We start from the raw sequence: 56,555 nt of genomic DNA on the forward strand, positions 1-56,555 counted from the left end.
ACCGGCCCGCATAAAGACGGCTGGGGCATCACCTTTTATGAAGGGAATGGCTGTCGTACTTTTAAAGATCCGACGCCAAGCTTTAATTCGCCCATTGCCCGCCTTGTTCAGGAATATCCGATCAAATCCTGCGCGGTGATTTCTCATATCCGTCAGGCAAACCGTGGTGAAGTCGCGCTGGAAAATACTCATCCGTTTACCCGCGAACTGTGGGGACGCAACTGGACTTATGCGCACAACGGTCAGCTTCGTGGTTATCGTCAGCTCGATACCGGTACGCTGCGTCCGGTGGGCCAGACCGACAGCGAATACGCCTTCTGCTGGTTACTGCACAAACTCACCCAACGCTATCCGCGCCGCCCTGCAAGCTGGCCGCCAGTGTTTCGCTATATTGCGTCGCTGGCTGATGAATTACGGCAGAAAGGGGTGTTTAACATGTTGCTGTCGGATGGCAATTTCGTGATGGCGTATTGCTCGACGAATTTGCACTGGATCACGCGGCGTGCGCCTTTCGGCAAGGCAACGTTGTTGGATCAGGATGTGGAAATTGATTTTCAGCAGCAGACGACACCGGATGATGTCGTCACCGTGATTGCCACGCAACCGCTGACGGCGAACGAAACCTGGAACAAAATTGCTCCAGGTGAATTCGCATTATTTCATCGGGGCGAACGCCAGCTGTGAAGGCAGCGGGGTGTTGGACAACGGTTGTAGCACTTCATATCTACCGTCAGTGACCACGACATTTGGTGGCTGATGGTGTTTCTCAAAGTACGCATATCCCGGCTGTAACTGGTTCCAGAAACTGTAATAGCTGGAGTTTTTATGCGCCTTCATGTTGGCATCGGTCATCCTGAACGGGTAAATGCTAATTTTTAAATTGCGTTGCCCGAACTGGAATGCCGCCTGTACGTAGGTGAATATTTCGTCCATATAGCCGTCGGTCATGGCGTAGCAACCAATAGACTTACAGTTACCGTGGATCATCAGATACTTACCTGAATAACCCTGCGAGATATCATAAGCATTGGGGAAACCGATGTTGATGGCGCGATAAAAGCGGCTGTCGGGTTTCAGGTGGTGAATATCCACGTTGTAGAAACCTTCCGGGCTTTTGAAATCGCCTTCGCGACGTTTATTTCCCAAACCGCCGGAAAAATCGCAGATGCCATAACTGCCGATCAGACGAAATTCGCCGTCGAGCTGAGCATACAATTCGAGTTTACGTTCCTGTTTGAAGATCTGGATATAAACAGGTGCACCCAGTAATTGTTTTTTTAGTGCCGCGTTGACCGGGACAGCATCGCTGGCCACGGCGTAATTTGCTGTAAATAAAGGCAAACTGAGGAGCATCGCAAGAAACAGCGCGATTCTGATCATTCTAAGTCCTGCTCGGTAATAATTTTGATTATTTTGTCTACAGCTCAACTGCCTGTAAGACCGCCACTGATTTTCTTCTTATGTACTGTCTGTCGGAAACGCTGTCATATTAATACTGATTAAATTTTTAGCAATCACCAAATAATGAATAATGACTTTAGGAATAGGAAAATTATTACGTTGCCATTAATGGTGATTAATTAAGTCAAACTAACCCTCATTTTCTATGTTGGACATCCCTGCATTCAACTGTATACTTATACAGTTATTGAGGGGGAGGGTTATGCGTAAAATCATTCATGTGGATATGGACTGCTTTTTCGCTGCGGTCGAAATGCGCGATGATCCTTCCCTGCGCGACATTCCTATTGCCATTGGCGGCAGTCGTGACCGCCGTGGTGTTATCAGCACCGCTAATTATCCTGCCCGCAAATTCGGCGTGCACAGCGCGATGCCCACCGGCATGGCACTGAAACTTTGCCCGCACCTGAAAGTGATCCCCGGCCGAATGGAGGCCTATAAAGAAGCGTCAAACCATATCCGTGAAATCTTTGCGCGTTATACGCCATTGATCGAACCGCTGTCACTCGATGAAGCTTATCTGGATGTTTCCCACGCGACGCAATGCAACGGCTCTGCAACGCTTATCGCTGCTGAAATCCGTCAGGCCATTTTCGATGAGATCAATCTGACGGCATCTGCGGGTATCGCGCCGATCAAATTTCTGGCAAAAATCGCCTCGGATCTGAACAAGCCCAACGGTCAGTTTGTGATCACGCCGGAAAAAGTCGGGGCGTTTTTACAGGATCTTCCGCTGAGTAAAATCCCCGGCGTCGGTAAAGTCACCGCTCAGCGTTTGCAGGAGCAGGGGCTGATCACCTGCGGCGATGTGCAGCGTTACGATCTGGCGAAACTGCTTAAACGCTTTGGCAAATTTGGCCGTGTGCTGTGGGAACGCTGTCAGGGTATCGATGAACGTGAAATTTCCCCCGAGCGGTTACGTAAATCGGTCGGCGTTGAACGCACACTGGCAGAAGATATCCACAGCTGGGAAGAATGCGTGTCGCTGATCGAACGTTTGTATCCTGAACTGCAAACACGTTTAAGCCGTGTCAGCCCAGATCTGCGCATCGCGAGGCAGGGCGTAAAACTCAAATTCCATGATTTCCAGCAGACCACGCAGGAACACGTCTGGCCGGTGCTGAATAAAGAAGATCTGCTGAAGGTCGCGCGTGAAGCCTGGGAACAGCGGCGTGGCGGAAGGGGAGTCAGGCTGGTGGGATTACATGTGACGTTGCAGGATCCGCAGATCGAGCGGCAGCTTCTGCTTCCCTGGGAATGATCCCCGTCATCCTTCAAACTGTCTCTGCGTTGGCTGCCTTCGCAAACCCCGGTCACATACTTGTGTATGCTACCGGGGATTTACTCAGTTGCCGCCTTGATACAGCCCGAATGATTTAGGGGACCGATCGAGTATTAACCGCGTTCAGGAATCGCTTTCAGCAGGGCCGTCAGCAGTTTCCAGTACAGCTCGACGCTGGCGATTTCCACCTGCTCATCCGGCGAGTGTGGCCCGGTGATGGTTGGCCCGATGGAAACCATGTCCATGTCCGGGTACGGTTTTTTGAACAGACCGCATTCCAGACCGGCGTGGATCACCATGATGTTCGGAGTTTTATTGAACAGCGTCTGGTAAGTTTCACGCACCAGCGTCATCACTGGTGAATTCGGCTCAGGTTTCCAGCCAGGATAGCTGCCTTTTGCCAGGCTTTTCGCGCCAGCCAGTTCACTCAGTGAATTGAGCATGCTGACCACATATTCTTTACCGCTGTCGATAAGCGAGCGGATCAGGCTGTTGATCGCCACTTCGTCATCTTTCATGGTGACAACACCGACGTTCAGCGAGGTTTCTACCACGCCTTTCACGTCATCACTCATGCGGATCACGCCGTTTGGCGTCGCGTTCAGCAGGGCAAGGAATTTACCCTGAGTTTCTGCGGTCAGCGCCTTCGCGTTGCTTTCAGCCGCTTCCACCACAAAGGCAATTTTCTTCTCTACCGCTGACAGTTCGAACTGAATCGTTGCCAGGAATTCTTGTGCTGCCGCTTTCAGCGCGTCTGCTTTATCAGCAGCAACAGCAAGAGTCACAATTGCTTCACGCGGGATAGCGTTACGCAGTGTGCCGCCGGTGAAGTCGAGCAGGCGCAGACCAAGAGTATCAGCGTTGTCTGCCAGGAAACGTGCCAGCAGTTTGCTGGCGTTGCCCAGACCTAAGTGGATTTCCGCGCCGGAGTGGCCACCTTTCAGGCCTTTCAGGGTCAGTTTCAGCGTGCTGAAACCGGCCGGAACCGCTTCACGGCTCAGCGGCAGTGTGGCGGTAAAATCAATCCCGCCAGCGCAACCCATGTAGATTTCGCCTTCGGTTTCAGAATCGGTGTTGATCAGAATTTCAGACTGTAACCAGTTCGGTTGCAGGCCGAATGCGCCTGCCATGCCGGTTTCTTCGGTCATGGTCAGCAGCACTTCCAGCGGGCCGTGTTCTACGCTGTCATCAGCCAGAACCGCCAGCGCGGACGCCATACCGATACCGTTATCAGAACCCAGCGTGGTGCCGCGGGCTTTTACCCAACCGTCTTCGATGAAGGGTTGGATCGGATCTTTAGTGAAATCATGAACAGTATCGTTGTTTTTCTGCGGCACCATATCGAGGTGAGCCTGCAGTGCAACGGCTTTGCGGTTTTCCATGCCTTTGGTGGCGGGTTTGCGCAGCAAAATGTTGCCAACTTCATCACGCTCAGCGTGGATACCTTTTTCCTGTGCCCATTCAACGATGTGTTTTGCCAGCGCTTCTTCATGATAGGAAGGGTGCGGAATTGAACAAATTTTGGCAAAAATATCCCACAACGGTTGTGGCGAAAGCTGAGACAGTTCAGACACTATAAGTCTCCTGTGACAGTCAGCTCATTCAGGCTCCGTTTGCAGGGGAACTGACTGAGATGCTGTAGGTTTAAGGTTAAGTAATCCCCGCCAGACTGTGTGGCGAGTGGCCTGACAGAATATCACTTAATCTTAACCTGTGCGCGGGGACGGGGAGAAATTCCGGGATTTTTGGGCGGCTGAAGCCAGATAATCGCTGGTTTTTGTGAACCGGACTCACTATAATCTCGCGCAACCTTTTTTCCCCCCATTATTTTTTTAGAAGCCGTTAATTCACTGGCTGGGACACCTTTATGAGCGAAAAATACGTTGTAACCTGGGACATGCTGCAAATCCACGCGCGCACTATGGCTAAACGCCTGCTGCCGGCAGAACAATGGAAAGGCATTATTGCAGTCAGCCGTGGTGGCCTGGTTCCGGCAGCGTTGCTGGCTCGCGAGCTGTGCATCCGTCATGTGGATACCGTATGTATCTCCAGCTACGACCATGATAATCAGCGCGAAATGCAGGTGCTGAAACGCGCAGAAGGCGACGGTGAAGGTTTCATCGTGATCGACGATCTGGTGGATACCGGCGGCACCGCGAAAGCCATCCGCGAAATGTACCCGAAAGCGCATTTCATCACGATCTTCGCGAAACCGGCTGGCGCACCGCTGGTTGATGACTATGTGATCGACATCCCGCAGAACACCTGGATCGAACAGCCGTGGGATATGGGCGTGGTATTCGTGCCACCTCTGGTAGGAAAATAATCCTCCACTGTTAATATTCCTCTAATTTAACGCCTGGCTCATTGCCGGGCGTTTTGCTTTTATTGCCTTGAAATCCTTTCCGCTTGACCTCACCCCTCACTTGTCGCAACGTGGGCGGGTTATAATCCCGTCCAGAAATGATCGCCTGCGGGCGACCTGCTGCTTGCTAACGGAGGATCTTGCATCATGGCTCCAGCCAATCTTACGGAAAAACTGTTTAAACCTTCCTTCAAATACCCGGAAACATCAACGCTGGTTCATCGCGTTCATCACCATAATACGCACCCGCCGATGCATTCTGCGCTGGAAGGCGACACGGTTCATTGCTGGTACCGCACGATTAACCGTCTGATGTGGATGTGGCGCGGGGTTGATCCGCTGGAAGTGGAAGAAGTGCTGTCGCGCATTGCTGTCTCCCAGGCGGAGCACAGCGATCCGTTGCTGCTCGATACCGTGATTGGTTACCGCAATGGCAACTGGATCTACGAATGGTCAAATCAGGCGATGTACTGGCAGCAAAAAGCCGCCGAAGAGAAAGATGCGGATGTGGCGAGCGAATACTGGCTGAAAGCCGCCAACCTTTACAGCATCGCCGGTTATCCGCATCTGAAAGGCGATACGCTGGCGGAACAGGCGCAAGCGCTGGCCAATAAAGCCTTTGAAAAATCCTCGGAACATTCGCCTTACGAACTGAAAGAGCTGGAATTTAAGATCCCCGGCGGTGCCCCTATCACCGGTTTCCTGCACCTGCCAGCCGAAGGGAAAGCACCGTTCCCGACGGTGCTGGTGTGTGGCGGTCTCGACACCTTACAGAGTGACCATCAGCGCCTGTTCCGTTCATATCTCGCGCCGATGGGCATCGCGATGCTGACCATCGACATGCCGTCGATCGGTTTTTCATCGAAGTGGAAACTGACGCAGGACACCAGCTTCCTGCATCAGCAGGTGCTGATGCAGCTTTCGGATGTGCCCTGGGTCGATGCCAGCCGCGTCAGTTTGCTCGGTTACCGTTTTGGTGCGAACGTCGCGGTGCGTCTGGCGTATCTCGAACCGCGCCGCGTGCGGGCAGTGGCCACGCTGGGGGCGCTGGTGCATACGCTGCTGAGCGACCCGAAATGTCAGGAGCAGGTACCGAACATGTATATAGATGTGCTGGCGAGCCGCATCGGCATGTCGAGCGCGTCCGACTCGGCGCTGAAAACCGAACTTAATCGTTATTCTCTGAAAACGCAGGGGTTGCTTGGACGCAGAACGCCGACGCCCATCCTGGCCGCATACTGGGAGAACGATATATTCAGTCCGAAGAGCGAAGCTAAGCTGATTGCGGATTCTTCCGCTGACGGCAAGCTTTTGACCATCCGCAGCGAGCCGCTTTACGCGCATTTTGACAGCGCTTTACATGAGATTTGTGGGTGGTTGCAAAAGCATATGCGTTAACTTAATAGTTGCTAATTCCTAACGTTTTGCTAAAAAGGATCGTCTTTCAATGGAGGTTGTACTATGACGTTACCAAGCGGTCATCCTAAAAGCAGGCTAATGAAACGTTTCGGTACACTGGGACCGTACATCAGAGAAGGGAAATGCGAGAACGACCGCTTTTTCTTTGACTGTTTAGCTGTCTGTGTGAACGTGAAGCCTGCGCCGGAAAAGCGTGAATTCTGGGGCTGGTGGATTGAATTGCAGGCTGAAGCCGAACGTTTTACCTATGTTTATCATTTCGGATTGTTTGATAAAGACGGCATCTGGAAAGTGCAAAACATTAAAGATGCTGAAGTGCGAGAGAAGCTTGAGACGACATTGAAAGGGTTCCACAAAAACCTGAATGCCATGATCGAAGAGATGTCCCTCAAACTGGAACCTGCTGATGATTTCAGCGAAGAACCTGTGAAGCTCTCCGCCTGACTTTCTGTACTACCCATTCCCATCATGAATGCTGCTATTATAGCGTTATGCCGTTTGGCATAACGCTTCTCTGCTGTTACAAAGACAAAGAAGCCCTTCTTTTTCACACTAATGGAACGATTATGAGTGGTAGTCAGACACTGGTTGTAAAACTGGGCACCAGCGTGCTCACTGGCGGCTCGCGCCGCCTCAACCGTGCTCACATTGTTGAGCTTGTCCGCCAGTGCGCGCAGCAACATGCGGCAGGGCACCGGATTGTGATTGTCACGTCGGGCGCGATTGCTGCCGGGCGTGAACATCTTGGCTACCCCGAACTCCCCGCCACCATTGCTTCCAAACAACTGCTGGCTGCCGTCGGGCAAAGTCGTTTGATCCAGCTGTGGGAGCAATTGTTCTCGATTTATGGCATCCACATTGGTCAGATGCTGCTGACGCGTGCCGACATGGAAGACCGCGAGCGGTTCCTGAATGCCCGCGACACCATGCACGCGCTGCTCGATAACCATATCGTCCCGGTCATTAATGAAAACGATGCGGTCGCCACCGCTGAAATTAAAGTCGGCGATAACGACAATCTTTCCGCACTGGCCGCTATTCTGGCGGGTGCCGATAAATTGCTGTTGCTGACCGATCAGCGTGGTCTGTTTACCGCAGATCCGCGGACCAATCCTGAAGCTGAATTGATCCGCGAAGTCATGACCATTGATGATGAACTGCGCGGTGTGGCGGGCGACAGCGTCTCTGGTCTCGGTACCGGCGGCATGGCCACCAAACTGCAGGCGGCAGATGTCGCGTGCCGGGCGGGCGTCGATACCATTATTGCTGCGGGCAACCTGCCGGGCGTGATTGGCGATGTGATTAACGGCGTTTCCGTCGGCACACGTTTTCACGCGATGGAGACGCCGCTGGAAAACCGTAAGCGCTGGATCTTTGGTGCACCGCCAGCCGGTGAAATCACCATCGACGACGGCGCGGTTTCTGCCATGATGGAGCGCGGCAGTTCGCTGCTGCCAAAAGGGATCCGCGAAGTGAAAGGCGATTTCTCGCGTGGCGAAGTGATCCGCATCCGCAACCTGAACGGACGCGACCTCGCGCACGGTGTCAGCCGCTATAACAGCGATGCGATGCGCATGATTGCCGGTCATCACTCTCAGCAGATCAGTGAAATTCTCGGTTACGAATACGGCCCGGTTGCCGTTCACCGTGACGACATGATTGTCAGTTAAGGAGCCACAGATGCTTAACGAGATGGGCAAGGCCGCGAAAGCCGCGTCCTGGCAGCTTTCCACCCTCAGCACCGCGCAGAAAAATCGTGCGCTGATGCTGATGGCCGACATGCTTGAGGCCAACAGCCAGAGCATTATTCTTGCTAACGAACTCGACATGGCTGCTGCCCGCGAAAGCGGCATGAGCGAGGCATTACTGGACCGCCTGCTGCTGACCCCCGCGCGTCTTTCGGCGATTGCCAGCGACGTGCGTGATGTCTGCCGTCTGAGCGATCCGGTCGGGCAGGTGATTGATGGTTCACAGCAGGACAGCGGTTTGCGTCTCGAACGCCGCCGTGTACCGCTCGGCGTGATCGGCGTGATTTATGAAGCGCGCCCGAACGTCACTATCGATGTCGCCAGCCTGTGCCTGAAAACCGGCAATGCCGTTATCCTGCGCGGCGGTAAAGAAACGCACCACACCAATCAGGCGACGGTTAACGTCATTCAGATGGCGCTGGAGGAATGCGGACTGCCTAAAGCCGCCGTTCAGGCCATCGACAGCCCCGATCGTGCACTGGTGGCGGAACTGCTGCGTCTGGATAAATACGTCGATATGCTGATCCCACGCGGTGGCGCGGCGCTGCATAAACTTTGCCGCGAACAATCCACCATTCCGGTGATCACCGGCGGTATCGGCGTTTGCCATACGTTTGTGGATGAAAGCGTCGATTTCGACAAAGCGCTGACCGTGCTGGAAAGCGCGAAAGTACAGCGCCCGAGCGCCTGTAACAGCCTGGAAACCGTGCTGGTGCATCAGGCGATTGCCGCCCGCTTCCTGCCGGAACTGAGCGACAAAATGCACCGCGCAGGCGTTACGTTACACGCCAGCGAATCTGCGATGCCGTATCTGCAAAACGGCCCGGCGAAAGTGCTGGCGGTGACCGAAGAAGATTATTCGGATGAATGGCTGTCGCTGGATCTGAACGTGACGGTAGTGGCCGATCTGGACGCCGCCGTGGCGCATATCCGCACCTACGGCACCGAGCATTCCGATGCGATCCTTACCCGTTCCATCAGCAGCGCGGACAGGTTCGTGCGTGAAGTGGATTCCTCTGCGGTTTACGTCAACGCCAGCACCCGTTTCACCGACGGCGGACAATTCGGTTTAGGCGCAGAAGTGGCAGTCAGCACACAAAAACTGCACGCCCGCGGCCCGATGGGATTAGAAGCCCTGACGACCTACAAATGGATTGGTTACGGCGACGATTTAGTCCGTCCGTAACTGACCGGCACCGGTGGATTCAGCATGATGAAACCGGTGCGATCGCTTATCCCTGCTGAACACCATCATTCCTGAAACAACGCCCTGACCCATTCGATAAAATACCGCACCTTTGACGGCAAATGCCGGTTCTCCGGCCAGGCAATATGCACCGGCACCTGTTCATCCGCCCATTCAGGAAACAGCGGCACCAGCGCGCCGTTATCCAGCGCTTCCTGTGCCAGAAAGCGATACGTCGTCAGCACGCCAAGCCCCGCAATGGCACCGGTCAGCGCTGCGGTGGAATCGTTAACCGAGAACTGCCAGCGCCCGCGAACAGTGACACACTGCTGATCCTTAAACACCTGATGTTCAAATACCCGTCCGGTTTGTGGCGAGGCGATCTGCACCAGCGTATGGTCGAGGATAAGATCCTGCGGATGTTCAGGCATGCCGTGTTTTTGCAGATACGCCGGTGCGGCACAGGTGATCATCGGTAAAACCCCAAGCGACCGGGCGATCAGCGCATCGTTATGCAGCTCACCGATACGGATCACACAATCGATGTTTTGCGCAATCAGATCGGCGGTGCGGTTACCGACGCTCACCTCAACCTGAACGTCGGGATAATGCATCAGGAAGCCGGGCAGGGCGGGGATCACCCGCCGATAAGCAATCGCATTCGGCATCTCGACGCGGATTTTGCCGCGCGGAGCCTGCGTTGCCGCCTGCACATTGCTGTCGAGAATCTCCATCTGATCAAGCAGCCGTATTGCTCCGTGATAATAGGCTTCGCCCTGTTCCGTCATGCTTAAACGGCGCGACGTCCTGTGCAGCAGCTTCACGCCCAGTTCGCTTTCCAGCGCCTGCACCTGCCGCGTTACCGTGGATTTCGGTAAATCCATCAGTTCTGCCGCACGGCTGAATGACCCCGAATCCACCACCTGCACGAACGTGCGCATATTCTCCAGCTTATCCATTCCGGCCCTTTCATTTTTTATCGTTGCAATATCAGCAATCTTTCATTCGGGATTGCCACCTTGTTCGCCCGTGCTGAAACAGGGAGGATGACCCCACACCAGAAGGTTGTCACCAGATAAGGTCATAAAATGAGTGTGCCAGAAACTTACCCGATCGGCAGCGCCAGAATCACTAAGATCCCCGAGATGACATTGCAAGATCCCGGATCGTCGCTTTTTCCGCAATGGAATGCTGATGCTATTCAGGATGCCGCGAAAACATTACCGGCAGATTTTTTTGGCGCAGATGCCTCAGAACTGATGCTCAGCACCCACAGCTGGCTGGTGCAGACCGGCACGCAAACGGTGCTGATTGATACCGCATCCGGCAACGATAAATTGCGTCCACTGAACCTGTTGTTCAATCAGCTGAAGACGGGCTGGCTGGATAACCTGCGGGCGACGGGCGTCGAACCGGAAGATGTTGATGTGGTACTGCTGTCACATCTGCACGTTGATCATGTCGGCTGGAATACGCGGCTGGAGAATGGCCGCTGGGTGCCGACTTTCCCGAACGCGCGTTATCTGTTTTCTGAAGCCGAATACCAGTTTTACGCCGATCCGAACAACGTCCGGGATCCGAGCGACGGCATCTTTGCCGACAGCGTTGAGCCGGTCGTGGCGGCCGGTCTCGATCAGCGGATACATGCTGATGACGCCACGGCCATTCCGGGGTTCTCCATCATCCGCACGCCAGGCCACAGCCATGATCATTTCTCTTTCGCCTTTACCTCTGAAGGTGAAACGGCCTTTTTCTGGGGCGATGTGATGCACCATCCGCTTCAGCTCGCGCGTCCTGACTGGGATTCGGTGTTCTGCGAAGAACCGGCACAGGCGACAGCCTCACGCCATAAGGCAATTGAGTTTGCCCTGAGCCATCAGGCCACCGTTTTCACCACCCATTTCGCCGGTTCCTCTGCGGGCAAAATCCGTCAGGATGCCCGTGGCCTGAGCTGGCAGCCACTCTGAGAAGGAAAACCCGATGAGCAATTCCGATATTTTCAGCGAAAGCTTTTTGATCCCGTCTGATACCGACGGCATCCGGTTGCATCTTTTGCACAAGCACCGCAAAGGGGAGCAAAAATTCAGCGAAGCCAGCACCATCGTCATGATGCACGGCGCGACTTATTCCTCCGGCAGCCTGTTTGACACGCCGCTGGAAGGCGCCTCTTTTGCCGATGCACTCGCCCGCGCCGGTTTTGATGTGTACGCCGTCGATGTACGCGGTTATGGCGGCTCGACCCGTCCGGTGGAAATGCTTCAGGCCGCCACCCTCAACGCACCTGCGGTGAGAACAGATGTCGCCGTGCGCGATTTCAGCAGCGCCGTCAATTTTGTGCTCAGAACGAACGGGCTTTCACAGGTTAACGTGATCGGGATGTCGTGGGGCGGCAGCGTCACCGGTACGTACACCACGCAGAACGGCCACAAAGTCAGGCGCTTAGGGCTGATTGCCCCGCAATGGGTGAGCGACAAACCGCTGCCGCTCGACCCCGGTGGCGAACTGAACGCGTGGCGCATCGTCAATGCCGGTGCGGCGCGTGAACGCTGGATTAGCGGAGCGCCACAGTGCAAGCGGGGAGGGCTGATCCCGGAAGGGGGATTTGAGGCATGGCTGGAAAAAACCGTCAGCGACGAGCCGGATGACGCACTTCGGGCACAGCAATCAATCCGTGCCAGCAACGGTCCGATTCAGGATATCCGCGATTACTGGGCGGCGGGAAAACCGTTTTACGATCCGGCCGATATCGGCGTGCCGCTGATGTTAATCCATGGCGAATGGGATATTGATGTGCCCGTCGAACTGGCACAGGCATGGTTCCTGCGCGCCACCGGCTCACCGGATAAACGCTGGCTGGAAATCGGTGAAGCCACGCACATGATGGTGCTGGAGAAAAACCGCTATCAGGTTTACAACGCCCTGATCAGTTTCTTCCGCGAACCGCTGGCGAAAGCTTAAGCAGTCAGTTCATCAAAGTGCGTGTGCTGATGAGAAAAGCAGCATACGCACCGCCGGGGGCTTGACGGACGTCGGAGATTTGAATATTTTATGCCCCGTAGTTCCCCGGTAACACTTCAAAATGCCGACTTAGCTCAGTAGGTAGAGCAACTGACTTGTAATCAGTAGGTCACCAGTTCGATTCCGGTAGTCGGCACCATTTATCTTCTCGCACTCCCTGATTTTCAATCTTTTAACTTCTCCCTTTAGTTCCGTTTCTGCGCCTGCTCCCCGTTCGCCCAAACGTTTTTGCTGCATCAGAACCGGCGTTATATCCATATTGTGCGCAGGGTGATTAAGAACTCACCAAACATCCCGATCGGCGCTTGACGGACGTCAGCGGTTTGCATAATTTGTTACCCCTAGCCCCGGCACCTTTCAAAAAAGCCGATATAGCTCAGTTGGTAGAGCAGCGCATTCGTAATGCGAAGGTCGTAGGTTCGACTCCTATTATCGGCACCATTTGGCGTTTCAACTTATCCATTTAAAAGACTCAGGGAAGCACGCTTGTGTGCAGCGCTTTCTCAATACGTGTCAGGCATTCTTGCTGGGTTGGATGTGCCGGTGGCATATTTTTATGCCGAAGAAGATGCGCTGACTATTGCATTCCATGAAAGTAGAAAGCAGTCAGTTTAGTGTTTTCAATCTTAGGGAGCCCAAAATGAGCCAGAAACTTTTAACCTTCGCCAGATCATTTATTAATGGCGAAATCTCAGCCGAAGATTTTGCTGACCCTTATCAGATGCTATGGAAAGCTGAGGGTGAAAATGGCGATTCGCTGAAAGATAACTATCAGGACAGTGAAAAATGCTCGACCATTTTCTGTCTCGCAGATCAATTCAATCCTGACAATGATCGTGATAAGTATGAGTTTGATGCTGATGAACTTAAAGCGCGGGTTCGGGCTGTTTTGGATAACGAATGACTCTCAGGAGCCACCTGAATACAAATAAAGGAAAAACATGCAGCTCAAAGATAAGTTTGAAGAGTACTCGGAAGCCGAATTTGTTGCGCTGGTGAAAGATATTTTCGACGTGCATGGCAGCGAGTCATATCAGGACAGTTTACTGGAAAATTTCAGTCGGGTTACCGGGCATCCTTCAGGGACTGATTTAATTTTTTATCCTGAAGGAGATAACCCAGTCACGCCAGAGAGTGTAGTTACCGAAATTAAACAGTGGCGGACTTCTGTCGGGAAAACGTTGTTTAGAAGCTGACGGGTATCTGCGTCATCCGCATCCAGCGTCGCATCAATATGCCTCATAATATATTTTTCAAATCCTGAATCGCGATTTCTCAGAGATTGCAGCTTAGCGATTTCCTGCCATTTATCGACAAGTAGCCGCGCCATCGCGTCTGAATTTCCTTTTGCGATACTGCCATCGTCACATTGTGCGAAAGCGATGTAGTTTTTATGTAGGGCATCCCATGAATCGAGATTGTCCACTGCAATATCTGCTGCTTCTGCATCACGTTCGGTACAGTTTTTTTGCATCAGGAGTACCAGAAAAGAGGGCAAATGATAAAATAATGACGACAATTTTCATTCTATATCCATTAATTATTATGTGTTATTTTCTGCGATGGCTGAATTTTGACTTTGAATTTATCTTGTTTGAAATAATTTATGAGACTGTTTGTGCTATAAATATTTTATATGAATCATTTTTAAATAATAATTAATATGAGTATTCGTATTATCTGTTTGTATAAATAACTCGAATAACTCGAATAACTCGAATAACTCGAATAACTCGAATAACTCGAATAACTTAAATGACTTATATCTTATGATTTAGCTCAAGGTTTATGGTTTTATATTTATTGTTCGTTGTGGGTGTTTATTTTAGCTGATTATCATACTGGCGAAACTCACCTCAATGGACGGAAAATAAATATGGAAATGCAATTCACTAATGAACTGAATCAGGAATTACTGGATGTCATCAATACCCCACCTTTCACGGCTGAACAACTGGCTGAAATGGATGAAAGCGCGAGGGCAGTTGTTGAGGAACAGGCAGCGTTTGCCCGTCAGCATCCTGTTATTGCGATTTACCGGCTGGCAGTTCCAGGCAGCCTGACTGCCCGCGGTGGCAAAGTCACCAAAGCCAGCAGTACGGGTAAAGTCACCCTTGAGAATGGCACTGAAGCGGCGTTTGCCCTTGAGCAGGATGAAGTCACTTATGCCGATGGCAGCACGGCAAAGATTACCACCAGCGCAGGCCAGCAGTTTTGTGAGGGGAATCGTGGATTTGCCTTAGTCGGCAGCATGCTGGATAACGGCGATAAAATTATCAGTACGCCGCAGGGCAGTTGCTACCTGGTTGCCCGAAAAGATGTCCCGATGGCAGTAGATTTTCTTGCCGTTACCGGCGCGTAACGGATGGGGTATCGCTCAAATTGTTATGGTCGCGGGCAGGCGCTGCACGGCGACAAAACCACGACAGGCGCGGTGTGCCTGACCTCTCTGCCCAATGCGACGGAACACGGGCTTGGCGTGATCCGCATCGGTGATGCTACGACCGACTGCCCGAAATGCGGTCGTCGCGGAAAAATCACCAGCGGAGAACCGCATTCCACCTATGACGGCCTCGCTTCTGCCGTGGACGGTTCGGATGTTTTATGTGGTTGCCCGCCGGGGACGAACCGGGTTATCGCGCCAGCCGGACAGTGGATGGGGAGAGGTAAATCACCTGCCGAACTGGCGCGTGAAAAGTGGGAAGCAGAGCGTGCCGCGGTATTGCTGGTTCAGGCTGAGAAAGAAGCGGCAGAACAGGCCAGACGTTCGATGCCGGTGTTTGCAAAATCGGCTGAATGTGGCGCAGGGAATACCGAAGCACGAACCTGCGAGGAGCAGCATCATAACTTCGGGCGATTGTCTTACGGGGTGCCGACGCCGGTCGCAGGCATAAAGCCCGAAGTTGAGCAGCACGCGCAGGCGACGAAGCGCAAGAAGCCAGCCGGTGATAAAAAGCCCTGGTACAAAAAGATATTTGGCGCGAAGGCTGATGCACCCGCTCAGTCTGGTATGCCGCTGGCAATACCCGTAGCAACGGGCGGTGGCGCTGAGCTCATTGCGTCGGGCATGAGTGCACTGCGCGGGGTGACGTCGATCCGCCTCGGCAGCCTGTTCGTGAATCCGGTCACCGTCGGTGTTATCGGGACGTTTTACTCGAACAAGCTGAACGCCGGTGAAGAGGATATTTTAAGCGACAGCCAGCTTGCGGCGCTGGCCGGAAAGTCCGCCCCGACGCGGATCCGTTTTCAGTGGGTGAAGGATAAATATGGCCGGTTAATTCCCGTGGCTTATCACACCGGCGCTGACAGCGGTCTGGATCAGGTTCGTGTACGCGCCATGCGGCGGAACATATTCACGGGTAACTATGAGTTCTGGGCGGATGGCGCGGAAAAGCCCGCCATCATCTGGACGCCCGACGAGCTTGAGTTTAAAGCGCCAGGCAATACCGGTAATCGTGATGAGCCGTATTTACCTTCGACCATCACCGTATTACCGTTACCCGGCGCGGAAGAAATGGGCAGCACCTCAACCTCGCTACCGATCCCGGATGAACAATCATTTGATGATTACATCCTGGTCAATCTGCCGCACGGCATGCCGCCGATTTATATTTATCTGAGTAATGACCACAAATACCATGTGGCACCAAAAGGAAATCCTCCATTGCCAGCATTTCCTGATGCTAAGAAAGCAGTAAGTAAGACCCTAATCAAGGGCGGAGGAAAGTTCCGGTATCGTTGGAAAGACTCAAAAAAGACGATCTACGAATGGGATTCTCAACATGGAACTGTCGAAGTTTATGATAAAAGCGGGCGTAATCATTTAGGTGAATTTGATCCCGTAACCGGCAAACAAACGAAACCTGCAGATCCAGCAAGAAAGGTAGAAAAATAATGATTATTTACACGATTGATTTGTTTGATAAGCAAACAGAAGACTTGATTTTAGAGGTAAACATCCCGAAAAAAAAACTGGACCCTATTTCAAAAATAATGGGTTGGGATGAAGAGGATAAAATGGATTTCATCAATGGTGTTGCGGTGTTTAACGTGAATAAGGTGCAAGCTGCATCCCTCGGTATACTATTTGAAACAATATTTGATACTGATAATTACGTTATTCAGATGTCTGCAGGTGAAGACAATGACTGATGACTATCCTTGCCCATGCTGTGGTGAAAAGGTATTCGAAGCTTTGGGTGAGCATGACATCTGTCCCACCTGTAATTGGGAAGATGACCCTTTTCAGTCTAAAAATCCTGACAGGCGTGGTGGAGCGAACAAAATGAGTTTGAATGAAGCTAAGGAGGCTTTTAAACAAGGTAAAATAATACAGTAGCCACAAAAAGCTAACGGTATAAAGCCCTACTCTTAGCACAGTATTACCGTTACCCGGCGCGGAAGAAATGGGCAGCACCTCAACCTCACTGCCGATCCCGGATGAACAATCATTCGATGATTACATCCTGGTTAATCTGCCGCACGGCATGCCGCCGATTTATATTTATCTGAGTAAACCGCTGGTGAGGTTTTTGGATGTTGAGTTATACAGTGACTTTAAGCGGCGTTCGAAAAAAGGAAAGTTTGAGGCGGATCATATGCCGTCTAAAAAATAATGAATATTCAGGCGGCAGATCATATCTCTGTCGCCTGTGATTTATCACTACTACGTTATATTCCGATAACCTGCACTTACCCTCGTAGCCCTTCCACGCTTTCCGGCGTCAGTTTCATCACTGTTTTAATGCTGGTTTCGATACTACGAATGATGTTTTCGCGTGGACCGTTGCGCCAGTCAGCGCTTGCATAAAAGGCATCAAGAGCCGTAGCCATGCTTTCAGGGCTGTCAAAGGCACGGATCAGATAGTAGCAATCCGGGTCATGCAGCGAGTTGCCGAACGAAACAACGTCGATCCCGTGGCATTGGTGCAGGGGAACACTGATTTCCTGCATGATGGCGTGAAACGTGGCCCCGGTGCCTTTGTGTAATGTGTATTGCAGTATTTCGACGGTTCTCAACGTGTTGTCTCCGTTTATTTGTCAGCGGCATAGAATTCATGGCGTTTTTGAGATCGCGACACATTATTACTGGATAAACTCAGTGAAGTGGCTCACATCTCGCCATTTCATTTCCATCGTCAGTTTTGTAGTTATTGTGGGATGCCACCTGGCCGTTAACGAGTCCTTTCCTGATAAACCTGCTGATAATTCAGACTTATTTCCGATGCCGATACAACATCAATTATCATTATTGTCAGTAACGGGGCTAAAATGATTGTGTTTATGAATACCCTTCATGAGTGAACTATGGGGGGAATGCTTCAATAAGGAAACCGCTAATGCTTAAAGAAAACTTCAACGAACTCCAAATCTTTCTGATGGTAGCAAGAGAGCGAAGTTTTACCAAAGCCGCGGGCAAACTCGGTGTTTCTCAGTCAGCACTCAGCCACGCGATGAAAGCGCTGGAAGAAAGGCTGAACATCCGTCTTCTGACGCGAACTACCCGAAGTGTTGCCCCCACAGAAGCGGGTGAGAGAATTATTGCCTGCCTTGAGCCCCGTATTGCTGATCTCGAGCAGGAGCTGGAATCGCTTGTTCAACTGAACGGCACCGCCTCCGGTAATATCCGTTTATCTGCCGGGGAGCATGCCGCGCGAAATCTGGTGTGGCCGAAGCTAAAACCCTTCCTCAGGGAATACCCGGAAATTAATCTCGAGCTGGTGGTAGATAACGGCTTTGTCAATATTGTTGAGGGGCGTTTTGACGCCGGGATCCGTCTGGGCGAAAGCGTGGATAAGGACATGATCGCGGTGAGAATTGGGCCGGACATGCGAATGGCAGTCGTTGGCGCACCGTCATATTTTGCTGCTAACCCCGCGCCTGAAACGCCTCACGAGCTACAAAATCATCGGTGCATCAATATGCGTCTGCCCACTGCCGGTGGACTTTACCACTGGGAGTTTGAGAGGGAAGGGAAACCGTTACGGGTCAGGGTTGAGGGGCAGGTAACGTTTAATCTGCAGGCGGAAAGGATTGATGCGGCTTTATCTGGCTTTGGCATCGCCTGTATACCTGAGGACAGGGTGCTGGATTATATAAAGTCAGGAGAGCTGATCCAGGTTCTGCAGGACTGGTGTCCGTCTTTCCCCGGATATTATCTTTACTACCCCAGCCGTAAGCAGCATCCGCCTGCTTTTGCGCTGATGATCGATGCACTTCGCTACCAGGAATAACGGGTCCGCCAATCGCAGCGGACCCGTCCGGGTATTAACGGCCTGTGCGAGCCTGATGCTCAGGAGAGTAACGTTCGCCGACGATTTTAATCGTTTCAAGCGCCTGGGTTATCTGCTGCGAGTCATCCTGCGAAAGAATGATGTCTGCAGCCCCCAGGTTTTCCTCCAGCCGGTGTAGCTTAGTTGTGCCAGGGATAGGAACAATCCACGGCTTTTGTGTCAGCAGCCATGCCAGCGCGATTTGTGCAGATGTCACGCCTTTCCCGGCAGCCAGTTCACCTAATAAAGAGACCAGCTTTTCATTGGCTTCAATCGCTTGCGCGGCGAAACGCGGCACGGTGCTGCGGTAATCATCCTTGCCAAACGTCGTTCCTGGTTTAATCGACCCCGTCAGGAAACCTTTACCCAATGGGCTGAAGGGGACAAAACCAATGCCCAGCTCCTCCAGCAACGGCAGGATCTCCTGCTCAGGCTCGCGCCACCACATGGAGTATTCGCTTTGCAGCGCAGTGACCGGTTGTACAGCATGCGCACGACGAATGGTTTGTGCGCCAGCTTCGGACAGACCGAAATGTTTAACTTTGCCTTCTGCAATCAGATCTTTCACCGTTCCCGCAACATCTTCAATCGGGACATCCGGATCGACACGGTGCTGATACAGCAGATCAATAACGTTTGTTTTAAGACGGCGTAATGAGCCTTCAACGGCTTCACGGATATGCTCCGGACGGCTGTTTAAAATCTGCTGCTTGTTGTCGTCGCCAAAAGTAAAACCAAATTTGGTGGCGATAACGACGCGATCGCGAAAAGGTTTTAAGGCTTCGCCGACAACCTCTTCATTCAGAAATGGGCCATACACTTCGGCGGTATCGAAGAACGTGACGCCACGTTCAACCGCAGCACGAATGAGTTCGATAGCCTGACGGGTATCTGTCGCCGGGCCGTAGCCGTGACTGAGCCCCATGCAACCGAGTCCAAGAGCGGAGACTTCGAGTCCGGATTTACCCAGATAACGTTTTTGCATTGAATGAATACCTCTTTTATCGCGGTTTAAACGTCAAGTTTGCGACCAGTCAGCCATTCCACCCTCGCCGGGTCGCGGTGAGAGAAGAAGGCGCTGGTTGCGGTATCAAGGGCGGCAATCTGCAACATATCCTCAGGACTAAGTTCAAAATCGAGAATGCTGATGTTCTCTTCCATACGTTCTTTTCGCACCGATTTGGCCAGAGAAACGATGCCTCGCTGGAAGATCCACCGCAGGACAACCTGGCCCACGCTTTTGCCGTACTTCTGACCAATTGCCGTTAACACGGGATGCTGGAACAGGCCATTTTTACCCTCAGCAAACGGTGCCCAGGCTTCTGGCTGAATGCCACGGCTTTGATTCCATGGAACGGCATGCAACTGCTGGTTGAAGGGGTTAACTTCAATCTGGTTTACCGCAGGGGCAACCTTGTTGAAGGCGATAAGGTCGGCCAGTCTGTCAGGATGGAAATTGCTGACGCCAATGGCGCGAATTTTGCCTGCCTGTTGCAGTTCTTCCATAGCTCGCCATGCCCCATGGACATCACCGTAAGGCTGGTGAATCAGGTACAGGTCAACGTAATCAAGTTGCAGCCGATTCAGGGAGCGTTCGAACTGTGCTTTAGCACCTTCGTAGTTAGTATCCTGCAGCCATAGCTTGGTCGTTACAAAGAGTTCGTTACGTGCGATACCGGTCTGTTTCAGTGCGTTCCCGACCTGGGTTTCATTCTGGTAAGACGCGGCGGTATCGATCAGACGGTATCCCGTATCGATGGCATCAATAACGGCTCTTTCGCATTCAGCGGCATCAGACATCTGAAACACACCAAAGCCCAGCAGGGGCATTTCAATACCGTTGTTCAGATTTACAGTTTGCATGACGTAATCCTTCAGCTGTTGTGTAGAAAAAGGATAACGCAAAGTGATTTATTCAATTAGAGGGGGTAATTAGCTAGGGTTTATTAGATTTATTCATTAATTTGAGGGGATCTGATGCTCGGCTTTGTGCCAGCAGCGGACATAATCACCCGCCATATTGCGGGTGTGTTTTTTCGACGGTTCACTCTCAGCCGTCCGTAGCTGAGCTACTTTTTGCTAACAAGATAGGTAGCAATGGCCGTTAATCCATCTATAAGGGGCATAGACCCGGCGCCTGCCATGAAGTCATCGTGATCTATCTGGTTATTTCGGCGAATGTCAGCAAAGCGTGCAAGCGCATTTTTTTCATTTGTGGCACTGATCTCTTCAAACTGTTTTTCGTAGCCATGTTCAATCAGCTGAGAAGCTTTGCCCACGTCCGAGCTTTCCAGTACAACAATTTGCTTACCCTTTTGAAAAAAAAAGTAATTCAGCATTTCGTGCTCCACATAGAAAAGGTGATATTTAAAAGAATATATCCAGTCTGAGAGGATCCTGAAAACAATTTCAAGTTTATTTTTTAATCCGGTAAGAACTTCCTTTTTTTACTGGCGATCCTTTGGCCTCGTGAGCGTTATTCACTGATAGCCGCCCCTGCTCGTAGCCTCGGCAGCTTTTTTGCCGGGAGCGGATATTGCTGACACATGGGTGGACTAATTAACGGAGGCGGTTAATTTAACTGATTAATTTCCCAATAATTAATCCTTTTACCTGTCTCTTTAGGGATCGAACGGCCCTGTATTCGGGGTCATCTGGCGGAAATAACGATCCTCGCCTATGGCAAATAACCCCATACCGATGAACAGCGGCAGACGTCGCCCGAAGCGATCGCACAATTAGTTAATGATCGTTAAATAAATTGCTTGCACAACCTCCCGGCGACGCTTAGTATTTACTTATCGAACGTTAATTAATAAGTGACGTTGACCTTAAACCGGGGCACCTGCAAAAGGTTTCCCAATCAAAATTCGAAGAACAGGAATTAACCTCATGAAAACTATCGCAATGACTATCGCCGCTCTGACACTGGCAACAGCTTCTTTCTCAACCCTGGCAGCGACTGAAGTGCAGTCAGCGCCGGCAGGTCAGCAATCCATTGGTGTAGTCGGTGCATCAACCACCGGTTCACTGTCAGGCCTGCAATCAGAATTGAATGCAAAAGCCACCCAGGCGGGTGCAAGTTCATACCGTATTATCGGTGCATCCGGTAATAACCAGCTTTACGGTACAGCAGAAATGTACAAATAAGCTGAGCAGTAACAAGCAGTAAGCAGAAGAGGCGGCGGTTGCCGCCTTTTTCGTGTCTGCGATTAGCGGTATTTATGGAAGTGATTATTGCGGATCTTTCGGTTGATATAACCATGCAATCCGCTGCCAGCTTTCGCCATGGCGATCATATGGTCAACGTCTGTCACCCCTGGCCGGATGGAATTATAGATGTAATGCCAGCCATCTTTGAACTTCACGGTAATTGAATCTTCCGTAGTCGTGAAAGCGACGATACCCGAATTGCCCCCCCGGTTTTGGTACTTTTCCATATTCCCCTTCCTGATTGATGAAGCCATTCACGACCTGAATAATAGTAGCCATAAATTTTTGCCGGTTGTGTGAGTAGAAAAGCTTTTTTTAAGCTGTTCTGGCAAAACGTCCCGGCGGAGCTGATGCCGTGGCCCTTTCCTGAAAGTTTAACGCCTGATAAACGAAGTAAAAAGAAGAAGCTTTTTAAGAATATGGGAGTAGGTCACGGAAAGCGACGGGGAATAGAATTCCCCGTCGTTTTTACTCTCATTACGAAGGTGCAGAATGAAAAAGTTCTTCCTCATTATCATGGTCTCAGCGCTGGCAGGTTGCGCGGGTTATCACCATAAACCAGAAAGACACCAGAGCGGGATGGCAAATCCGGCTGCGGTATATTGCCATGAAAGAGGCGGAAGATCGGTGAGTGTGCAAACACCACACGGCGTTCGTGCAGACTGCGTATTCCCTGATGGACGCGGTATCGACGAATGGGAGTTATACCGTCGGGATCATAACTAAATCCGCTTCACGCAGGCTGAAAATCAGGCTTTCCCCGTCAGAGGAAAGCCTTTTTTAATCACACTTTATCCATGAGCCGTTGTGCGGGTTTCCCTTTTCGTCATCTGCCCGCCGTACACATCAATCGCGTTTCTCAGGCGGGTAGCCTGATAATTGAGCCTCTCTGAGGATTCCGACGACTGGGCAACCATCCCGGCGTTGTTTTGTGTCATGGTTTCAATCTGCGCCAGCGAGGTGTTGATCAGCGTCAGCGCCGACGTTTGTTCATGAGTGGCATGGCTGATCTCTTTAATCAGTCCGGACATCTGCACGACTTCAGCAATAATTTCACTGATCTGCTTCCCGGCATTTTCAACCATATGCCCGCCGGTTTCGACGCTGTGCATATTCGTTTCGATCAGGGTTTTGATCTCTTTAGCGGCGGTGGCGGAACGCTGTGCCAGCACGCGAACCTCGGCGGCAACCACGGCAAATCCGCGGCCTTCAGTACCGGCTCTTGCCGCTTCCACGGCCGCATTCAGCGCCAGAATATTGGTCTGGAAGGCAATGCTGTCGATAACCGAAATGATGTCCACAACTTTGCTGCTGGCGTGGGAAATCGACTGCATCATACCGATGGTTTCCTGCATGATTTCTCCGCCTTTCTGCGCCACGGCCGTCGCGCTGTCAGCCAGTTTGCTGGCCTGCACTACCGTGTCTGAACTTTGCTCCACGGCGCCGGTAATTTCTTCAATCGCGGCGGCGGTCTGCTGAAGGTGAGTTGCCGTTTCTTCCGTACGGGCGCTCAGGGCAGTGCTGTTTTTTGCCATGAGCTCACTGATATGGGCGATCCCGCCAACCTGCGTGCCCACATCTTCGACCAGAGAATGCAGATTCAGGCCAAACTGGTTAACAGAACGCATCAGCAAACCAATTTCATCAACACGGTTAAAATGAACGTAAGCGGCTTTTTTACCGGAAACCACCTGTTGCGCCTGCGCCAGAATGGTTTTTATCGGATTGCGGATTTGCGATTGCAGGAAAAGATCGGCAGCCAGCAAAAGAATAACGGTAACGATCGCGCTTTCGGTCAGGTTTATTCCTGCCAGAGAAAATAAGAGCGGGAAAAAGGCAGAAATAAATAGCGGCAAACGTAATCGCCAGCTAACGGGAAGTTTTTGCAACAGGGATAAAAATGAAAATAACCCCGTGTGTATCACCAGGCCTTTATAAAATTTACGACGACCTGCGCTTTTCTCTTTTACCTGTTTGTATAATTCTTCAGCGGCTTTCACTTCCTGTTCAGCGGGGGTATTTCGTACGGAGATATAGCCGGTGAGTTTATCCAGGTGATAGACCGGCGTGACGTTCGCGCGTACCCAATAGTGATCGCCATTTTTACGCCGGTTCTTCACCAGCCCTGTCCAGCTGTCGCCTTGCTGCAAGGTAAACCACATGTCGGCAAAGGCTTCGACCGGCATATCAGGATGGCGTACCAGATTGTGTGGCCTGAAGGTCAGCTCATCCTCAGAGAATCCGCTGACGTTTATAAACGCTGAGTTGGCATAAATAATATGGCTGTTGACATCAGTTGTGGACATTAACGTGGTGCCGGGATCTAACTTATATTCCCGCTGTGATATAGGCATGTTTACGCGCATGTAAATCCTCTGGAAACACTCTGAGTAGCAATAATAACTATGCAGATGATTTAATATTCTTTCCAGAGAAATTTATTTCCTGGTTATTATTCCCGTGCGAAGATAAATAACAAAGGTTAATTTTATTGTTGAATTACTATCAATGTAATATTTATGTAGAAAGAAGGTTTTTTAATTGCGATATAGAATAGTCCGGCCTAAGTTAAATTTTGATGCGTAAGCGGGGAAAATCGGACTTAGTGTTTTCCAAAGGATGTAATGGCGGGAAAAACACCGATCCGGCGCGGGTTTTTCATTCAGGCAATAGTGAAGGGTTCAGCCAATATTGGGTAAATTCCGAAAGTGTGCTCACCGCCGAAATCTCACTCACGATAAAGGGCAAAGGAAGCCGATTTCCCGTTTATCGGTTCACTGCGGGATGTGATACTTTGGAGCAGTAACGTGCCGGTGAGAGCATTTCACCGTGTTGAATTCAGAACAGCACAGAGGGTTTATGGCGGTCATTTCCGGACAGATTATCGAGCAGGCGAAGCAGTGGCGTCGCGACTTTCACAGGCGACCTGAACTGGGTCTGAATGAGCATGGCACCGCAAAAATAATCAGTGAACTGCTACTGTCTTTTGGTCTTGAAGTGTATACGGGCATTGCCGAAACCGGCGTTATTGCCACACTGCGAAACGGCGAAGGCCCTTCAATCGGACTGCGTGCAGATATCGACGCATTACCCATTCAAGAACTGAATGAATTCGAGCACCAGTCACAAAACCCGGGCCTGATGCATGCCTGCGGGCACGATGGCCATACATCCATTTTGCTGGGCGCGGCAAAACATCTGAGTGAGAACCGTCATTTTCGCGGCACTGTCCATTTCATCTTTCAGCCTGCTGAAGAAAACTTAGGCGGTGGCGAAATGATGGTGAAAGAAGGGCTGTTTGACCGTTTTCCGATGCAGGCGGTTTACGCGCTGCATAACTGGCCGGGACTGCCGGTTGGCGAAGTAGCGGTCAGCGAGGGGCCGATGATGGCGTCGCAGGATAATTTCTATATCACCCTGACCGGCAAAGGTTGTCACGCGGCGATGCCGGAACGGGGTGCGGATCCCGTGGTGGCTGGCGCGCAGCTGATTTTGTCATTGCAAAGCCTGATTTCGCGCCGCCTGTCGCCGCTGGAACAAACGGTGATCAGCCTGACGCAACTTCATGCGGGCGAAGCCATTAACGTCATTCCTGAAACGCTGCATATGTCGGGCACGCTGCGTTGCCTGAGCAACAAAACCCGTCAGACCTGCTGGCGGCTGATTGAAGAATACGTCCATGCGGTGCCGTTACCGTACGGTGTGAAAGGGGAAGTGCGCTGGGAATTGGGTTATCCGGTCACGCAGAACCATGCAGCGCAGGCAGAGATTGTGCGCGACGCGGCGAAAAACACGCCGGGTATTCAGAAAGTGCATTTCAATAATGCGCCGTCGATGGCTGCAGAAGATTTTGCTTATCTGCTGGAAGCGTGTCCGGGAGCCTATTTCTGGCTGGGTGCCGATGGCGCCACACCTTCTGACTCACTGCATAGCCCGCGCTACGACTTTAATGACGACATTATTCCGCTCGGCATCGGTGTGCTGACCACGCTGGTGGAGCGCGAGCTGAAAGCCTGATCGCATTTTTCATGGCATTCCGGACCGGACAACAGAGGCGTTACGCATTGTCCGGTCTGGTTTTTTATATTTCTGCCAGCTCTTGCGCAATATTCACCACTTTATAGTGATGTTCGCTGATGACCTTCCGGCGTATTTTATCTTCCATCTCATCGGCGAATTTTACAATATCATCAGCCGCTGCGAAGTCGGGTAAATCAGTAATTTTATAATTCCACCATTGAATAGATTGTAAACGATTAATAATACTTTTCTCAAACCGGTATTTAATCACTCTGGCCGGAATACCCGCGACAATCGCGTACGGAGGAACATCAGACGTGACGACGGCATTGGCGGCAATAATTGCGCCATTGCCGATAGTGATGCCGCCTTTTAATACGGCGTGTTCGCCCACCCAAACATCATGACCTAATACCGTCGCCTCCGGCATATAGTCGAACCCGGCAATATTCAGCGTTTCTCCGAATTGTTCCTGCGCCACTTTGGGGAAGAAATCATGATACGTCAGCGGGCTGGTCGTAAACCGGTGTATGGGATGTTGCGGCCCCATAACCCGCACTCCTGCTGCCAGGCTGCAAAATCTGCCAGTTTTGAGGTTATTGGGTAATTTACTGCACGCGTAAGAATACGCGCCCATTGAACAGAAACTTTTTCGTGGCATTGAGGCGTACTCTTCAACCCAAACATCCTCGGTAAATTTTATTCTCTCCCCTTTTTTAAAAAGGAATATATTTCTCTTTTTATATATTCCTTTCACTATTTCCGGGAATTTAAGATGGATCTTATGGCGTAAACAATAATCCTCATGTTTTTGAGCCCATCGAAAGTTAACGGGATACTTCATTCATTGCTCCTCAAAGGTGACATGCTGTTTTTATATATTCTTGTCTAAATCCTAGCATAAAACAGACATTACAAAATCTGAGGTCGGCGGAAAATACGTGAGGAGGCGGTGAAGTAAAGCAAAAAACGCCCGGAGGATAAAGTCCGGGCGCTGTGATGAACATCTTACTCAGGCGGCGCGATCAGACCCGGAAATGCCCGACGGCAACCGCCAGACCGGTGGCTTGTTCCTGCAACGCCGACGCCGCCCCCGTGGATTCCTGAACCATCGCTGCGTTCTGCTGCACCATGCCGTCGAGCTGGGTAATGGCACGGTTGATTTCGTTAATACTCAGCATCTGCTCTTCAGATGCATGGGTGATTTCCAGCATGACACTGCTGACGTTCGACACGTTGCTGACGATTTCGCTCATGCTGTCGCTGGCGAGGCGCACCTGCGCTGAGCCGGACGCCACGCTGCTCACCGTTGATTCGATAAGCACTTTGATCTCTTTCGCCGCCTGCGCACTGCGTTGTGCGAGGCTGCGCACTTCGCTGGCGACGACCGCAAAACCGCGCCCCTGTTCACCTGCGCGCGCGGCTTCGACTGCGGCGTTCAGCGCCAGGATATTGGTCTGGAAGGCAATACCGTCGATCACACTGGTAATGTCTCCGATTTTCGATGACGCGGTTTCGATGCTTTCCATCGTTTTAATGACTTTAGTCACCACTTCGTCACCGCGTATGGCCGCCGCAGAAGCGGATTTAGCGGTTTCGGATGCTTGTTTCGCCGAACTGGCCGACTGGGAAACCGTCGCCGTGATCTGCTCAAGGGATGCGGCGGTTTGTTGCAGGCTGGCTGCGGCAGAGTCTGTACGACCGGACAAATCGTTATTCCCTGCGGCGATTTCATCGGCCGCGATTTTAACGGATTCACTGGTGGTGCGGATTTCAGACATCACTTTGCTGAGCTTATCAACGAAGGTGTTGAAGGCGTGCGCGATTTGCGTCACTTCATCATGTCCGTCAGCCGGCAGGCGCTGCGTCAGATCATCCTCACCGGAACTGATCGCATTGAGCGTATCGCGCACCACCGACAGGCGGTGGAACGATTTGCTGATAATCAGCCCGATGACGACGGCTGAAATCAGCACGATCACAATCAGCGTAATCACCGACGAGGTCAGCAGGGATCGCATACCCGCAGTGGACTCTTTCTTATCCTGCGCCACCAGCGTGAACCATTCCGTACCTGCTACCGGCATCGCACGGACGCGCTTGACCGCACCGTTCAGACGGATATCCACCGGTGCATTGGCGGCAAACACATCCTGCAAATTCACCCCTTCCGCCAGTGCGGTAAACGGCTTCAGTGCCAGGCTGGTATCCGGATGCGCGATGATCACACCGGATTTATCCACCAGCATGCCGAAACTGCCCGGCGTCGGATGAATGGTATTAACGTTGCTCACGACGCTGTCCATCGAGACATCGCCCGCCACAACCGCTTTCAGCGTGCCTGCTTCCATCACCGGTACGGCGAAAGTGACCACCAGTTTCCCGCTACCGGCATCAATATAAGGCGGTGTGGCCACCGGATGTCCGGCGGCTTCAGCCTGCTTGTACCACGGGCGGCCGGTCGGATCGTAATCCGCAGGCACACCGGTCGGATCGGAGAACTTCGCGGTGCGGTTTGCATAACCGACATACACGTTGGTAAATCCACCTGCACTGGCGATCTGCTTGAGAACCGGGATCGGATCTTCTGACATCGCGATCTGTTGCAGTGAAACGATCATCCCTGTTTTCGAGCTTACCCAATCGCTGATCCCTCGCGTGTGGCTGGCCGTCAGCGCGTTAAGTGTGCTGTCTGTCGCCTGACTGTTGTACTTGTTGGCAACGGTATAACTCAGGAAGGTATTGATAATCAGCGAACAGGCCACGATGACGATACAGGCCGTGATAATGCGCGAACGGATGGTTTTAAGCATGAGCGTTTCCCTGGAAGGAATCTTAAGTTTTAGTTATCGGCAGGGAAGGGAAAAACTTGAGACCCGTCACAAAAAACAGAGGCTTGTCGGGGCGAAAGGACGTCCCTGTTTATTTCAGCGCGAAATTAAAGGCCTTCCTAAACCAACCCGCTGCTCATTGTAACGTCCGCCGCGCTTTCTCTAAATTTCGTGAAACGCCTCCCAAATCTGATCACAATTCCACCAGGGGATCTTGCGGCTTTTATCCGTGGGTGATAGTAATGCACTACTTCACAAAATAAAGTGAAGAAGGAAAGTACATCACGAATCAGTTTACAAAGGACATCCCATGTCAGAACTTAAATTTGCCACACGTCTGAACTCGTTTGCGTCGGGGGCACATCTTTACTGGCCTGAACAGAAAGGCAAACCTTCAGTGCTGCAAATGATCGAACGTGCAGCTACGGTTAAAGGATTGACGCATCTGGACCTGAATTATCCGCAGCACATGACCGGCGATATCACTTTGATGCGCCAGAAAATCGAAGAAGTCGGGCTGGCGGTGAACGGGATGCAAATGCGCTGGGATGCTCCGGAATTTAAAATCGGCGCATTTACTCACCCGGATCCAAAAATTCGTCGTCAGGCGATTGAATTGACCAAACGCGGGATCGACGCCGGTCGTGAGTTTGGTGCCAGCATTATGACGTTGTGGATGGGACAGGATGGCTTTGATTACTGTTTCCAGGCTGACTACAAAAAAATCTGGGAAGACGCAGTCAGCGCTGTGCGTGAAGTGGCGGAATACGCCCCGGATATCGACGTCAGCATTGAATACAAACCCAACGAACCACGCGCTTACAGCATTTTCCCAAATGCCACTACCTGTCTGCTGGCGGTTGAAGAAGCCGGTTGCAAGAACTTAGGTATCACACTGGATTTCGCGCATGTGTTGTTTGCCAACGAAGTACCGGCGTTTGCGGCGGCGATGGTAGCCCGCCGTTCGCGTTTGCTGGGGCTCGATCTCAATGACGGCTGGGGCAAACGCGACGACGGCCTGATGGTCGGCTCCGTCAACCCGCGTGCCACGCTGGAATTCCTGTTGCAGATGAAACGCGACGGCTATAAAGGCGCGTATTACTTCGATACCTTCCCGGACGCCAGCGGATTGGATCCGGTGCGTGAAGCAGAAACCAATATCGCGACCGTGATCCGTTTACTCAAACTTTGCGAAAAACTCGAGAATAACCCGGCGCTGAATGAAGCCATCAGCAGGCAGGACGCCGTAGCCACACAGCAAATCGTCAACGACGTGATGTTGGCGCAGTAAAGCGACCCGCCACAGCGCGTGTCGCTGTGACACCATAAAAATAACAATCGAAGGCCAGATGATGAAAAAACTCTTACTGTCTGTACTCACCTCTACACTGCTTTGCACCAGCGTTTATGCCGCCGATCTGCCACCGTTGCAATCCGATACCGAACCGGATCGCACTGACTGGACGCAACTCACGGCCAAATATGGCCCGCTGCCGGCAATCGACAAATCCCTCAAAATCGGCGGTGTGTCTAAAACGCTGACCAATGAATACTGGCGCTCACTCGGCCAGGGATATAAGGAATTCGGTGATAAGCACGGCATCACCGTCGAATATCAGGCTGCGGCTAACGAAGACGACCAGCTCGGTCAGCTTTCTATCGCCGAAACCCTCATTTCACAGGGCTTCAACGGTTTGCTGGTGTCGCCGCAAACTGACGCCAACCTGCAACCGGCGTACGAATCGGCTAAAAGCAAAGGCATTGCTGTCGTTAACGTGAATGATGCGGTGATGCCGAATGCGGCGCATTACGTCGGTAACGTACAGAAAGACAACGGCGTACGCGTCGCCAACTGGTTTATCAAAAAACATCCTGAAGGCGGCAAAGTGGCCGTCATCGAAGGCCAGCCGGGGGTGTATGCCGCGGCGCAGCGTACCAGAGGCTTCAAAGAAACGATTCAGACCAGCGGGAAATTCACCGTAGTCGCCAGCGTTCCGGCCAACTGGAGCCGTGAAAATGCCTATAACGCAGCGGCGACAATTTTACAGCAACATCCTGATCTGATTGGGTTCTACGCCAACAACGATGGCATGGCACTCGGTGTGGTTGAAGCCGTGGCGGCTGCCGGAAAATCCAAACAGGTGGCGGTATTTGGCACTGACGGTATCTCCGATGCTTATGCCTCTATCAAGCGTGGCGAGCTGACCGGCACGGTGGACAGCTTCCCGGTGCTCACAGGGGAAGTGGCGATGGAAGTGGTCGTACGCCTGATTAACGGACAGAAAATCTCCCGCGTGGTCTCCACTCCGCAGGCGCTGATTACCCAGGACAATGCTGATGCGTTCTCCACCAAAGATAACGCGAAACTTCGCCAGCTGCTGGCTCAGCAACAATAAGTCAGACGTGTGAAAACGGGTCAGGAGAGTGTATGGAACAGTACAGTTTGACGATGCGCGGCATCAGCAAAAGCTACAGCGGCGTGGCAGCAGTTCAGGGCGTTGATTTCTCTGTGAGGCCGGGCGAAGTCCATGCGCTGATTGGAGAAAATGGCGCGGGAAAATCGACACTGCTGAATATTTTGTCCGGTGTGCGGGCGGCAGATTCCGGTGAAATTCTGGTGGAAGGGCAGGTTATTCAGATGAAGAATCCGCTGTCTGCCCGTCATGCCGGTATCGCGATGATCCACCAGGAATTGCAGCACGTTCCTGAACTCTCCGTGGCACAGAATATGTTTCTTGGCCGCCCGTTAACGAAACTCAAAGGGTTGTTTGTCGACAGAAAGGCTCAGTACAAAAGGGCAGTGGCGATCCTGCGTCGTCTTGATCCCAGTATTGATCCCGATGAGCCGATCAAGAACCTGAAAGTATCTCAGCAACAGATCGTTGAAATCGCCCGCGCTTTGCTGGATGAAGCGAAGATCATTGCAATGGATGAACCGACCTCCAGCCTGACGCCGACGGAGTTTGAGCGCCTGGCAGAGCTGATTTCAGATCTCAAATCGATGAATGTGTCGCTGATTTATGTCTCACACAAAATGAACGAGATTTTCAAAGTTTGCGATCGGGCGACGATCTTACGTGATGGTAAACAGGTCGGCGTGGTCAATATCTGCGATGAAACCGAAGAAACTATTGTCACCAAAATGGTCGGACGCAAAATCGAAAAAATGCACCATCACTCTTATGCGACCGGCAGGGAAGTGCTGCGCGTCGAAGGATTGAGTCGTGATAATGCCGTGCGGTCGGCGACTTTTTCCGTCGGAGCAGGTGAAGTGCTGGGAATTGCCGGACTGGTCGGTTCCGGGCGTACAGAGTTGCTGAAACTCATCGCCGGCATTGATGCCAAAACCGGCGGCAGCATTGAGGTGGAAGGCGTCGCGGTGAAAAATCACAATGTCAGTTCTGCTATCCGCGCCGGGATCGGACTGGTGCCGGAAGATCGTAAAAAAGAGGGCATCATTAAAGAGCGCGCAGTCAAAATGAATATGGCGTTGCCGTCAATGGGGCGATTTACCCGATACGGTTTACTGAAAAGAAATCAGCTGGATAAAACGGCGCTGGACGTGATGACCGATCTGCGGTTGCGTCCGCTTAACATAGAAAAACCCATTGGAACACTCAGCGGCGGAAACCAGCAAAAAGTCATTATTGGTCGCTGGGTCGCAGCGGACAATAAAGTCTTTCTTTTTGACGAGCCAACCCGGGGAATTGATATCGGAGCAAAGTCTGAGATTTATAATCTGATAGAAAAACTGGCGCAGCAGGGAAAAGCCATTGTGGTGGTTTCTTCCGAGATGCCGGAAATAATTCGTATCTCAGACAGAGTCCTGGTGATGCGTGAAGGGAAAATCACAAAAGAACTTAACGGTGATGAGATTACTGAAGAAAACATTGCCCGTTATGCGATTAACGATGTGAATTAAGCGGTCTGAAAACTATTTCTCCGACACCTACAAAGATTAAAGGCCATTATTATGACGACTCAAGGTAATGTTCAGCCCAAGGTTATGCCTTCGGCATTATTTAAATTCAACGTACGCGATGCCGGTACGCTGATTGGCTTAGTGATTATTGTGATCACCTTCTCTTTTTTGTCGCCGGTATTTTTTACCGTCCCTAATTTACTCAATATATTACAGCAGTCCTCCATTAACGGAATTATTGCGCTGGGTATGACGCTGGTCATTATTTCCGGCGGTATCGATCTCTCCGTCGGGCCGACGGCGGCACTTTCGGCGGTGCTGGGTGCCACGCTGATGGTGTCCGGCGTCCCGGTTCCACTGGCAATAATGGCGACGCTGGGTGTCGGCGCACTGTGCGGCGTGTTCAGCGGCATGCTGGTCGCGTATGCCGGTTTACAGCCGTTTATCGTCACCCTCGGCGGACTCTCGCTGTTCCGCGCGCTGGCGCTGATTTTTACCAACGGCAACCCGATTTTTGGTATCCCGATGGAGTTTCGCACCGTCATTAACAGCACGATTTTCGGGGTTCCGGCACCAATCGTGATTGTTATTGCTATCGCGGCGATACTCTGGACGGTGATGAACAAAACGCCGCTGGGGGAATATATTCTGGCCGTGGGCGGTAACGAAGAAGCCGCACGAGTCGCGGGGGTTCCGGTCAAAAGAACCAAGGTCACGGTCTTTGTGATCTCCGGTGTGCTGGCCTCTTTAGCCTCACTGATTTTGATTGGTCGCCTGGGTGCCGCTGAACCGACCATGGGGAATTTATGGGAGCTGGATGCTATTGCTGCGGCGGCAATTGGCGGGGCTTCGCTGATGGGCGGGAAAGGCAGTGTGATCGGCACACTGATTGGCGCGGTTATTTTAGGTTCATTGCGTAATGGTCTGACACTTCTCAATATTCAGGCGTTTTATCAATTGCTTGCTACTGGCCTTATTATTATCATAGCGATGTTGATTGACAGAGCGACACGAGGCAAGTAATGAATCAGGATCCGCGAGCCATTGGTGCTCAAATTCGTATGAAATTGCCACATCTGACGCCGCTGGAAAGAAAAGTCGTCGAAGCGATTACGTCTAAAAATGATTTTTCTGAGCAAACTTCATTAAAAGAAATTGCGCTGGAAAATAATGTTTCTGAGGCGATGATTGTTAAACTGACCAAAAAATTAAACTTTTCAGGATTCAGAGATTTCAGAAGCAGTTTGATTTATTACAACTATTCTGAAGTGGCAAATTTACATGCGGAAATTGAGCCGGGAGACTCGTCGGAACAATTACTTGAAAAAGTATTCCGTACTTCTATTCAGGCAATAGAAGAAACATTATCTATTGTCGATGTTTCGGAATTTAACCGGGCTGCTGACATTTTATTTAAAGCCAGGCACATCGATTTATATGCTGTCGGCGGCTCTGCTGCCGTCGCCAGAGATTTGTCGCATAAATTGCTGAAAATTGGCATTAAAACGACGGTCTACGATGATGCGCATATCATGCTGATGTCGGCAGCGGTCTTATCGGACGATGATGCGGTGGTGGCGATCAGCCATTCCGGTGCCACCCGCGCGGTGAATGATCCGATCAAACTGGCGGCGCGCAATGGCGCCAAAGTGATCGCCATCACCAATTACGCCGAGTCGCCCATTGCGCGCAATGCGCATGTGGTTCTCAATTCAACCTCTCAGGGATCGCACTTGCTCGGGGAAAATGCTGCGTCGCGGATCGCTCAGCTGAATATTCTGGACGCCTTATTTGTGGCGATTGCCCAGAAGGATCTGAAGACAGCAGAAAAAAACCTGATGAAAACCCAGCAGGCGGTTCAGGACCTTCGGGAATACTAAAATGGGTAAAATTTTAGTCACGGGCAGCCTTCATTATGACATCGTGATCCACGCGCATCATCGTCCGGAAAAAGGCGAAACGGTGATCGGCAGCGGCTGTTCATATAAATTCGGCGGCAAGGGCGGGAATCAGGCCGTTGCCGCTGCCAGAGCGGGCGCCGGTGTTCGTTTTGCCGGTGCCGTGGGCGCCGATACGCAGGGGGAATTCCTGCGTGGTGTGCTAAATGAAAACGCGGTCGACAGCAGCTTTATCGCGGTTAATGAAAGCGTACCTTCCGGCATGAGCGTGGCGCTGATGGATGCAGAAGGGGATTACGGCGCAGTGGTCGTTTCCAATGCAAACAACCACATTGATGCCGCGCAGTTTGATGATGATGCCTTGTGGCAGCAGGTTGACATGCTGTTGTTACAAAATGAGGTGCCGGAGGCGGTGAATCTGGCGGCAGCGAAACAGGCGAAACAGCGCGGGATCCGCGTTTGTCTGAATGCCGCACCGGCGCGGACACTTTGTGCTGAGATGCAGTCTGCTGTCGATTTGCTGGTGGTGAATGGCGTCGAAGCCCGTGATCTGAGCGGTATTCCGGTCAATGATTTGTCCGATGCTTGCGTGGCAGCCGAATTACTGAGCCAGCATTCTCCGGCTGTTATCGTGACGGCGGGTGAACACGGTGTGGCCTGGTGTGCAGCTGGCAGACGCAGCCAGTCGATGCCCGCCGAAAAAATAGAGCTGGTCAGTACCCACGGTGCCGGTGACTGCTTTATGGGCACGTTGTGCACATCGCTCTTGCAAGGGAAAACGCTGGCAGATTCCGTCGCAAAAGCCAACCGTGCAGCCGCCGAACACGTCTCCCGCAAAGCCTGACTTTTAATGCCAGTCTTTGTTAAAACGCCAAAAGGCAGGATGAATGTCCTGCCTTTTTTGCGTTTAGCGCACCCTCAGGCCTCACCGTTCTCATCAATCTTCTTCTTATCCACATGCCCCAGTGAACGTTCCGGGAAACAAATATCGCGCACACGCTGTTTAAGCAGTGCGGCGTCCGGGAAACCGCCATCGCGTTTGCGTTCCCAGATAATCTCGTCATCGACTTTGATTTCGTAAATGCCACCGGTGCCGGGGACAAGCGTTACCGACGCCAGATCGGTACTGAACGAATTCAGCAATTCCTGCGCCATCCAGGTGGCGCGCAGCATCCAGTTGCATTGAGAACAATAGGTGATGGTGATGGCAGGTAATTTTTCCATGGTACGACCCTTTTAAGAGGATTTTATCGACGTTTCAGAAATCGGATATTACTGCCCGCTACAGACCTGCGCCAGTTGTTGTCTCAGCCACTGACGGGCGGCGGGGCACCGATTGAGTTATAACGAAAATTGATACGCACTATAATATTTCTACACTTCTGCTTATAGCTCTTTGGCAGCACTCTGTGTGCTCAATGCGCCAATCCACCGAGGAAATTTTATGTCTGCACTATTTACGCCGTTTACGTTGAAAGACGTCACCTTAAAAAACCGCATTGCCGTTCCGCCTATGTGCCAGTATTCCGCCACTGATGGCGTGCCGAATGACTGGCATCAGGTGCATTACGCCACGCTGGCACGCGGCGGCGCGAGCCTGGTGATTGTCGAAGCGACGGCGGTTTCGCCGGAAGGGCGTATCACCCCGGGATGTCTCGGGATCTGGAACGATGAACAGGCTGCTGAACTGGCGAAGATTGCCAAAGCCATCAAAGCCGCAGGCGCAGTACCGGGGATCCAGATCGGTCACGCAGGCCGTAAAGCCAGCGCCAATCTGCCCTGGGAAGGGGACGATCATATTGCTGAAGGCGATCCGCGTGGCTGGGCAACCATTGCGCCATCCGCAGTCGCATTCGGCAAACACCTGCCGAAAGTGCCGAAAGAAATGACCAAAGCCGATATCCAGCGTGTGATGGCCGATTTTGTCGCTGCCGCGAAACGTGCCCGCGATGCCGGTTTTGAATGGCTGGAGCTGCATTTTGCCCACGGCTATCTGGCGCAAAGCTTCTTCTCCGTGCATTCCAACACCCGCACCGACGAATACGGCGGTGATTTTGCCGGTCGCAGCCGTTTCCTGATTGAAACTTTCGACGCCGTTAACGCCGTCTGGCCGAAAAACCTGCCGATTACCGCGCGTTTTGGCGTGATCGAATACGATGGCCGCGATGAAGAAACGCTGGCGGAATCTATCGAACTGACCCGTATTCTGCGTGAGAAAGGGCTGGATATGCTCAACGTCAGCGTCGGTTTCTCGACCTGGGAAGCACAGATCCCATGGGGAGCCGGTTTCCTGGCACCAGTGTCGCGCCGCGTGCGTGCTGAAGCCGGCTTGCCGGTGGCGAGTTCATGGGGCGTTGCGTCGGCAGACGTGGCCGAACGTTGTATCAGCGAACAAGATATGGATCTGGTGATGATTGGCCGCGCCATGCTCGCCAACCCGCATTATCCGTATGCGCTGGCGAAAGAACTGGGCGAGGACAATCCTTCATGGGTTCTGCCTGCGCCTTACGCGCACTGGCTTGAGCGCTACAGCATTCAGTGATCCTAAAATATCTCTGGAAAGAAGCTCGTAAAACGCGCGGGTAATTTTCAGCGCGTTACATTTTGCTACGAGGCAGGCCGCAAGCCCTGCCTCTTTTCTTTTCTGTCCTTTCAATCCTTTCCAAATCAACGCAAAATCTCAACCCTGACAGGCGAAAAAAGGGATGCGGGCGTGAATTCAGGTTTGATGGTATTACACGGAAATCACTCAGAAACGCTGAGGGACGTGCTGGTCTCGTGGATGGCAGCGCATCCGCTGTCGCCGCTGGAAAATGAAGTGATTCTGGTGCAGAGCAACGGCATCAACCAGTGGCTGAAACTGGCGCTGGCGCGTGATGTGACCGACGGTGGCTGCGGAATTGCGGCGGCGCTGGATATCAAACTTCCGGCACGTTTTTTCTGGCAGGTGTACCGCGCGGTGCTCGGCAAAGAACAGGTGCCGGAATCGTCGCCTTTTGACCGTCCGCTGCTGACCTGGCGCCTGATCCGCCTGTTACCCGAACTGCTTGCCGAACCCGTTTTTGCGCCGCTGGCCCGTTTCTTAAAAGATGACGGCGATATGCGTAAATTGCATCAGCTGGCGCAGCGTCTGGCGGATTTATTCGATCAGTATCAGGTTTACCGTGCTGACTGGCTGGAAGACTGGGGCAACGGTCTGGACGTTCTGCGCACCAGCCGTAAAGGCAGCGAGCCCTTGCCGGAAAACCTGCTGTGGCAGCCGCAACTGTGGCGCGCGCTGCTGGCGGATGTACCTGAAAACGAGCGCAACACCAGCCGTGCGGCGCTGCATCAGCGTTTCCTGCACTATGCGCAAACTATTCCTGAAGACCAGCGCCCGGCCGGTTTACCGGCGCGGCTGGTGGTTTTTGGCATCTCCTCGTTACCGCAACAATCCCTTGAAGTGCTGGCCGTGCTGGGACGCTGGACACACATCTTTATGTGTGTGCATAACCCGTGCGAGCACGACTGGAGCGATATCATTGCTGATAAAGATTTGCTGCGCGCAGAGCGGATACGTCAGTTGCGTAAGCCGGGCATGCCGCAGGTCATTGCCGAAGATGAGCTCCATCAGCATGCGCATCCGTTGCTGGCGGCATGGGGCAAGCAGGGGCGTGACTATATCGGTTTGCTGAATGAATACGACAACCACGAATCCTATGCGGCGCAACTGGCGCCGGTGATCCCGCGCATCGACCTCTTTACCTCAAACGGCACCGATACCCTGTTGCATCAGTTGCAGGAAGACATTTTGCAGCTGCGCCCGCTGGCTGAAACCATCGATGAATGGCCTGCCGCTGACGTTCAGCATGACGATTCCCTGCGTTTCTTTATTACCCACAGCGCCCAGCGCGAAGTGGAAGTGCTGCATGACCGCCTGCTGGCGGCGCTGGCCGCAGATCCGACGCTGAAAGCGCGTGACATTATCGTGATGGTGCCGGATATCAACGGTTATGCGCCGCACATTCAGGCGGTGTTTGGCCTGATGGAGCGCAGTGATCCGCGTTATATCCCGTTCACCGTTGCCGATCAGGGACCGCGCCAGAATAATCCGTTACTCGGTGCGCTGGAAAGTTTGCTGGAACTGCCACAGTCGCGTTTTGCGGTCAGTGATTTGCTGGATTTACTCGATGTGCCGTCGGTGCGTCAGCGTTTCGGGATTGAAGAAGAACAACTGCCGCTGCTGCACCGCTGGATCAGAGCCGCCAACGTGCGCTGGGGGCTGCATGCCGAGCAGCGCCAGAGCCTCGAACTGCCGTTATCACCGGAGCAAAACAGCTGGTTCTTTGGTCTGCAACGCATGTTGCTGGGCTATGCGGTGGGCAGCGGCGAAGCCTGGAAAAACATCGAGCCGCTGGATGAAATCGGCGGGCTGGATGCGGCACTGATTGGCCCGCTGTCACATCTGCTGAACTGCCTGGATGACACCTGGCGTCAGCTACGTGAACCTGCGCCTCCGCAGGAGTGGGGCAGGCGTCTGCGTCATATCCTTTCTCAATACTTTAGCGAGGATGACGGTGAAGATGGCTTTATTTTAGTGCGTCTGCACGGTGAGCTGGAAATCTGGCTCGAAGCCTGTGAAAGCGTAGATTTACAGGCCGAACTGCCGCTGTCGGTGGTTCGCGATCACTGGCTGGCGCAGTTCGACCAGTCGGGTCTGACCCAGCCGTTTTTCGGCGGCGCGGTGACGTTCGCCACGCTGATGCCGATGCGTGCCATTCCTTTCCGCCACGTGCATCTGCTGGGGATGAACGACGGTGATTATCCGCGTAACCGCGTGCCGATGGATTTCGACCTCATGGGGCGCGATTACCGCCCGGGCGACCGTTCACGCCGTGAAGATGACCGTTATCTGTTCCTCGAAGCCCTGCTTTCTGCGCGTGAACGCTTACACATTAGCTGGGTGGGGCGCAGCATTCATGACAACACCGAGCGCCCGCCTTCGGTGCTGGTGGCGCAGTTGCGCGACCATCTGGCGGCAGGCTGGAAAGCACAAAGTGGCGAAGATTTACTGCACGCCCTGACCACCGAACATCGTCTGCAACCGTTCAACCGCGACTATTTCAGTCAGGGCAGCCCGCTGTTTAGTTATGCCCACGAATGGCGCGCCGGGCTGGAAGCGGAAGCCGCTGCCGTGGCAGCGCAACCGCTGCAACCGGTGGAACAGGAAGGCGCACTGACGCTGCGTCAGTTGTCGGATTTCCTGTCGGATCCGGTGCGCAGTTTCTTCCGCCAGCGGCTGAATATCTACTTTGAGCTGGAAGATCCGGGCAGCGAAGATCAGGAGCCGTTCGACATCAATGCGCTGGAAAACTGGCGGTTGCAGGATGAGCTGATCCGCGCGCAAAAATGGGCACTGGAAGCGGGCGTTTCGCGTCAGGATGTTTTACGTCAGCAACTCGAACGTATTGAACGACGCGGCGAGCTGGCACCGGGCGAATTTGCTGCGGTGCTGAGTGACGATCTGGCCGAACCGATGGATACCTTGTTTGCCAGCTATCAGCAGGTTCTCGATGCATGGCCGCAGCCGCTGGTGAACGAGGCGCTGGAAGATAAAACCGTTGGTGTGATGTTCTCCGACTGGCTGAGCGAACTGCGGGCAAATGCTGCGGGCGGCCGTGCCCGCGTGGTGCTGGAAAGTACCGGCATCATAAAAGATCGCGCTTACCGCTTTGACCGGCTGCTGCCTTACTGGGTTGCGCATCTTGCGGGGCATCTTGACGGACAGCCAATGCACACCTTTATCGTCAGCAAAAACGGCACCGCCGAATTACCGCCGCTGGAGATCGCTTATGCGCGCGAACTGTGGGACACGCTGATTGAAACATGGAGAATCGGGCAGTTGCGGCCGTTGCCGCTGGCGGTAAAAACAGCCTTTGTCTGGCTGAAAAAAGAGGGCACGGCGCACAGCGCAACGGACAGCGATGCCTGGCTTGCCGCCCGCGACAGCTACGAAAATCACGATCCGGCCAACATGAAATTTGGTGAGCGTGACAGCAATGCGTACCTGGCCCGCGCGTGGCCGGACTTTGCCGCACTCTGGTCTGACGGTGAATTTGCCCGGCTGGCCGATGTGCTACTGGCACCGTTGATCAATTATCTTTCCCGCAGTAAGAAAGGAGACAAGGAATGACGGAACAACGTCTGCCATCAGCATTGAATGTGCTGAACTTTCCGCTGACGGGAAGCCGCCTGATTGAAGCCAGCGCGGGTACCGGCAAAACTTTCACCATCGCCGCGCTGTATGTGCGGCTGGTGCTCGGACACGGCGGCGATAACGCCTTCAGCCGCCCGCTGACGCCGCCGGAAATTCTGGTGGTGACCTTTACCGATGCCGCAACCAAAGAACTGCGCGATCGCATCCGTGCGCGTTTATCGCAAGCGGCGGGGTATTTTTTAGGAAATCCTGACGCGGAAAATGACAGCGACGAATTTTTGCAAAATTTGCGTGCGGAATATACGCCTGAGCAATGGCCGGGCTGTGCCCGCAAGCTGCAACTGGCGGCGGAATGGATGGATGAATCTGCCGTTTCCACTATTCACGGCTGGTGTAACCGCATGCTTGGCGAGCACGCATTCGACAGCGACAGCCTGTTTACCCAGACGCTGGAAACCGACCAGACCGAACTGCTGATGAACGTGGTGCGCGATTACTGGCGCAGTTTCTATTTCCCGCTCGGTGAGCAGGAAATCCGTATGTTGCGCGGCTGGTGGCGCTCACCGGAAGACTTACACCGCAGCGTGATGCCGCTGCTGGAATATGCCGGAGAGTTAGGCTCAGATCAGACGCCTGCCGAAGTATGTGAAACGGTGAATAACCTGAAAGCGGCGGAACTGGCTGCGCTGAAACAAGACTGGCCGCAATGGACGCAGGAACTGCGCACAATGCTCGAAGGCGCGGTAGCAGCGAAAGCGGTGAATGGGAAAATTCAGGCGCGATATTTCAATCCGTGGCTGGATAAACTCCACGCCTGGGCGACCAGCGACGAAATAATCCCGGATCTCAAAACCGGCTGGACCCGCCTGACACCGGCAGGCCTAGACGAAGGCTGGAAGCAGGGCGTTGCGCCCGTCCATCCGGCCATTTCGGCAATGGAAACCCTGAAAACCCGGCTGGAAAGTTTGCCGGATGCCCGCAGCGGTTTACTGCAACATGCCTGCCGCTGGATAAAAAATCGTTTTGACCTCGAGCAGCAAAAGCGCGCGCAAATGGGTTTCAACGATTTGCTGACCCGTCTGGACGCTGCGCTCAGCAGCGACAACGGCGCACGACTGGCGGAGATCATCCGTACGCAATTCCCGGTGGCGATGATCGACGAATTTCAGGATACCGATCCGCTGCAATACCGCATTTTCGACGCCGTTTACCGCGTGGCGGAAAATGCGCCGGAGCAGGGGCTGATCCTGATCGGCGACCCGAAACAGGCGATTTACGCCTTCCGTGGTGCCGATATTTATACTTATCTGCGCGCCCGTCGTGATACCGGTGGCCGCCACTACACGCTGGCGACCAACTTCCGTTCTACCCGTGCGATGGTGGCGTCAGTGAATCAGGTGTTTGAACTGGCCGAAAATCGCAAGTCCGGCGAGGGCGCGTTCCTGTTCCGGCGCGGCGCTGAAAATCAGGTGCCGTTCCTGCCGGTAGAAGCCAAAGGACGCGCCGATACGCTGGTAATTGATGATGCCGAAGCCGCTGCGCTGACGCTGTGGTATCCGGAGAATCAGGCGGAAGTATTGCCGAAAAACCAGTATGTCCAGATGATGGCCGACGGCTGCGCCACGGAAATTGTTCGCCTGCTGCGCCTCGGCCAGCAAGGTTCTGCCGGTTTTGGCCTGCCCGGCGAAACGCTGAAGCCAGTAATGCCCGGCGATATCGCGGTGCTGGTGAACACCGGGCGGGAAGCGACCGCAGTGCGCGTTGCGCTGTCGAAACGCGGCGTGCGCAGTGTGTATCTTTCCGATAAAGAATCGATTTTTGAAAGTGCGCAGGCGGGCGAATTGCAATACTGGCTGGCGGCTTGTGCTGCGCCGGAAAACGACCGGTTACTGCGCGCGGCCCTCGCGACACCTTCGCTGAACCTGAGCTGGGAAGCGCTGGACCGGCTCAATCAGGATGAAAACGAGTGGGAGCGCTACGTTCAGCAGTTTCAGGCGCTGCGTACCTGCTGGCGCAAACAGGGCATTCTGCCGATGCTGCGCCGTCTGATGTGGGAATTCGACGTGCCGCGCCGTCTGCTCGGCCGTGGTGACGAACGTGCGCTGACCGACCTGCTGCATCTTTCTGAACTGCTGCAACAGGCCAGCGTTCAGCTCGACGGCGAGCACGCGCTGATCCGCTATCTGGCGGAACAGTGTCAGGATGAACATCAGGGGGGCGATGCGCGCAAACTGCGTCTCGAAAGCGATGCAGAACTGGTGAAAGTGGTCACGGTGCATAAGTCCAAAGGGCTGGAATATCCGCTGGTATTCCTGCCTTTCGCCTGTGCTTTCCGCGCGGTGAAAAAACAGGACTCACCGCTGAAATGGCACACGGCGGAAGGTGAACTGGAAGTGGCGCTGAGCGCGACGGATGAACAACTGGCGCAGGCCGATCGCGAGCGTCTGGGGGAAGACCTGCGTAAGTTCTACGTCGCGATGACCCGCTCGCGTTACGCGCTGTGGCTGGGCATGGCTCCGCTGAAAGAGTTCGAAAAGAGCGCCTCCGGCTATCTGTTCCACGGCGGCGACGCGATCGATGCGGATGCGCTGCCCGCCAGTTTGCAGGCACTGGAGACAGACACTATTCGCGCCTGGCCGCTGCCTGTTACGGACGGCGCAATCTATCGCAGTGAGCAGTTGCTGCCGGAACTCGGGCCGCGTCCTCCGCTGCGAACGCATAAAGGGCCGCGCTGGTGGGTGTCGAGTTTCTCCGGCCTGCAAATCGCACCGGCAGGCAGCTACATGGTGCCGGAGACCCTGAACCGGGAGCCTCGTGGTGAGATCGAAAGCGCAGCTCAGGACAGCTATTTAGAAGATCAGAAAGTATTTGTGGAAGACAAAGAGCCGGTGCCCGGGCTTTTGCAACCGATGACCGGTGAGAATTTGTATGCGTTTCCGCGCGGTCCTGCGCCGGGTAATTTCCTGCACGGTTTGCTGGAATGGGCGGGCGACGAAGGGTTTGCTGCACTGGCGAAGGATCCGGCGAAAATCGCCGATCAGGTTGCGCGGCGTTGTAATACGCGCGGCTGGGAAAAGTGGATCGTACCGCTTTCCGGCTGGCTGACCGCGTTACTGACGCAGCCGTTAGCCCTGCCGGACGGTGAAACCTTCACGCTGGCGGAACTGCCGCCTTATCAGGTTGAAATGGAGTTCTGGTTCTCGCTGACGAAGGTTTCAACTGTTCGCCTCGACAAGCTGGTTCAGCAATACACGCTTGAGGGCGCGGAGCGTGCGCCGCTGCTGGCGGAAGATCTCAACGGCATGCTGAAAGGCTTTATCGATCTGGTGTTTGAACATGACGGGCGTTATTACGTGCTGGATTATAAATCCAACTGGCTCGGAGACGATGCCAGCGGTTATGACCAGGAAAATATGACGCAGTCAATGCGCGAGCACCGCTACGATTTGCAGTTCTCGCTGTATCTGTTTGCGCTGCATCGTCTGCTGAAATCCCGCATACCGGATTATGACTACGACCGGCATATCGGCGGCGCGGTGTATTTATTCCTGCGCGGCAGCCACGCGCCGGGTAACGGCGTCTGCGTTCAGCGGCCGGACAAAGCATTAATGGAACAACTCGACGCTCTGTTCAGCGGCACGGAGGAACACGCATGAGAATCAACAGCCGTGAAGATATCGCACAACTGCTGGCGAGCTGGGTGGAATGTGGCTGGCTGCGCGAACTCGATCGCGCACTGGTGACGTTTCTGGCAAAAGAAGCGCCGGACGCGCATCCGTTATTGTTGCTGGCGACCGCACTGACCAGCTATCAGTTAGGGCGCGGTCATGTGTGTCTGGATTTGCAGGCCACGCTTGATGACAGCGCATTCTCACTCTCGCTGCCACCGGAAGGCGATCACGCTGACGGCGCGGTGATCCGTCCGGCGGCCGTGCTCGACGACCTGAGTTTGCAGGAATGGCTGGCGGCGCTGGTGCACCCGACGCTGGTCGGACACCACGAAGGTAATTCGCCGCTGGTGCTGACCGGCCAGCGCCTGTATCTGCGCCGTTACTGGCAGTACGAACAGAATGTGCGGGCGGCAATTGAACAACGTCTGGCGCGCAGTGCGCTGCACACTTTGCCGGTGGAATCTTTGCGTGCGCCGCTGACGGCGTTATTCCCGGCGGATGCGAAATCTGATATCGCCAACTGGCAGAAACTGGCCTGCGCGCTGGCGGCGGGCAGTGCGTTCAGCATTATTACCGGCGGGCCGGGCACCGGTAAAACCACCACGGTGGTGCGTCTGCTGGCGTTGTTACAGACGCTGGCGCTGGAGGAAAATGGTCAGCCACTGCGCATCAGACTGGCCGCGCCGACCGGCAAGGCGGCAGCAAGACTCAATGAATCAATTGCCGGTGCGGTATCGAAGCTGGATCTCAGTGCGCTCGGCAACGGTAATGCGGTGCGAGAAAGTATCAACACCGATGTGGTGACACTGCACCGTCTGCTCGGCAGCCGCCCGGATACGCGGCATTTTCGCCATCATCCGGGCAACCCGCTGATGCTGGATGTGCTGGTGGTTGATGAAGCGTCAATGGTCGATCTGGAAATGATGGCCGCATTGCTGGCGGCATTGCCGGAACAGGCGCGTCTGATCCTGCTCGGCGACAAAGATCAACTGGCGTCGGTGGAAGCGGGGGCATTACTGAGCGAGTTATGTCAGCGCGCCAACGGCGGCCATTATCTGCCGCATACCCGCGACTGGTTGCAAAGCGTGACCGGCGAACAGGTCCCGGATTCGCTGGTTGATCCCCAGGGTACGGCGATGGATCAGGCTGTAGTGATGCTGCGCCACAGTTACCGTTTTGATGCACAAAGCGGCATTGGTCAGTTAGCGGAAGCAGTAAATGACGGGGATGTGAAAGCGCTGAAACAGGTCTGGAAACATGGATACGCTGACCTGGCGGAACTGACATTGAGCACTGACGATGATGCTGAACTGCGCGACTGGGTGGTGAAGGGCGGCACGAAGCAGTTCCCGGCGGCGGCCAGACGCGAAGGCGTAGAACCTCCGGTCGGCTATCAACATTATCTCAACGTGATGATCCAGGCGCGACCGGCAGACAATGAACCGCCGGAAGCCTTCAACCGCTGGGCGGCCAGAGTGCTTCTGGCCTACAGCCAGTTCCAGCTGCTGTGCGCCTTACGTGGCGGGCGCTGGGGTGTGGAAGAACTGAATCAGCGCATCGCCGACATCTTGCGAAAGGAAGGGTTGCTTAAGGCGTCGATCGGCTGGTATCCGGGGCGTCCGGTGCTGGTGACCCGCAATGATTACAGCCAGCGTCTGATGAACGGCGATATCGGCATCACGCTGGAGATCCCGCATCGTCTTGCCGATGGTACTGTGGTGCCGACCCTGCGAGTGGCGTTTCTGGCCGGAGACGGTACGCAGGATATCCGCTGGGTGATGCCGGGGCGTTTGCAGGCGGTGGAAACCGTATTTGCCATGACGGTGCACAAATCACAGGGATCCGAATTTACCCATACCGCGCTGCTGCTGCCGGAGAATCTCAGTCCGATCCTCACGCGCGAGCTGATTTACACCGGCATTACCCGTGCGCGTCACTGGTTCAGTCTGGGATGTGTCGGGGGAATGAATGCCGTTTTACCGGATGCGGTGAAGCGTCGGGTGTTACGTGCCAGCGGATTAATCGAAAGCGCGTAACGCATACCTGAAGACGAAAATCAGCATTCGTGCTCATGAATTCTGACGAGTTTATGTAGCGTGCGGGCCTTGTTGCCCGCCACTTTGGTGGCTTTGTCCGGATCGCCAGCCACAAATTCCAGCGTCGGTGAGTAATAAAAAGGCAGCCAGCCACCGTAGCCATTCTCCCACTCCCAGCGAACCGGGCAGGGCCACAGAATGTCTTCATGCATGATGTAATAAGTCCATCGCCCATGCGGACGACGAGGTTTTAGTATTTTCATAAACGGGAGAACGGGCTCTTAAAAATCACTCAGGATATTCTGGCTCGCGTAGCGGAAGGTTTCAACCCTCTGACCGGAATGATGCTTATTTAAGCAGTTTTAAGCGGGGTAATTTGCAATACTTTACCCCCAGATCATCGCCGCCCAGCGTAACAGCATCAGTGCGCCACAGATACACAGCAGTACTACGACCATTTTCCAGTGCTTGGTCATCATCCGTTTGGTTACCATTTCTCCTCCTGCAATCCGGACATTGAGTGCGCCATGTGCTGATCAACATAGTGGACAACATGTTCTTTCAGTTCAGGAACGGTCTGATCGGTGAGCCATTCAAACGCCATCAACAGTAAGGCTGCGATGGCAATAACTGACAAAAGTATAACGGCTTTATTGCGTACTTCCATGATTCCCATTGATTCTGAATTGCCTGATTTTTACTTTGCGAGAATAAGCCGCATCGGGAGCGGCTTCAGCATTCTGGTTCCGGAAAGGTTTAGAGATTATACCTTTTCGCCTGATTCGAAACTTTGATCCCGTTTCTGCTCCTCCGGCATTAGTGCTATTTCTTCATGACGGGCTCCCGGGCGGAAACCGTTCTTGCGGGCGCAAACGGCAATAATCAGCCCGGCGACGATAAGCAACTGCATGGCCCACGGAAAGACTGCAATGCCCGCGGTTTCCAGCAGGATCCCACCGGTTACCCCGCCACTGGCAATCGCCAGATTCCACGCCACGACCACCATCGATTGCGCCATATCGGCATGTTCACCGGTAGCGTCAGCAATCGCCGTTTGCAGCAAGGTTGCTGCACCACCAAACGTCAACCCCCACAGCGCGACACACAATGTCACGGTCAGCGGCGAAAAGCGGCTCAGCGCCAGCACGAGTGATAGCAGGGCAAAGGCTATCAGGCTGACCAGCAGGGTGCGCCGCAAATATTTATCCACCAGCATGCCGGTGATACCAATGCCTGCCAGCGCGCCGAGGCCGAAAACCAGCAATATCTGATCGGCCCGTGCATCAAGCCCGGACAGGCGCAGGAACGGCACGATGTAGGTATAAAGCAGGTTGTGCGCCAGCATCCACAGCAGGATCACCATCAGAATACTGCGCACGCCGGGCATCATCATTACCTGTCTTAAAGGCTGGCGTTCCCCTGCGGCCTGCCCCGGATAGTCCGGTACTTTTTTCACCACCCAGACAATCAGCACCAACGTGATGGCGGACATCACGCCAAATGCCATGCGCCATCCGAGCGCGGAACCCATCCAGGTGCCCAGCGGAACGCCGACAGATAGCGCCAGAGGTGTGCCGACCATCGCCACCGACAACGCACGCCCTTGCTGATGCACCGGGACCATCCGCCGTGCATAACCGGCCAGTAACCCCCACGCCAGCCCTGCCGCCGCGCCGGCCACCCAGCGGGCGAAGAGCGTCAGGACATAATTCGTCGAGAAGGTGGTGAGGGTATTAAAAATCAGAAAGCCAAAGATTGCCGTCAGCAATGCAGTGCGGCGGTTCCAGCCCCGTGTCAGTGCCGCCAGCGGGATGACGGCCATCAGCGAACCGGCGGCATACAGCGTCACCAGTTGCCCGGCCATCGCCGGTGACACATTAAGATCCGCTGCAATTTGAGGTAGCAATCCGGCGGGCAAGGTTTCGGTCATGATGGCGATAAAGCCGGTCAGTGCCATCGCCAGTAAAGCTGAAAGTGGCAGGGGAGATTTCAAGGCAATGGAATTCATGACTGCGCTCCATACACCGCATCGCGCAGTTCAGTGACGAACGCGCCTGACATGCCTTCATACAGGGTATTGGTCAAGGCAACGACGCTCAGTCCGGCGGTACGGTCAACGAACCAGGAATGACCGTAAGCCCCGCCCCAGCGCCACGTGCCGGTTGATTCCGGTGAAGCGGCAGCCTGCGGGTCACGTAATACCGAAAAACCTAAACCAAAGCCCAGACCCGGGGATTCCGGCAGTTCGGCTCCGCGAGTTTGATCCCGTCCCATTTCATCGACCAGCGCGGACGAGATCAACGGAGCGCCGCCGAGACGCAACATTTCCAGCATCTTCAGTACGTCAGCCGCGCTGCTGACCATACCCGCGCCGCCGGAAGGATAAGCCTGGGCATCGAGTGCGCGCGAAGGTGAGTATTCAATTCCCACGGTATTGTCGAAAGCGGCGACTTTTTCGCCTTCACGCAGACGATGGGGCTGTGGCACATCACTGACATACGGCGTAGCCAGCCGCGCCGGGTCATGTGCGAAGAAACCGGTGTCATGCATGCTCAGCGGGTCGGTCAGTTGCGTTTTTACCACTTCAGCGAGCGGTTGTTTGCAGACCTGTTCCAGCACTGCGCCCAGCACGTCCACGGCCAGCGAATACCCCCACGACGTGCCCTGTGTATACAGCAAAGGCACGTCCGATAAACGTCGCAGATTTTCCGCCAGCGAAATGCTGCTGCTGTCCATTCCGTCAGAAACCCCTGCGCGGGCATAAGGGCCGTTTTCGTCCGGCTCAAAAAAACGGTAACTCAGCCCGGCGGTATGACTTAATAACTGCCGTACCGTGATGCGTGCCGGTTGTCCGTCTGGCAGGGTAGGGCGAAACTGCGGCAACCCTGTCTGAATATCGTCATCCAGCGCCAGCTTCCCCTGGGTGATCAGTGCCATTGCCACGGTGGACACAATCGGCTTGCTGACCGATGCCAGACGGAAAAGCGTATTTTCAGTCATCGGTTGGTGGCTTTCCCGGTCGGCAAAACCGGCAGCCTGGTGGTAAACCACCTCGCCGTGAAGGGCGACCATGACAACGGCACCGATCAGTCTTTGTGACTGAATAGCCTGAGCGATAACGCAATCAAGTCGGGATTTCAACGCAGTGGAATTCATGGGATATCTCAGCTTCAGAAAGTGTTAAATCACGATAGAGATCTCCTCAGTGAGGAAAAAGTAGGGTAGGTTTCCATAATATACGGACGATGATGTCCGTAATCGGGGGCAGTAATGGAAAATCTCAGTAGCCTGAATACCTTTGTACAGGTGGCAGAAACCCGCAGTTTTGTGGCAGCCGGGCGAATTTTAGGCGTATCGGCGTCGGCGGTGGGTAAAAGCATTGCGCGCATGGAGACCAGGCTGAATGTGCGGCTGTTTCACCGCAGCACCCGCAGCGTGACGCTGACCGTCGAAGGGACGCTGTTCCTCGAACGCTGCCGGCGCATCGTGGCGGAACTCGAGGCGGCAGAAAGCGAGCTGTCGCAACTGGCGGAAAGTCCGCGCGGCAGGTTGCGGCTGAGTTTGCCTCAGGTCAGCACGCTACTCTTGCCGGTGCTGGGCGAGTTTATGCGTCGTTATCCTGATATCGGGCTGGATCTGGATTTCACCGATCGCATCGTTGATGTGGTGGAAGAGGGGTTTGATGCCGTGGTGCGCACCGGCCAACTGGCTGATTCGCGATTGTCGATGCGCAAGCTGGGTACTTTTCATCATTTACTGGTCGGCGCGCCGGATTATTTTGAACAGTATGGTACACCTGCGAAGCCGCAGGAACTGGTTGAACACCGTTGTCTGCATTTTCGCTTTCCTAATAGCGGAAAGCTCGAACCATGGCCGCTGCCGGAATATCAGGATTTATCGCTGCCGGTATCGATGGTTTGCAATAATATTGAAACGCGCCAATGTTTTGCCCTGCAGGGGCTGGGCATCGCCTGTCTGCCTGATTTCAGTATCCGCAAGGAGCTGGCGGGCGGGCAACTGGTGACCGTGCTGGATGATTACGTGAAGCGCAGCGGTGATTTTTACATTTTATGGCCCTCCGGCGGTTATATGACGCCGAAGTTGCGGGTGTTTATTGATTTTCTCAGTGAACGGGTTTTCCCTGAAAATCCCGAGCTGGCGCTGCTATGTCCTCATTAAATCTGTTGTTAACTAAGGGAGTGTGTGATGAGTCATTCTGTCTTAATTGAACGCTTTTCTGCCGCCGATCAGCGCGGTGTGGTGGATGTGATTTTACCGATCCAGAATCAGGAATTTGGCATTGTCATCACCGAAGAACAGCAGCCTGATCTGCATGACATTCCGCAATTTTATCAGCGCGGCGCCGGGGATTTCTGGGTTGCCCGCTATGAAGGGAAAGTCGTGGGCACGCTGGGACTGAAAGATATCGGCAATGCGCAGACAGCACTGCGCAAAATGTTTGTCAGCGCGCCTTTTCGTGGCAGGGAGTACGGCGTGGCCACATTGTTACTCAACACGTTGCTGCATCATGCCCGGGAGAAAAATGTGAAAGATATTTTTCTCGGCACGACAGACAAGTTTCTGGCGGCGCATCGCTTTTATGAAAAGAACGGTTTTAAGGAAGTCACGGTGCCGGATCTGCCGCCAGCCTTCCCGCTGATGGCGGTAGACAGTAAATTTTACCGGCTAACCTTCTGATTTTTAATACTGTCAGTTTGCTGTCGTGTCCGTGTCAGGTTGCTGTCGTGTTGATTTCCGATCCTGCGTTGCATGCTGATTGGGTGTTCAACATTCACTCTACAGGTAAAAATTATGAATCAGAGCAAAATCAGGCAACTTCGCATTTCCCGTGCATGGTCTCAGGAACAACTGGCAGAACTTTCCTCACTGAGCGTGCGCACGGTGCAGCGTATCGAAAATGGTGAGCAGGCCAGCCTAGAAACCCTCGGCGCTATCGCAGCAGCCTTTGATATCAAGGTTTCTGAACTGACAGAAAACGATGCGAAAACGGGCAGTGCTTCAGGGCAGGCGCTTGACGACCAGATAGAAAAAGCCAGATATCAGGTAGCGGAAGAAAGCAGTTTTTATCGTTCCGTTCTGTTGTGGGCGGTGATCAACGCCGGTCTGTTCGCGATAAACCATTACACCTCGCCGGATTCAGTCTGGTTCGTCTGGCCCCTGTGTATCTGGGGCGGCATTGTGTTGTTGCGGGGGTTACGCATTTTTGTTTTTCGCGGATCGGTGGAGCGCTGGCAGAAGGCGCGTTTACAGAAGTTAATACGCAAGCTCTGATCCGGAAAAAATGCTACTAAAGCGCCCGTGTTAATCGTAAGCAAAACTGCCCTGACTGAGACATATCAAAACCCTTGCCGGACATACTGCTATCCTCTGTAATATTCAGGGTCATTAGCTCAACGGACAGAGAATGGATCAGCAGCGGCGGTTTGCATTTAATCTTAAGAGACTGATATTGCTTCTTGCACTGGTGAGTACGCTTGTCACCTTGCTCAGCAGTTATCTGGCAATTTTTCAGGTAGAGAAGAAGCTCCTTACCGAATCCTCCCTCAGGGCGAGTCAGTCGTTCGCCACACGACTGTCGCTGACGGCTGATTTGTTTTTCAATGCCGTAAACAAGCAGGTGGCCTATAGCGCCGATTTACTCGGCGAGCGGTTTAACAATGTTGATGCACTGACTGAAGAAGCCGATCGTTTGCAGTTGCAAAGTAAGCGCTTCAGCTCGGTGCTGGTGGTGGATACCACCGGCGTCGTGCGTGCGGCTTCACGAAACTCTGCGGCGATGGTCGGTTTAAAACTGGTGTCTGATGCCAATACCGCTGCGTTGAAAACGCAAAATCCGGTGCTCAGTTCCCCCTTTCTCACTCCACAGAATAATCACATCATTGTGCTTTCCTCACCCATCCGTAATGCGCGTGGCGGCTATCTCGGGTATCTGGCCACCGAAATTGACCTGAGCAAAGGCAGCATTGTGGATACGCTGATTAATGCCCGCAATTACCGTAAAGACGCCTATATCTATGTCATCGACCGTGAAGGCGACGTGTTGTATCGCGACGCGTCAGGCTGGAGTGAAAGCGCGCCACAGGGGCATGTGAACAAGGCACTTTTGGGCGGACGGGAGCAGGGTTTTTTGCGTATGGAAAACCTGCAAGGCGAAGAATCTCTGGCGGGTTTCTCTACGGTGGAGGTGGCGGGCTGGACGGTGCTGGTGCTGCATCCGGCGAAAGCCGATGTGATGCTGCTGTATCACGTAATGATGCAGGTTTTGATCTACACGTTGCCGATTGTCATTCTGGTGTTCATCTGCATCTGGCTGCTGACGCGCTATATTTCGCGGCCGCTGCGACAGCTTGCCTCGAAGGCTGACACCATGGACTCACATGATGTCTCCGAGGAAATTCAGCAGATCAATGCCTGGTATTACGAAGCATCGAAGCTGAAAACGGTGATGTTGCAGGGGATCCGGTTGTTGCATCAGCGTATCGAACAACTGAGTACCGAAGCCCATACCGACCCGATGACCGGGCTGCTGAACCGGCGCGGTTTTTATGAGGCGGTGGATAAACAGCTAAAGGAATCGTCGCGCGTTGCAGTCATCACCCTCGATATCGATCACTTCAAAAAAGTAAACGACACTTTCGGACATGACGTGGGCGATAGGGTGATCACTCAACTGGCGCGCCATATTCTGAGTAATTCGCGGGAAGGCGATCTGCTGTGTCGCATGGGTGGCGAGGAATTTTTACTGCTGCTGCCCGGCGCGTCACTGACGCAGGCCACCGGGCTGGCCGAGCGTTTGCGCAAGCAGGTTGAAATGCAGCAGTTTGAGGGGGCCGGTCAGGTCACGATTTCACTCGGCGTTACCCTGTTCTATCCCGGAAAAGCCAATATTGACGGGGCATTGAAAACTGCGGATAAAGCGCTGTATCAGGCCAAAAATAAAGGGCGTAACTGCGTGGTGAATTTGTAGATTGGATGAGGCTAAACGGTCAGCCAGAAGGATGAGAAAAGGCTCAGGCATCGCGCCTGAGCTTTGACTTAGCGTGAACCCGGCAGCAGGGATTCAGTGCATTTGAAGACGTCTTCGCGGAATTTGCGTGAGGCATCATCCAGATCAGCCTGATTGGCGACATCTGCACGGTTGGCTTCCAGCGCCTGATTGACCGCGAGGGTGAACGCATTTTCCTGGCTGGCATTCAGCACATTCCCCACGCTGCCAAACAGCAGACGCATGGCGGAAATCTGCACCAGCAGCTCACGGTTTACGCGCTCAAGCTGGTCAACACGTTTGTTCAGGGTCTCGTCATTCATAGGTGTCTCCTTATTTAATTGCCGCACACCATAACAAAAGCACCGCAATGAAAAAACCGTCTTACGGCGGGCGGGTCTTTGTCTGGTGGATTAACGCACCATTTGCTGCATCTGACGGCTGAGTTGCATCAGTTGCGCATTCAGCGGAACCAGTTGTTGCTGGATGGCGTTGTATTTATCCAGTTGTTTCTGGTTGGCGAATTGCAGACGGTTGCCGGTGATGGTGACGTTTTTGCCCTGACTTTTGATGAAGTCGGCCTTCGCTACAATCAGGTTCAGCACCTGCGGCAATAAATCAAACACCTGCTCAGTGATGGCTGACGGTTTAACGATGGTTTTCTCATACACCTGATCGTAAATCTTCTTCAGGTCTTCCGGCTGTTTCAGCGCTGCATGCTGCGTATCGGCCTGGGTTTTCAGCAGCACGATTTTCTCTTTCCATCGTTCACTGCTGTCAGCCATTTTCTTCAGATCATCGCGCTGCTCAAGCAGGTTACTGACACTGTTTACGCCGTTCATACCGGCAAAAACCGGCACCAGCGAAGAATCCAGTTCGATATTCATCTGATGATGAAAACCGGTGATAATCGCGTAATCTTTAGTGTAATCGCCAAACTCTTTTTTCTGCGCTTCGGTCAGTTGCGGGACGGCCAGCACGGGTTTATCGAGGATCCGCGACTGAAGAAAGTCTATAAAGGCTTTGCGTTGTGCGGGTTCTTTATCACCGCAGCCGCTGAGGACAACAATCATCAGCAACATCATAAAAGGGAGCAAAAATACGCGGTGTGAGGTCTGTAAGCGGGGCGCTGAGTGCATCATTTCCTTGTTCCTTTATCTCCATCATCAGAGCCTTAACCTTAACGCATAAAGATAATTTTTTGCTAGATCAGCATAGCTATCTTCGCTAACGTCACTCTCAGAGTCATTTATTCAGGGAATGTATCACTTTGAAGCATAAGTCATTTTCGATAAAACAGTTTGCGCCGGTGCTGGCCATGATGATCCTCGCGGGGTGTACCTCGACGAAAAAAAGCGCAACGCCGGTGCAAAATCCGCATGACGTGAAAGCGGATATCGTGCGGCTGATGCCGACATCAGCCCCCGACAGAAAAGGTTGGGCGACCGATATTACCGCCGCTTTCACCACGCAGAACATTCCGGCAACCACCGAAAATATCTGTTCTGTGCTGGCGGTGGCGCAGCAGGAATCCAATTTCAACGCCGACGCACCGGTGCCGGGATTAAGCAAAATTGCGTGGAAAGAGATTGACCGGCGCGCCGATGCGGTTCATGTGCCCAATTTCCTGGTGCACACCGCGTTGTTGCTGAAATCCCCGAACGGCAAATCCTACAGCGAGCGGCTGGATAACGTAAAAACCGAGAAACAGCTGAGTGCGATTTTTGATGATTTCATTGATATGGTGCCGATGGGGCAGAAGCTGTTCGGCAATCTGAATCCGGTGCATACCGGCGGGCCGATGCAGGTCAGCATCGCGTTTGCCGAGCAAAACGCCAAAGGCTATCCGTATAAAGTTGAGGATTCAATCCGCAACGAAGTGTTTAGCCGCCGCGGCGGCGTGTATTTTGGCGTCAAACATCTGCTGGGGTATCCGGCGAATTACACTCAGCCGTTATACCGCTTTGCCGACTTTAATGCTGGCTGGTATGCCAGCCGCAACGCCGCATTCCAGAGTGCGGTAAGTAAAGTGTCCGGCATTCCGCTGGCACTGGACGGTGACCTGATTAACTACGGCACTGATAAACCGGGCGGCACAGAGCTGGCGGTACGCACACTGAGCAAACGTCTGGACATCAGCAATTCGGCCATCCGTAAGGCACTGGAGAAGGGCGAACAACTGGAGTTTGAAGAGACCCGGCTCTACAAGCAGGTCTTCGCGCTGGCGGATAAAACCACCGGAAAAAGACAACCACGGGAAATGCTACCGGGCATCACGCTGGAAAGTCCGAAGATTACCCGCAAGCTGACTACCGCGTGGTTTGCTAAGCGGGTAGACGGTCGTCGTGCGGATTGCATGAAAAGAGCGGGAGGATGATTCTTAAAGCCTGCCGGAACCGGGCAGGCTTTCTCATTATTTAATCGGGCTACAGCCGTTGTCACGGGCGGCCTGAGCGATATTTCCGGTTGGAATAAATCCGCCGGTAATATAATCCCGTTGAAATAAAAGCTTGCTTAATAAATCCGCCTGTGTGTAAATAGCGTCAACGGTTTGTGGTTAAGACCTATTTATGTAAGACATTTTAGTAAAGCAGTTCCTGGTTCAAGTGATATAGCAAATCCTTTCTCCGACGAATTTCCTTCTCTGATGCATCCATAAGTATTTCAAATAAAAACAGACCTATATTGCCCTATGGCATCATAAAATAAAAACGAAGAAGGTATTTTCTATGTCTAATAAAATGACTGGTTTAGTAAAATGGTTTGACGCTGGTAAAGGTTTCGGTTTCATCTCCCCTGCAGACGGCAGCAAAGACGTGTTCGTTCACTTCTCTGCAATCCAGAGCAATGATTTCAAAACCCTGGACGAAGGTCAGAACGTTGAGTTCACCATCGAAAATGGTCAGAAAGGCCCATCAGCGGGTAACGTTGTCGTTCTGTAATGTCGCCTGATATTGAAGGCAAACACTCTGCAATAGCGAAGATGGGTTAAACCCGGAGCAGCCAGAATA

At 53.2% G+C, this 56,555-nt stretch carries 55 protein-coding genes, 2 tRNA genes and 1 pseudogene (1 of these 58 running past the window's edge); 38 read left to right on the top strand and 20 right to left on the bottom strand.

Features of this window, described 5'->3' with window-relative positions:
• Positions 1-684, top strand: partial view of a class II glutamine amidotransferase gene (locus DXU84_RS02875; RefSeq protein ID WP_015696178.1) — the 3' portion only. 84 nt of this gene lie to the left of the window's left edge; 684 of the gene's 768 nt are visible here — the last part of the coding sequence; its start codon lies off the left edge, out of view; it ends in the stop codon at positions 682-684.
• Here the strand turns inward: DXU84_RS02875 and dpaA are convergent.
• Positions 655-1,380, bottom strand: a complete 726-nt coding sequence (dpaA, locus tag DXU84_RS02880; protein WP_013574285.1) for a peptidoglycan meso-diaminopimelic acid protein amidase — start codon at positions 1,378-1,380, stop codon at positions 655-657. The genes DXU84_RS02875 and dpaA overlap by 30 nt on opposite strands.
• Positions 1,381-1,663: 283 nt before the next feature.
• Between dpaA and dinB the strand changes: the two genes are divergently transcribed.
• Entirely contained in the window at positions 1,664-2,722 is a 1,059-nt protein-coding gene (gene dinB, locus DXU84_RS02885) for a DNA polymerase IV (protein WP_013574286.1), read from the top strand.
• A gap of 134 nt (positions 2,723-2,856) precedes the next feature.
• Here the strand turns inward: dinB and pepD are convergent, their stop codons facing one another.
• Positions 2,857-4,317: a beta-Ala-His dipeptidase gene (gene pepD / locus DXU84_RS02890; RefSeq protein WP_013574287.1), complete on the bottom strand. Its 1,461-nt coding sequence runs from the start codon at positions 4,315-4,317 to the stop codon at positions 2,857-2,859.
• Between the two features lie 293 nt (positions 4,318-4,610).
• On the opposite strand from pepD, the gene gpt reads away from it, so the two are divergent.
• The 5 genes from gpt to proA all read left to right on the top strand — a co-directional run bounded on the left by gpt (position 4,611) and on the right by proA (position 9,461).
• Complete coding sequence (gene gpt / locus DXU84_RS02895; RefSeq protein ID WP_013574288.1) at positions 4,611-5,069, top strand: xanthine phosphoribosyltransferase; 459 nt, start codon at positions 4,611-4,613, stop codon at positions 5,067-5,069.
• A gap of 186 nt (positions 5,070-5,255) precedes the next feature.
• Positions 5,256-6,506 (top strand): esterase FrsA, encoded by a 1,251-nt coding sequence (frsA, locus tag DXU84_RS02900; RefSeq protein ID WP_153374804.1) that lies wholly within the window; start codon positions 5,256-5,258, stop codon positions 6,504-6,506.
• A 63-nt stretch (positions 6,507-6,569) separates the two neighbouring features.
• Positions 6,570-6,971, top strand: a complete 402-nt coding sequence (gene crl / locus DXU84_RS02905) for a sigma factor-binding protein Crl (RefSeq protein ID WP_013574290.1) — start codon at positions 6,570-6,572, stop codon at positions 6,969-6,971.
• A gap of 122 nt (positions 6,972-7,093) precedes the next feature.
• Entirely contained in the window at positions 7,094-8,197 is a 1,104-nt protein-coding gene (gene proB / locus DXU84_RS02910) for a glutamate 5-kinase (protein WP_013574291.1), read from the top strand.
• Positions 8,198-8,207: 10 nt separating this feature from the next.
• Positions 8,208-9,461 (top strand): glutamate-5-semialdehyde dehydrogenase, encoded by a 1,254-nt coding sequence (proA, locus tag DXU84_RS02915; protein ID WP_013574292.1) that lies wholly within the window; start codon positions 8,208-8,210, stop codon positions 9,459-9,461.
• Positions 9,462-9,526: 65 nt separating this feature from the next.
• Here proA and DXU84_RS02920 read toward each other — a convergent pair whose 3' ends face one another.
• Positions 9,527-10,420 (bottom strand): LysR family transcriptional regulator, encoded by an 894-nt coding sequence (locus DXU84_RS02920; RefSeq protein WP_013574293.1) that lies wholly within the window; start codon positions 10,418-10,420, stop codon positions 9,527-9,529.
• 129 nt (positions 10,421-10,549) lie between these two features.
• On the opposite strand from DXU84_RS02920, the gene DXU84_RS02925 reads away from it, so the two are divergent.
• From DXU84_RS02925 to DXU84_RS02950, 6 genes are all read left to right on the top strand, one after another.
• Complete coding sequence (locus tag DXU84_RS02925) at positions 10,550-11,428, top strand: MBL fold metallo-hydrolase (protein ID WP_153374806.1); 879 nt, start codon at positions 10,550-10,552, stop codon at positions 11,426-11,428.
• Between the two features lie 13 nt (positions 11,429-11,441).
• A complete protein-coding gene (locus tag DXU84_RS02930) occupies positions 11,442-12,419 on the top strand; it encodes an alpha/beta hydrolase (RefSeq protein WP_013574295.1) in 978 nt (325 codons plus the stop codon).
• Between the two features lie 123 nt (positions 12,420-12,542).
• Positions 12,543-12,618, top strand: a tRNA-Thr gene (locus DXU84_RS02935).
• A 226-nt stretch (positions 12,619-12,844) separates the two neighbouring features.
• Positions 12,845-12,920: transfer RNA gene (locus DXU84_RS02940), tRNA-Thr, on the top strand.
• A 199-nt stretch (positions 12,921-13,119) separates the two neighbouring features.
• Positions 13,120-13,383, top strand: coding sequence for a colicin immunity domain-containing protein (locus DXU84_RS02945; RefSeq protein ID WP_013574296.1), 264 nt, complete (start codon positions 13,120-13,122; stop codon positions 13,381-13,383).
• Positions 13,384-13,420: 37 nt separating this feature from the next.
• Entirely contained in the window at positions 13,421-13,675 is a 255-nt protein-coding gene (locus tag DXU84_RS02950) for a bacteriocin immunity protein (RefSeq protein WP_013574297.1), read from the top strand.
• On the opposite strand, the gene DXU84_RS25060 is transcribed toward DXU84_RS02950, so the two are convergent.
• Positions 13,579-13,953, bottom strand: a complete 375-nt coding sequence (locus tag DXU84_RS25060; protein ID WP_228388942.1) for a hypothetical protein — start codon at positions 13,951-13,953, stop codon at positions 13,579-13,581. The two genes, DXU84_RS02950 and DXU84_RS25060, sit on opposite strands and share 97 nt — an antisense overlap.
• Before the next feature lie 402 nt (positions 13,954-14,355).
• Between DXU84_RS25060 and DXU84_RS02960 the strand changes: the two genes are divergently transcribed.
• From DXU84_RS02960 to DXU84_RS02980, 5 genes and pseudogenes are all read left to right on the top strand, one after another.
• On the top strand, positions 14,356-14,841 hold the full coding sequence (locus DXU84_RS02960) for a hypothetical protein (protein ID WP_013574299.1): 486 nt from the start codon (positions 14,356-14,358) through the stop codon (positions 14,839-14,841).
• A gap of 3 nt (positions 14,842-14,844) precedes the next feature.
• Entirely contained in the window at positions 14,845-16,374 is a 1,530-nt protein-coding gene (locus tag DXU84_RS02965) for a colicin E3/pyocin S6 family cytotoxin (protein WP_131638679.1), read from the top strand.
• Positions 16,374-16,631, top strand: a complete 258-nt coding sequence (locus DXU84_RS02970; RefSeq protein WP_013574301.1) for a hypothetical protein — start codon at positions 16,374-16,376, stop codon at positions 16,629-16,631. The genes DXU84_RS02965 and DXU84_RS02970 overlap by 1 nt, the downstream gene beginning before the upstream one ends.
• Positions 16,624-16,818, top strand: coding sequence for a CPCC family cysteine-rich protein (locus DXU84_RS02975; protein ID WP_013574302.1), 195 nt, complete (start codon positions 16,624-16,626; stop codon positions 16,816-16,818). Before DXU84_RS02970 ends, DXU84_RS02975 begins: the two co-directional genes overlap by 8 nt.
• A 40-nt stretch (positions 16,819-16,858) precedes the next feature.
• Positions 16,859-17,095: pseudogene (locus DXU84_RS02980) on the top strand (pyocin); the annotation flags it as partial.
• 76 nt (positions 17,096-17,171) lie between these two features.
• Here the strand turns inward: DXU84_RS02980 and DXU84_RS02985 are convergent.
• The gene (locus DXU84_RS02985) at positions 17,172-17,498 is read right to left on the bottom strand and encodes an NIPSNAP family protein (protein ID WP_013574303.1); all 327 of its coding nucleotides are present in this window, start codon (positions 17,496-17,498) and stop codon (positions 17,172-17,174) included.
• Positions 17,499-17,818: 320 nt separating this feature from the next.
• Between DXU84_RS02985 and DXU84_RS02995 the strand changes: the two genes are divergently transcribed.
• The gene (locus tag DXU84_RS02995; protein ID WP_153374808.1) at positions 17,819-18,712 is read left to right on the top strand and encodes a LysR family transcriptional regulator; all 894 of its coding nucleotides are present in this window, start codon (positions 17,819-17,821) and stop codon (positions 18,710-18,712) included.
• 34 nt (positions 18,713-18,746) lie between these two features.
• On the opposite strand, the gene DXU84_RS03000 is transcribed toward DXU84_RS02995, so the two are convergent.
• The 3 genes from DXU84_RS03000 to DXU84_RS03010 form a co-directional block, all read right to left on the bottom strand.
• Positions 18,747-19,736 carry an aldo/keto reductase gene (locus DXU84_RS03000; protein ID WP_153374810.1) on the bottom strand — a complete coding sequence of 330 codons (990 nt, stop codon included), beginning with the start codon at positions 19,734-19,736 and terminating at the stop codon, positions 18,747-18,749.
• Positions 19,737-19,762: 26 nt separating this feature from the next.
• Entirely contained in the window at positions 19,763-20,614 is an 852-nt protein-coding gene (locus DXU84_RS03005) for an aldo/keto reductase (RefSeq protein ID WP_153374812.1), read from the bottom strand.
• Between the two features lie 206 nt (positions 20,615-20,820).
• Entirely contained in the window at positions 20,821-21,090 is a 270-nt protein-coding gene (locus DXU84_RS03010) for a hypothetical protein (RefSeq protein WP_013574307.1), read from the bottom strand.
• Positions 21,091-21,643: 553 nt separating this feature from the next.
• Here DXU84_RS03010 and DXU84_RS03015 point away from each other — a divergent pair.
• Entirely contained in the window at positions 21,644-21,901 is a 258-nt protein-coding gene (locus tag DXU84_RS03015; RefSeq protein WP_112151311.1) for a YdgH/BhsA/McbA-like domain containing protein, read from the top strand.
• A 62-nt stretch (positions 21,902-21,963) separates the two neighbouring features.
• Here DXU84_RS03015 and DXU84_RS03020 read toward each other — a convergent pair whose 3' ends face one another.
• Entirely contained in the window at positions 21,964-22,191 is a 228-nt protein-coding gene (locus DXU84_RS03020) for a hypothetical protein (RefSeq protein ID WP_013574309.1), read from the bottom strand.
• 265 nt (positions 22,192-22,456) lie between these two features.
• On the opposite strand from DXU84_RS03020, the gene DXU84_RS03025 reads away from it, so the two are divergent.
• Positions 22,457-22,690: a DUF333 domain-containing protein gene (locus DXU84_RS03025; protein ID WP_013574310.1), complete on the top strand. Its 234-nt coding sequence runs from the start codon at positions 22,457-22,459 to the stop codon at positions 22,688-22,690.
• Between the two features lie 65 nt (positions 22,691-22,755).
• On the opposite strand, the gene DXU84_RS03030 is transcribed toward DXU84_RS03025, so the two are convergent.
• Positions 22,756-24,330, bottom strand: coding sequence for a PAS domain-containing methyl-accepting chemotaxis protein (locus tag DXU84_RS03030; RefSeq protein WP_119261323.1), 1,575 nt, complete (start codon positions 24,328-24,330; stop codon positions 22,756-22,758).
• Positions 24,331-24,823: 493 nt separating this feature from the next.
• Here DXU84_RS03030 and DXU84_RS03035 point away from each other — a divergent pair, with 493 nt between their 5' ends.
• Entirely contained in the window at positions 24,824-25,981 is a 1,158-nt protein-coding gene (locus tag DXU84_RS03035) for a M20 aminoacylase family protein (protein WP_112151310.1), read from the top strand.
• 64 nt (positions 25,982-26,045) lie between these two features.
• Here the strand turns inward: DXU84_RS03035 and DXU84_RS03040 are convergent, their stop codons facing one another.
• Positions 26,046-26,828, bottom strand: coding sequence for a CatB-related O-acetyltransferase (locus tag DXU84_RS03040; protein ID WP_041673024.1), 783 nt, complete (start codon positions 26,826-26,828; stop codon positions 26,046-26,048).
• A 181-nt stretch (positions 26,829-27,009) separates the two neighbouring features.
• Positions 27,010-28,797 carry a methyl-accepting chemotaxis protein gene (locus DXU84_RS03045; protein ID WP_013574313.1) on the bottom strand — a complete coding sequence of 596 codons (1,788 nt, stop codon included), beginning with the start codon at positions 28,795-28,797 and terminating at the stop codon, positions 27,010-27,012.
• 328 nt (positions 28,798-29,125) lie between these two features.
• Here DXU84_RS03045 and DXU84_RS03050 point away from each other — a divergent pair, with 328 nt between their 5' ends.
• The 6 genes from DXU84_RS03050 (at position 29,126) to DXU84_RS03075 (ending at position 35,479) form a co-directional block, all read left to right on the top strand.
• Positions 29,126-30,106, top strand: a complete 981-nt coding sequence (locus DXU84_RS03050) for a TIM barrel protein (protein ID WP_013574314.1) — start codon at positions 29,126-29,128, stop codon at positions 30,104-30,106.
• A 61-nt stretch (positions 30,107-30,167) separates the two neighbouring features.
• Positions 30,168-31,211 carry a substrate-binding domain-containing protein gene (locus DXU84_RS03055; RefSeq protein WP_013574315.1) on the top strand — a complete coding sequence of 348 codons (1,044 nt, stop codon included), beginning with the start codon at positions 30,168-30,170 and terminating at the stop codon, positions 31,209-31,211.
• Between the two features lie 32 nt (positions 31,212-31,243).
• Complete coding sequence (locus DXU84_RS03060; RefSeq protein WP_013574316.1) at positions 31,244-32,737, top strand: sugar ABC transporter ATP-binding protein; 1,494 nt, start codon at positions 31,244-31,246, stop codon at positions 32,735-32,737.
• Positions 32,738-32,788: 51 nt separating this feature from the next.
• Positions 32,789-33,760 carry an ABC transporter permease gene (locus DXU84_RS03065; protein WP_013574317.1) on the top strand — a complete coding sequence of 324 codons (972 nt, stop codon included), beginning with the start codon at positions 32,789-32,791 and terminating at the stop codon, positions 33,758-33,760.
• Complete coding sequence (locus DXU84_RS03070) at positions 33,760-34,617, top strand: MurR/RpiR family transcriptional regulator (protein ID WP_013574318.1); 858 nt, start codon at positions 33,760-33,762, stop codon at positions 34,615-34,617. The genes DXU84_RS03065 and DXU84_RS03070 overlap by 1 nt, the downstream gene beginning before the upstream one ends.
• Before the next feature lies 1 nt (position 34,618).
• Positions 34,619-35,479: a ribokinase gene (locus DXU84_RS03075; RefSeq protein WP_119261329.1), complete on the top strand. Its 861-nt coding sequence runs from the start codon at positions 34,619-34,621 to the stop codon at positions 35,477-35,479.
• A 74-nt stretch (positions 35,480-35,553) separates the two neighbouring features.
• On the opposite strand, the gene DXU84_RS03080 is transcribed toward DXU84_RS03075, so the two are convergent.
• Positions 35,554-35,859: a SelT/SelW/SelH family protein gene (locus DXU84_RS03080; protein WP_037036451.1), complete on the bottom strand. Its 306-nt coding sequence runs from the start codon at positions 35,857-35,859 to the stop codon at positions 35,554-35,556.
• Between the two features lie 220 nt (positions 35,860-36,079).
• Here DXU84_RS03080 and DXU84_RS03085 point away from each other — a divergent pair, with 220 nt between their 5' ends.
• From DXU84_RS03085 to recD, 4 genes are all read left to right on the top strand, one after another.
• Complete coding sequence (locus DXU84_RS03085) at positions 36,080-37,177, top strand: NADH:flavin oxidoreductase/NADH oxidase (RefSeq protein ID WP_121019592.1); 1,098 nt, start codon at positions 36,080-36,082, stop codon at positions 37,175-37,177.
• A gap of 171 nt (positions 37,178-37,348) precedes the next feature.
• Positions 37,349-40,807: an exodeoxyribonuclease V subunit gamma gene (gene recC, locus DXU84_RS03090; protein ID WP_370461713.1), complete on the top strand. Its 3,459-nt coding sequence runs from the start codon at positions 37,349-37,351 to the stop codon at positions 40,805-40,807.
• Entirely contained in the window at positions 40,804-44,487 is a 3,684-nt protein-coding gene (gene recB / locus DXU84_RS03095) for an exodeoxyribonuclease V subunit beta (RefSeq protein ID WP_153374814.1), read from the top strand. Before recC ends, recB begins: the two co-directional genes overlap by 4 nt.
• A complete protein-coding gene (gene recD, locus DXU84_RS03100) occupies positions 44,484-46,538 on the top strand; it encodes an exodeoxyribonuclease V subunit alpha (RefSeq protein ID WP_153374816.1) in 2,055 nt (684 codons plus the stop codon). Before recB ends, recD begins: the two co-directional genes overlap by 4 nt.
• Before the next feature lie 20 nt (positions 46,539-46,558).
• Here the strand turns inward: recD and DXU84_RS03105 are convergent, their stop codons facing one another.
• The 5 genes from DXU84_RS03105 to DXU84_RS03125 form a co-directional block, all read right to left on the bottom strand.
• The gene (locus DXU84_RS03105) at positions 46,559-46,750 is read right to left on the bottom strand and encodes a hypothetical protein (RefSeq protein WP_013574325.1); all 192 of its coding nucleotides are present in this window, start codon (positions 46,748-46,750) and stop codon (positions 46,559-46,561) included.
• Between the two features lie 174 nt (positions 46,751-46,924).
• Positions 46,925-47,032 (bottom strand): small membrane protein YniD, encoded by a 108-nt coding sequence (yniD, locus tag DXU84_RS03110; RefSeq protein WP_013574326.1) that lies wholly within the window; start codon positions 47,030-47,032, stop codon positions 46,925-46,927.
• A complete protein-coding gene (locus DXU84_RS03115) occupies positions 47,026-47,205 on the bottom strand; it encodes a hypothetical protein (protein WP_223509705.1) in 180 nt (59 codons plus the stop codon). The genes yniD and DXU84_RS03115 overlap by 7 nt, the downstream gene beginning before the upstream one ends.
• A gap of 96 nt (positions 47,206-47,301) precedes the next feature.
• Complete coding sequence (locus DXU84_RS03120) at positions 47,302-48,546, bottom strand: MFS transporter (RefSeq protein ID WP_153374818.1); 1,245 nt, start codon at positions 48,544-48,546, stop codon at positions 47,302-47,304.
• Positions 48,543-49,694: a serine hydrolase gene (locus DXU84_RS03125; protein ID WP_153374820.1), complete on the bottom strand. Its 1,152-nt coding sequence runs from the start codon at positions 49,692-49,694 to the stop codon at positions 48,543-48,545. The genes DXU84_RS03120 and DXU84_RS03125 overlap by 4 nt, the downstream gene beginning before the upstream one ends.
• A gap of 114 nt (positions 49,695-49,808) precedes the next feature.
• Here DXU84_RS03125 and DXU84_RS03130 point away from each other — a divergent pair, with 114 nt between their 5' ends.
• The 4 genes from DXU84_RS03130 (at position 49,809) to DXU84_RS03145 (ending at position 53,526) form a co-directional block, all read left to right on the top strand.
• Entirely contained in the window at positions 49,809-50,717 is a 909-nt protein-coding gene (locus DXU84_RS03130; RefSeq protein ID WP_013574330.1) for a LysR family transcriptional regulator, read from the top strand.
• Between the two features lie 27 nt (positions 50,718-50,744).
• Positions 50,745-51,236, top strand: coding sequence for a GNAT family N-acetyltransferase (locus tag DXU84_RS03135; protein WP_013574331.1), 492 nt, complete (start codon positions 50,745-50,747; stop codon positions 51,234-51,236).
• 114 nt (positions 51,237-51,350) lie between these two features.
• Positions 51,351-51,830 carry a 2TM domain-containing protein gene (locus DXU84_RS03140; RefSeq protein ID WP_112151302.1) on the top strand — a complete coding sequence of 160 codons (480 nt, stop codon included), beginning with the start codon at positions 51,351-51,353 and terminating at the stop codon, positions 51,828-51,830.
• A 133-nt stretch (positions 51,831-51,963) separates the two neighbouring features.
• On the top strand, positions 51,964-53,526 hold the full coding sequence (locus tag DXU84_RS03145; RefSeq protein ID WP_153374822.1) for a sensor domain-containing diguanylate cyclase: 1,563 nt from the start codon (positions 51,964-51,966) through the stop codon (positions 53,524-53,526).
• Positions 53,527-53,594: 68 nt separating this feature from the next.
• Here DXU84_RS03145 and DXU84_RS03150 read toward each other — a convergent pair whose 3' ends face one another.
• Both DXU84_RS03150 and DXU84_RS03155 read right to left on the bottom strand, forming a co-directional pair.
• The gene (locus DXU84_RS03150) at positions 53,595-53,867 is read right to left on the bottom strand and encodes a hypothetical protein (protein WP_015689466.1); all 273 of its coding nucleotides are present in this window, start codon (positions 53,865-53,867) and stop codon (positions 53,595-53,597) included.
• A gap of 90 nt (positions 53,868-53,957) precedes the next feature.
• Complete coding sequence (locus tag DXU84_RS03155; RefSeq protein WP_153374824.1) at positions 53,958-54,686, bottom strand: DUF3053 domain-containing protein; 729 nt, start codon at positions 54,684-54,686, stop codon at positions 53,958-53,960.
• Between the two features lie 176 nt (positions 54,687-54,862).
• On the opposite strand from DXU84_RS03155, the gene DXU84_RS03160 reads away from it, so the two are divergent.
• Positions 54,863-55,921 carry a DUF1615 domain-containing protein gene (locus DXU84_RS03160; RefSeq protein ID WP_051931124.1) on the top strand — a complete coding sequence of 353 codons (1,059 nt, stop codon included), beginning with the start codon at positions 54,863-54,865 and terminating at the stop codon, positions 55,919-55,921.
• A gap of 352 nt (positions 55,922-56,273) precedes the next feature.
• Positions 56,274-56,486, top strand: a complete 213-nt coding sequence (cspA, locus tag DXU84_RS03165; RefSeq protein WP_013574336.1) for an RNA chaperone/antiterminator CspA — start codon at positions 56,274-56,276, stop codon at positions 56,484-56,486.
• Positions 56,487-56,555 lie beyond the last annotated feature (69 nt).

Origin of the sequence: Rahnella sp. RcJ3, assembly GCF_009498575.1 — a bacterium.
GTDB lineage: Bacteria > Pseudomonadota > Gammaproteobacteria > Enterobacterales > Enterobacteriaceae > Rahnella > Rahnella aceris.

Excerpts from the sequence above, each read along its gene's own strand:
- dpaA (WP_013574285.1), bottom strand. The coding sequence starts at position 1,380 with ATGATCAGAATCGCGCTGTTTCTTGCGATGCTCCTCAGTTTGCCTTTA.
- dinB (WP_013574286.1), top strand. The coding sequence starts at position 1,664 with ATGCGTAAAATCATTCATGTGGATATGGACTGCTTTTTCGCTGCGGTC.
- gpt (WP_013574288.1), top strand. The coding sequence starts at position 4,611 with ATGAGCGAAAAATACGTTGTAACCTGGGACATGCTGCAAATCCACGCG.
- frsA (WP_153374804.1), top strand. The coding sequence starts at position 5,256 with ATGGCTCCAGCCAATCTTACGGAAAAACTGTTTAAACCTTCCTTCAAA.
- crl (WP_013574290.1), top strand. The coding sequence starts at position 6,570 with ATGACGTTACCAAGCGGTCATCCTAAAAGCAGGCTAATGAAACGTTTC.
- proB (WP_013574291.1), top strand. The coding sequence starts at position 7,094 with ATGAGTGGTAGTCAGACACTGGTTGTAAAACTGGGCACCAGCGTGCTC.
- proA (WP_013574292.1), top strand. The coding sequence starts at position 8,208 with ATGCTTAACGAGATGGGCAAGGCCGCGAAAGCCGCGTCCTGGCAGCTT.
- DXU84_RS02920 (WP_013574293.1), bottom strand. The coding sequence starts at position 10,420 with ATGGATAAGCTGGAGAATATGCGCACGTTCGTGCAGGTGGTGGATTCG.
- DXU84_RS02925 (WP_153374806.1), top strand. The coding sequence starts at position 10,550 with ATGAGTGTGCCAGAAACTTACCCGATCGGCAGCGCCAGAATCACTAAG.
- DXU84_RS02930 (WP_013574295.1), top strand. The coding sequence starts at position 11,442 with ATGAGCAATTCCGATATTTTCAGCGAAAGCTTTTTGATCCCGTCTGAT.
- DXU84_RS02945 (WP_013574296.1), top strand. The coding sequence starts at position 13,120 with ATGAGCCAGAAACTTTTAACCTTCGCCAGATCATTTATTAATGGCGAA.
- DXU84_RS02950 (WP_013574297.1), top strand. The coding sequence starts at position 13,421 with ATGCAGCTCAAAGATAAGTTTGAAGAGTACTCGGAAGCCGAATTTGTT.
- DXU84_RS25060 (WP_228388942.1), bottom strand. The coding sequence starts at position 13,953 with ATGCAAAAAAACTGTACCGAACGTGATGCAGAAGCAGCAGATATTGCA.
- DXU84_RS02960 (WP_013574299.1), top strand. The coding sequence starts at position 14,356 with ATGGAAATGCAATTCACTAATGAACTGAATCAGGAATTACTGGATGTC.
- DXU84_RS02965 (WP_131638679.1), top strand. The coding sequence starts at position 14,845 with ATGGGGTATCGCTCAAATTGTTATGGTCGCGGGCAGGCGCTGCACGGC.
- DXU84_RS02970 (WP_013574301.1), top strand. The coding sequence starts at position 16,374 with ATGATTATTTACACGATTGATTTGTTTGATAAGCAAACAGAAGACTTG.
- DXU84_RS02975 (WP_013574302.1), top strand. The coding sequence starts at position 16,624 with ATGACTGATGACTATCCTTGCCCATGCTGTGGTGAAAAGGTATTCGAA.
- DXU84_RS02995 (WP_153374808.1), top strand. The coding sequence starts at position 17,819 with ATGCTTAAAGAAAACTTCAACGAACTCCAAATCTTTCTGATGGTAGCA.
- DXU84_RS03000 (WP_153374810.1), bottom strand. The coding sequence starts at position 19,736 with ATGCAAAAACGTTATCTGGGTAAATCCGGACTCGAAGTCTCCGCTCTT.
- DXU84_RS03005 (WP_153374812.1), bottom strand. The coding sequence starts at position 20,614 with ATGCAAACTGTAAATCTGAACAACGGTATTGAAATGCCCCTGCTGGGC.
- DXU84_RS03010 (WP_013574307.1), bottom strand. The coding sequence starts at position 21,090 with ATGCTGAATTACTTTTTTTTTCAAAAGGGTAAGCAAATTGTTGTACTG.
- DXU84_RS03015 (WP_112151311.1), top strand. The coding sequence starts at position 21,644 with ATGAAAACTATCGCAATGACTATCGCCGCTCTGACACTGGCAACAGCT.
- DXU84_RS03020 (WP_013574309.1), bottom strand. The coding sequence starts at position 22,191 with ATGGAAAAGTACCAAAACCGGGGGGGCAATTCGGGTATCGTCGCTTTC.
- DXU84_RS03025 (WP_013574310.1), top strand. The coding sequence starts at position 22,457 with ATGAAAAAGTTCTTCCTCATTATCATGGTCTCAGCGCTGGCAGGTTGC.
- DXU84_RS03030 (WP_119261323.1), bottom strand. The coding sequence starts at position 24,330 with ATGCGCGTAAACATGCCTATATCACAGCGGGAATATAAGTTAGATCCC.
- DXU84_RS03035 (WP_112151310.1), top strand. The coding sequence starts at position 24,824 with ATGGCGGTCATTTCCGGACAGATTATCGAGCAGGCGAAGCAGTGGCGT.
- DXU84_RS03040 (WP_041673024.1), bottom strand. The coding sequence starts at position 26,828 with ATGAAGTATCCCGTTAACTTTCGATGGGCTCAAAAACATGAGGATTAT.
- DXU84_RS03045 (WP_013574313.1), bottom strand. The coding sequence starts at position 28,797 with ATGCTTAAAACCATCCGTTCGCGCATTATCACGGCCTGTATCGTCATC.
- DXU84_RS03050 (WP_013574314.1), top strand. The coding sequence starts at position 29,126 with ATGTCAGAACTTAAATTTGCCACACGTCTGAACTCGTTTGCGTCGGGG.
- DXU84_RS03055 (WP_013574315.1), top strand. The coding sequence starts at position 30,168 with ATGAAAAAACTCTTACTGTCTGTACTCACCTCTACACTGCTTTGCACC.
- DXU84_RS03060 (WP_013574316.1), top strand. The coding sequence starts at position 31,244 with ATGGAACAGTACAGTTTGACGATGCGCGGCATCAGCAAAAGCTACAGC.
- DXU84_RS03065 (WP_013574317.1), top strand. The coding sequence starts at position 32,789 with ATGACGACTCAAGGTAATGTTCAGCCCAAGGTTATGCCTTCGGCATTA.
- DXU84_RS03070 (WP_013574318.1), top strand. The coding sequence starts at position 33,760 with ATGAATCAGGATCCGCGAGCCATTGGTGCTCAAATTCGTATGAAATTG.
- DXU84_RS03075 (WP_119261329.1), top strand. The coding sequence starts at position 34,619 with ATGGGTAAAATTTTAGTCACGGGCAGCCTTCATTATGACATCGTGATC.
- DXU84_RS03080 (WP_037036451.1), bottom strand. The coding sequence starts at position 35,859 with ATGGAAAAATTACCTGCCATCACCATCACCTATTGTTCTCAATGCAAC.
- DXU84_RS03085 (WP_121019592.1), top strand. The coding sequence starts at position 36,080 with ATGTCTGCACTATTTACGCCGTTTACGTTGAAAGACGTCACCTTAAAA.
- recB (WP_153374814.1), top strand. The coding sequence starts at position 40,804 with ATGACGGAACAACGTCTGCCATCAGCATTGAATGTGCTGAACTTTCCG.
- recD (WP_153374816.1), top strand. The coding sequence starts at position 44,484 with ATGAGAATCAACAGCCGTGAAGATATCGCACAACTGCTGGCGAGCTGG.
- DXU84_RS03105 (WP_013574325.1), bottom strand. The coding sequence starts at position 46,750 with ATGCATGAAGACATTCTGTGGCCCTGCCCGGTTCGCTGGGAGTGGGAG.
- yniD (WP_013574326.1), bottom strand. The coding sequence starts at position 47,032 with ATGGTAACCAAACGGATGATGACCAAGCACTGGAAAATGGTCGTAGTA.
- DXU84_RS03115 (WP_223509705.1), bottom strand. The coding sequence starts at position 47,205 with ATGGAAGTACGCAATAAAGCCGTTATACTTTTGTCAGTTATTGCCATC.
- DXU84_RS03120 (WP_153374818.1), bottom strand. The coding sequence starts at position 48,546 with ATGAATTCCATTGCCTTGAAATCTCCCCTGCCACTTTCAGCTTTACTG.
- DXU84_RS03125 (WP_153374820.1), bottom strand. The coding sequence starts at position 49,694 with ATGAATTCCACTGCGTTGAAATCCCGACTTGATTGCGTTATCGCTCAG.
- DXU84_RS03130 (WP_013574330.1), top strand. The coding sequence starts at position 49,809 with ATGGAAAATCTCAGTAGCCTGAATACCTTTGTACAGGTGGCAGAAACC.
- DXU84_RS03135 (WP_013574331.1), top strand. The coding sequence starts at position 50,745 with ATGAGTCATTCTGTCTTAATTGAACGCTTTTCTGCCGCCGATCAGCGC.
- DXU84_RS03140 (WP_112151302.1), top strand. The coding sequence starts at position 51,351 with ATGAATCAGAGCAAAATCAGGCAACTTCGCATTTCCCGTGCATGGTCT.
- DXU84_RS03145 (WP_153374822.1), top strand. The coding sequence starts at position 51,964 with ATGGATCAGCAGCGGCGGTTTGCATTTAATCTTAAGAGACTGATATTG.
- DXU84_RS03150 (WP_015689466.1), bottom strand. The coding sequence starts at position 53,867 with ATGAATGACGAGACCCTGAACAAACGTGTTGACCAGCTTGAGCGCGTA.
- DXU84_RS03155 (WP_153374824.1), bottom strand. The coding sequence starts at position 54,686 with ATGATGCACTCAGCGCCCCGCTTACAGACCTCACACCGCGTATTTTTG.
- DXU84_RS03160 (WP_051931124.1), top strand. The coding sequence starts at position 54,863 with ATGATGATCCTCGCGGGGTGTACCTCGACGAAAAAAAGCGCAACGCCG.
- cspA (WP_013574336.1), top strand. The coding sequence starts at position 56,274 with ATGTCTAATAAAATGACTGGTTTAGTAAAATGGTTTGACGCTGGTAAA.